The sequence below is a fragment of the Agrobacterium sp. lyk4-40-TYG-31 genome (assembly GCF_030209855.1).
GTDB classification, from domain to species: Bacteria; Pseudomonadota; Alphaproteobacteria; order Rhizobiales; family Rhizobiaceae; genus Agrobacterium; species Agrobacterium vaccinii.
Map to the genome: position 1 here is coordinate 1 of NZ_JARVRE010000020.1, position 56,457 is coordinate 56,457.

53 protein-coding genes, 1 tRNA gene and 1 pseudogene are annotated in these 56,457 nt (G+C 56.4%); 31 read left to right on the forward strand and 24 right to left on the reverse strand.

The window, feature by feature from the left end; genetic code table 11:
• The first annotated feature begins 342 nt into the window (after positions 1-342).
• The 4 genes from ccoN to ccoP are packed head-to-tail and all read left to right on the forward strand — an operon-like array spanning position 343 to position 3,739.
• Entirely contained in the window at positions 343-1,965 is a 1,623-nt protein-coding gene (gene ccoN / locus QRN55_RS23455) for a cytochrome-c oxidase, cbb3-type subunit I (protein ID WP_284778500.1), read from the forward strand.
• 12 nt (positions 1,966-1,977) lie between these two features.
• On the forward strand, positions 1,978-2,709 hold the full coding sequence (gene ccoO, locus QRN55_RS23460) for a cytochrome-c oxidase, cbb3-type subunit II (protein WP_111838373.1): 732 nt from the start codon (positions 1,978-1,980) through the stop codon (positions 2,707-2,709).
• A gap of 11 nt (positions 2,710-2,720) precedes the next feature.
• Positions 2,721-2,873: a cbb3-type cytochrome c oxidase subunit 3 gene (locus QRN55_RS23465; protein ID WP_111838372.1), complete on the forward strand. Its 153-nt coding sequence runs from the start codon at positions 2,721-2,723 to the stop codon at positions 2,871-2,873.
• A 2-nt stretch (positions 2,874-2,875) separates the two neighbouring features.
• Complete coding sequence (ccoP, locus tag QRN55_RS23470) at positions 2,876-3,739, forward strand: cytochrome-c oxidase, cbb3-type subunit III (RefSeq protein WP_284778501.1); 864 nt, start codon at positions 2,876-2,878, stop codon at positions 3,737-3,739.
• A gap of 153 nt (positions 3,740-3,892) precedes the next feature.
• Here the strand turns inward: ccoP and QRN55_RS23475 are convergent, their stop codons facing one another.
• The gene (locus tag QRN55_RS23475; protein ID WP_284778502.1) at positions 3,893-4,294 is read right to left on the reverse strand and encodes an SRPBCC family protein; all 402 of its coding nucleotides are present in this window, start codon (positions 4,292-4,294) and stop codon (positions 3,893-3,895) included.
• A gap of 120 nt (positions 4,295-4,414) precedes the next feature.
• Here QRN55_RS23475 and ccoG point away from each other — a divergent pair, with 120 nt between their 5' ends.
• The 5 genes from ccoG (at position 4,415) to gnd (ending at position 10,500) form a co-directional block, all read left to right on the forward strand.
• Complete coding sequence (gene ccoG, locus QRN55_RS23480; protein WP_284778538.1) at positions 4,415-6,001, forward strand: cytochrome c oxidase accessory protein CcoG; 1,587 nt, start codon at positions 4,415-4,417, stop codon at positions 5,999-6,001.
• A complete protein-coding gene (locus QRN55_RS23485; protein ID WP_233123215.1) occupies positions 5,998-6,498 on the forward strand; it encodes a FixH family protein in 501 nt (166 codons plus the stop codon). The genes ccoG and QRN55_RS23485 overlap by 4 nt, the downstream gene beginning before the upstream one ends.
• A complete protein-coding gene (locus QRN55_RS23490) occupies positions 6,495-8,777 on the forward strand; it encodes a cation-translocating P-type ATPase (RefSeq protein WP_284778503.1) in 2,283 nt (760 codons plus the stop codon). The genes QRN55_RS23485 and QRN55_RS23490 overlap by 4 nt, the downstream gene beginning before the upstream one ends.
• Positions 8,774-8,929, forward strand: a complete 156-nt coding sequence (gene ccoS, locus QRN55_RS23495; protein ID WP_284778504.1) for a cbb3-type cytochrome oxidase assembly protein CcoS — start codon at positions 8,774-8,776, stop codon at positions 8,927-8,929. Before QRN55_RS23490 ends, ccoS begins: the two co-directional genes overlap by 4 nt.
• Before the next feature lie 134 nt (positions 8,930-9,063).
• The gene (gnd, locus tag QRN55_RS23500; protein ID WP_284778505.1) at positions 9,064-10,500 is read left to right on the forward strand and encodes an NADP-dependent phosphogluconate dehydrogenase; all 1,437 of its coding nucleotides are present in this window, start codon (positions 9,064-9,066) and stop codon (positions 10,498-10,500) included.
• Between the two features lie 32 nt (positions 10,501-10,532).
• Here gnd and QRN55_RS23505 read toward each other — a convergent pair whose 3' ends face one another.
• Positions 10,533-11,594: a LacI family transcriptional regulator gene (locus QRN55_RS23505; protein WP_284778506.1), complete on the reverse strand. Its 1,062-nt coding sequence runs from the start codon at positions 11,592-11,594 to the stop codon at positions 10,533-10,535.
• Positions 11,595-12,037: 443 nt separating this feature from the next.
• On the opposite strand from QRN55_RS23505, the gene QRN55_RS23510 reads away from it, so the two are divergent.
• The 3 genes from QRN55_RS23510 (at position 12,038) to QRN55_RS23520 (ending at position 16,133) form a co-directional block, all read left to right on the forward strand.
• The gene (locus QRN55_RS23510) at positions 12,038-14,500 is read left to right on the forward strand and encodes a beta-mannosidase (RefSeq protein ID WP_502871369.1); all 2,463 of its coding nucleotides are present in this window, start codon (positions 12,038-12,040) and stop codon (positions 14,498-14,500) included.
• Between the two features lie 93 nt (positions 14,501-14,593).
• A complete protein-coding gene (gene mgrA / locus QRN55_RS23515; protein WP_284778508.1) occupies positions 14,594-15,628 on the forward strand; it encodes an L-glyceraldehyde 3-phosphate reductase in 1,035 nt (344 codons plus the stop codon).
• A gap of 175 nt (positions 15,629-15,803) precedes the next feature.
• The gene (locus QRN55_RS23520) at positions 15,804-16,133 is read left to right on the forward strand and encodes an RcnB family protein (protein ID WP_284778509.1); all 330 of its coding nucleotides are present in this window, start codon (positions 15,804-15,806) and stop codon (positions 16,131-16,133) included.
• Positions 16,134-16,249: 116 nt separating this feature from the next.
• Here QRN55_RS23520 and zigA read toward each other — a convergent pair whose 3' ends face one another.
• Together zigA and znuA are read right to left on the reverse strand one after the other, a co-directional pair.
• Positions 16,250-17,455: a zinc metallochaperone GTPase ZigA gene (gene zigA / locus QRN55_RS23525; protein ID WP_233136459.1), complete on the reverse strand. Its 1,206-nt coding sequence runs from the start codon at positions 17,453-17,455 to the stop codon at positions 16,250-16,252.
• Positions 17,456-17,533: 78 nt separating this feature from the next.
• Positions 17,534-18,526, reverse strand: coding sequence for a zinc ABC transporter substrate-binding protein ZnuA (gene znuA, locus QRN55_RS23530; RefSeq protein WP_284778510.1), 993 nt, complete (start codon positions 18,524-18,526; stop codon positions 17,534-17,536).
• 103 nt (positions 18,527-18,629) lie between these two features.
• Here znuA and znuC point away from each other — a divergent pair, with 103 nt between their 5' ends.
• Genes znuC through QRN55_RS23545 form a run of 3 tightly spaced genes read left to right on the forward strand, consistent with a single transcriptional unit; the run spans position 18,630 to position 20,750 of the window.
• A complete protein-coding gene (gene znuC / locus QRN55_RS23535; RefSeq protein WP_284778511.1) occupies positions 18,630-19,538 on the forward strand; it encodes a zinc ABC transporter ATP-binding protein ZnuC in 909 nt (302 codons plus the stop codon).
• A complete protein-coding gene (gene znuB / locus QRN55_RS23540) occupies positions 19,531-20,349 on the forward strand; it encodes a zinc ABC transporter permease subunit ZnuB (protein WP_284778512.1) in 819 nt (272 codons plus the stop codon). Before znuC ends, znuB begins: the two co-directional genes overlap by 8 nt.
• Positions 20,346-20,750, forward strand: a complete 405-nt coding sequence (locus QRN55_RS23545; protein WP_111838361.1) for a Fur family transcriptional regulator — start codon at positions 20,346-20,348, stop codon at positions 20,748-20,750. Before znuB ends, QRN55_RS23545 begins: the two co-directional genes overlap by 4 nt.
• Here QRN55_RS23545 and QRN55_RS23550 read toward each other — a convergent pair.
• Together QRN55_RS23550 and QRN55_RS23555 are read right to left on the reverse strand one after the other, a co-directional pair.
• Positions 20,747-21,273: pseudogene (locus tag QRN55_RS23550) on the reverse strand (gamma carbonic anhydrase family protein). The gene QRN55_RS23545 and the pseudogene QRN55_RS23550 sit on opposite strands and share 4 nt — an antisense overlap.
• Positions 21,274-21,288: 15 nt before the next feature.
• Positions 21,289-21,978 (reverse strand): fumarylacetoacetate hydrolase family protein, encoded by a 690-nt coding sequence (locus QRN55_RS23555; RefSeq protein WP_284778513.1) that lies wholly within the window; start codon positions 21,976-21,978, stop codon positions 21,289-21,291.
• A 136-nt stretch (positions 21,979-22,114) separates the two neighbouring features.
• On the opposite strand from QRN55_RS23555, the gene dusA reads away from it, so the two are divergent.
• Positions 22,115-23,125, forward strand: a complete 1,011-nt coding sequence (dusA, locus tag QRN55_RS23560) for a tRNA dihydrouridine(20/20a) synthase DusA (RefSeq protein ID WP_284778514.1) — start codon at positions 22,115-22,117, stop codon at positions 23,123-23,125.
• A gap of 25 nt (positions 23,126-23,150) precedes the next feature.
• On the opposite strand, the gene QRN55_RS23565 is transcribed toward dusA, so the two are convergent.
• Both QRN55_RS23565 and uvrA read right to left on the reverse strand, forming a co-directional pair.
• Positions 23,151-23,951, reverse strand: coding sequence for a DUF72 domain-containing protein (locus QRN55_RS23565; protein WP_284778515.1), 801 nt, complete (start codon positions 23,949-23,951; stop codon positions 23,151-23,153).
• 42 nt (positions 23,952-23,993) lie between these two features.
• Entirely contained in the window at positions 23,994-26,915 is a 2,922-nt protein-coding gene (gene uvrA / locus QRN55_RS23570) for an excinuclease ABC subunit UvrA (protein ID WP_284778516.1), read from the reverse strand.
• A gap of 288 nt (positions 26,916-27,203) precedes the next feature.
• Between uvrA and QRN55_RS23575 the strand changes: the two genes are divergently transcribed.
• Positions 27,204-27,728, forward strand: a complete 525-nt coding sequence (locus QRN55_RS23575; RefSeq protein WP_111838355.1) for a single-stranded DNA-binding protein — start codon at positions 27,204-27,206, stop codon at positions 27,726-27,728.
• 26 nt (positions 27,729-27,754) lie between these two features.
• Entirely contained in the window at positions 27,755-28,018 is a 264-nt protein-coding gene (locus QRN55_RS23580; RefSeq protein ID WP_111838354.1) for a hypothetical protein, read from the forward strand.
• A gap of 88 nt (positions 28,019-28,106) precedes the next feature.
• On the opposite strand, the gene QRN55_RS23585 is transcribed toward QRN55_RS23580, so the two are convergent.
• Both QRN55_RS23585 and QRN55_RS23590 read right to left on the reverse strand, forming a co-directional pair.
• Positions 28,107-29,255: an HPP family protein gene (locus tag QRN55_RS23585; protein WP_284778517.1), complete on the reverse strand. Its 1,149-nt coding sequence runs from the start codon at positions 29,253-29,255 to the stop codon at positions 28,107-28,109.
• Positions 29,256-29,275: 20 nt separating this feature from the next.
• Positions 29,276-29,905 carry a MarC family protein gene (locus QRN55_RS23590; protein WP_111838352.1) on the reverse strand — a complete coding sequence of 210 codons (630 nt, stop codon included), beginning with the start codon at positions 29,903-29,905 and terminating at the stop codon, positions 29,276-29,278.
• Positions 29,906-30,158: 253 nt separating this feature from the next.
• Between QRN55_RS23590 and gyrA the strand changes: the two genes are divergently transcribed.
• Positions 30,159-32,960: a DNA gyrase subunit A gene (gene gyrA, locus QRN55_RS23595; RefSeq protein WP_284778518.1), complete on the forward strand. Its 2,802-nt coding sequence runs from the start codon at positions 30,159-30,161 to the stop codon at positions 32,958-32,960.
• 137 nt (positions 32,961-33,097) lie between these two features.
• Here the strand turns inward: gyrA and QRN55_RS23600 are convergent, their stop codons facing one another.
• Together QRN55_RS23600 and QRN55_RS23605 are read right to left on the reverse strand one after the other, a co-directional pair.
• Positions 33,098-33,361, reverse strand: coding sequence for a hypothetical protein (locus QRN55_RS23600; RefSeq protein WP_284778539.1), 264 nt, complete (start codon positions 33,359-33,361; stop codon positions 33,098-33,100).
• Positions 33,362-33,452: 91 nt separating this feature from the next.
• On the reverse strand, positions 33,453-34,817 hold the full coding sequence (locus QRN55_RS23605) for an SPOR domain-containing protein (protein WP_502871370.1): 1,365 nt from the start codon (positions 34,815-34,817) through the stop codon (positions 33,453-33,455).
• Positions 34,818-35,405: 588 nt separating this feature from the next.
• On the opposite strand from QRN55_RS23605, the gene QRN55_RS23610 reads away from it, so the two are divergent.
• The 4 genes from QRN55_RS23610 to QRN55_RS23625 all read left to right on the forward strand — a co-directional run bounded on the left by QRN55_RS23610 (position 35,406) and on the right by QRN55_RS23625 (position 38,068).
• Complete coding sequence (locus tag QRN55_RS23610; protein ID WP_233123234.1) at positions 35,406-35,666, forward strand: hypothetical protein; 261 nt, start codon at positions 35,406-35,408, stop codon at positions 35,664-35,666.
• A gap of 469 nt (positions 35,667-36,135) precedes the next feature.
• Positions 36,136-36,498 (forward strand): hypothetical protein, encoded by a 363-nt coding sequence (locus tag QRN55_RS23615; protein ID WP_111838494.1) that lies wholly within the window; start codon positions 36,136-36,138, stop codon positions 36,496-36,498.
• A 135-nt stretch (positions 36,499-36,633) separates the two neighbouring features.
• Complete coding sequence (locus QRN55_RS23620; RefSeq protein ID WP_284778520.1) at positions 36,634-37,614, forward strand: zinc-binding dehydrogenase; 981 nt, start codon at positions 36,634-36,636, stop codon at positions 37,612-37,614.
• A gap of 103 nt (positions 37,615-37,717) precedes the next feature.
• Positions 37,718-38,068, forward strand: coding sequence for a DUF1304 domain-containing protein (locus tag QRN55_RS23625; RefSeq protein ID WP_284778521.1), 351 nt, complete (start codon positions 37,718-37,720; stop codon positions 38,066-38,068).
• Between the two features lies 1 nt (position 38,069).
• On the opposite strand, the gene QRN55_RS23630 is transcribed toward QRN55_RS23625, so the two are convergent.
• The 11 genes from QRN55_RS23630 to QRN55_RS23680 all read right to left on the reverse strand — a co-directional run bounded on the left by QRN55_RS23630 (position 38,070) and on the right by QRN55_RS23680 (position 45,982).
• Entirely contained in the window at positions 38,070-38,252 is a 183-nt protein-coding gene (locus tag QRN55_RS23630) for a hypothetical protein (RefSeq protein ID WP_112499971.1), read from the reverse strand.
• Positions 38,253-38,532: 280 nt separating this feature from the next.
• The gene (locus tag QRN55_RS23635; protein WP_284778522.1) at positions 38,533-38,760 is read right to left on the reverse strand and encodes a helix-turn-helix transcriptional regulator; all 228 of its coding nucleotides are present in this window, start codon (positions 38,758-38,760) and stop codon (positions 38,533-38,535) included.
• Positions 38,761-39,105: 345 nt separating this feature from the next.
• Complete coding sequence (locus QRN55_RS23640) at positions 39,106-42,180, reverse strand: metallophosphoesterase (RefSeq protein WP_284778523.1); 3,075 nt, start codon at positions 42,178-42,180, stop codon at positions 39,106-39,108.
• A 366-nt stretch (positions 42,181-42,546) separates the two neighbouring features.
• Positions 42,547-43,311, reverse strand: a complete 765-nt coding sequence (locus QRN55_RS23645; RefSeq protein WP_284778524.1) for a hypothetical protein — start codon at positions 43,309-43,311, stop codon at positions 42,547-42,549.
• Complete coding sequence (locus tag QRN55_RS23650) at positions 43,304-43,645, reverse strand: hypothetical protein (protein ID WP_284778525.1); 342 nt, start codon at positions 43,643-43,645, stop codon at positions 43,304-43,306. Before QRN55_RS23650 ends, QRN55_RS23645 begins: the two co-directional genes overlap by 8 nt.
• A 264-nt stretch (positions 43,646-43,909) precedes the next feature.
• Positions 43,910-44,152 (reverse strand): hypothetical protein, encoded by a 243-nt coding sequence (locus QRN55_RS23655; protein WP_284778526.1) that lies wholly within the window; start codon positions 44,150-44,152, stop codon positions 43,910-43,912.
• Positions 44,149-44,415 (reverse strand): DUF5131 family protein, encoded by a 267-nt coding sequence (locus tag QRN55_RS23660; protein WP_284778527.1) that lies wholly within the window; start codon positions 44,413-44,415, stop codon positions 44,149-44,151. The genes QRN55_RS23655 and QRN55_RS23660 overlap by 4 nt, the downstream gene beginning before the upstream one ends.
• Positions 44,416-44,475: 60 nt before the next feature.
• Entirely contained in the window at positions 44,476-44,949 is a 474-nt protein-coding gene (locus QRN55_RS23665) for a GNAT family N-acetyltransferase (RefSeq protein ID WP_284778528.1), read from the reverse strand.
• The gene (locus tag QRN55_RS23670) at positions 44,949-45,194 is read right to left on the reverse strand and encodes a hypothetical protein (RefSeq protein WP_284778529.1); all 246 of its coding nucleotides are present in this window, start codon (positions 45,192-45,194) and stop codon (positions 44,949-44,951) included. Before QRN55_RS23670 ends, QRN55_RS23665 begins: the two co-directional genes overlap by 1 nt.
• Positions 45,195-45,196: 2 nt before the next feature.
• Positions 45,197-45,724: a tyrosine-type recombinase/integrase gene (locus tag QRN55_RS23675; protein WP_284778530.1), complete on the reverse strand. Its 528-nt coding sequence runs from the start codon at positions 45,722-45,724 to the stop codon at positions 45,197-45,199.
• Positions 45,725-45,892: 168 nt separating this feature from the next.
• Positions 45,893-45,982: transfer RNA gene (locus QRN55_RS23680), tRNA-Ser, on the reverse strand.
• A gap of 259 nt (positions 45,983-46,241) precedes the next feature.
• On the opposite strand from QRN55_RS23680, the gene QRN55_RS23685 reads away from it, so the two are divergent.
• The 8 genes from QRN55_RS23685 (at position 46,242) to QRN55_RS23720 (ending at position 55,472) form a co-directional block, all read left to right on the forward strand.
• Positions 46,242-47,300, forward strand: coding sequence for a septal ring lytic transglycosylase RlpA family protein (locus QRN55_RS23685; protein ID WP_502871371.1), 1,059 nt, complete (start codon positions 46,242-46,244; stop codon positions 47,298-47,300).
• Positions 47,301-47,439: 139 nt separating this feature from the next.
• Positions 47,440-48,603: a D-alanyl-D-alanine carboxypeptidase family protein gene (locus QRN55_RS23690; protein WP_284778531.1), complete on the forward strand. Its 1,164-nt coding sequence runs from the start codon at positions 47,440-47,442 to the stop codon at positions 48,601-48,603.
• Positions 48,604-48,719: 116 nt separating this feature from the next.
• Entirely contained in the window at positions 48,720-49,382 is a 663-nt protein-coding gene (gene tmk, locus QRN55_RS23695; RefSeq protein WP_111838347.1) for a dTMP kinase, read from the forward strand.
• Positions 49,379-50,404, forward strand: coding sequence for a DNA polymerase III subunit delta' (locus tag QRN55_RS23700; RefSeq protein ID WP_284778532.1), 1,026 nt, complete (start codon positions 49,379-49,381; stop codon positions 50,402-50,404). The genes tmk and QRN55_RS23700 overlap by 4 nt, the downstream gene beginning before the upstream one ends.
• Positions 50,405-50,502: 98 nt before the next feature.
• A complete protein-coding gene (gene metG / locus QRN55_RS23705; protein WP_284778533.1) occupies positions 50,503-52,053 on the forward strand; it encodes a methionine--tRNA ligase in 1,551 nt (516 codons plus the stop codon).
• A gap of 5 nt (positions 52,054-52,058) precedes the next feature.
• Entirely contained in the window at positions 52,059-52,841 is a 783-nt protein-coding gene (locus QRN55_RS23710; protein WP_284778534.1) for a TatD family hydrolase, read from the forward strand.
• Between the two features lie 2 nt (positions 52,842-52,843).
• Positions 52,844-53,662: an MBL fold metallo-hydrolase gene (locus QRN55_RS23715; protein WP_284778535.1), complete on the forward strand. Its 819-nt coding sequence runs from the start codon at positions 52,844-52,846 to the stop codon at positions 53,660-53,662.
• Between the two features lie 28 nt (positions 53,663-53,690).
• A complete protein-coding gene (locus tag QRN55_RS23720; protein WP_284778536.1) occupies positions 53,691-55,472 on the forward strand; it encodes a chloride channel protein in 1,782 nt (593 codons plus the stop codon).
• A 103-nt stretch (positions 55,473-55,575) separates the two neighbouring features.
• Here QRN55_RS23720 and QRN55_RS23725 read toward each other — a convergent pair whose 3' ends face one another.
• The gene (locus tag QRN55_RS23725) at positions 55,576-56,262 is read right to left on the reverse strand and encodes an alpha/beta fold hydrolase (protein ID WP_284778537.1); all 687 of its coding nucleotides are present in this window, start codon (positions 56,260-56,262) and stop codon (positions 55,576-55,578) included.
• Positions 56,263-56,457 lie beyond the last annotated feature (195 nt).

A 56,457-nucleotide genomic window follows, 5' to 3' on the forward strand; every position in this document is an offset into this window, starting at 1 on the left:
AACAGAGCAACCCTCATCCTGAGGTGCGGAGGCGCAGCCGGAGCCTCGAAGGACGAGGGGTGCGGGCTTGAGGCAGGAGTATGCGGCGGATGCTTCGAGGGTCGCTTCGCTCCCACCTCAGCATGAGGGCGGCGGGTGTGGTACCCCCTAAACTACAAAGCTCGATTACGCCGCCCACCCTTTCATCACGTAAACTCCATCCCGAACTCCCCGACTTGATCCAAATCAAGGCCACTTGCCCATCTCAGTGGCAAAGCAGCAGACGACGCGAAAGCACGCTTGCCAATTTCTGCTGGCCCATGCCCCGCGTCGTAACTGCGATGACGTTGGGGGAAACCAACAATGAACTCTGTTTTAGGAACTGCGATGGTGGCCGTGGGGGCTTTCCTCGCGCTGCTCGGGGCGGCCTTCGCTCACGATGATCTTTTTGCTGCCCATATGTGGGTGCTGTTTTTCCTGCTCGTGACCGGCACCGCGCTGATGTTGCGCCGCGCGTCCTTTGCGCCGGTGAAGCCGATCTCGAGAGAACAACGCGAATCCGAATATTTCGACGAAGTCGTACGGTACGGTGTGATTGCCACGGTGTTCTGGGGCGTCGTCGGGTTTCTGGTGGGCGTCATCATCGCCCTGCAACTGGCCTTTCCCGATTTGAATATCGAGCCATGGTTCAACTTTGGTCGTGTTCGCCCGCTGCACACATCCGCCGTCATTTTCGCCTTTGGCGGCAATGCACTGATTGCGACGTCTTTCTATGTCGTTCAGCGAACATCGCGCGCTCGGCTGTTCGGTGGTGATCTCGGCTGGTTCGTGTTCTGGGGCTACAACCTGTTCATCGTCATGGCGGCGACCGGATATCTGCTGGGCATTACCCAGAGCAAGGAATATGCGGAGCCGGAATGGTATGTCGATATCTGGCTCACCATCGTCTGGGTCACCTATCTCGTCACCTTCCTTGGCACGATCCTGAAGCGCAAGGAGCCGCATATCTATGTGGCGAATTGGTTCTACCTCGGCTTCATCGTCACCATCGCCATGCTGCACGTCGTCAATAATCTGGCGGTTCCGGTGTCGTTTCTCGGCGTGAAAAGCTACTCGGCCTTCTCCGGCGTGCAGGATGCGTTGACGCAGTGGTGGTATGGCCACAACGCGGTCGGTTTCTTCCTGACGGCAGGCTTCCTGGGCATGATGTATTACTTTATTCCCAAGCAGGTGAATCGCCCTGTTTATTCCTACCGGCTGTCGATCATCCACTTCTGGGCGCTGATCTTCATGTATATTTGGGCCGGTCCTCACCACCTGCATTACACGGCGCTGCCCGACTGGGCGCAGACGCTGGGCATGGTGTTTTCCATCATGCTGTGGATGCCGTCGTGGGGTGGCATGATCAATGGCCTGATGACGTTGTCGGGCGCCTGGGACAAGATCCGCACCGATCCGATCGTGCGTATGATGGTCATGGCGGTCGCCTTCTATGGCATGGCGACCTTCGAGGGACCGATGATGTCCATCAAGGCCGTCAATTCGCTCAGCCATTATACCGACTGGACCATCGGTCACGTGCATTCCGGCGCTCTCGGCTGGAACGGCATGATCACCTTCGGTGCGATCTATTACCTGACGCCGAAGCTCTGGGGACGTGAACGGCTCTATAGCTTGCGCATGGTCAACTGGCACTTCTGGCTCGCCACGCTCGGCATCGTCGTCTACGCCGCCGTCATGTGGGTGGCCGGTATCCAGCAGGGTCTGATGTGGCGCGAATATGATGCGCAGGGCTTCCTGGTCTACTCGTTTGCCGAAACGGTCGCCGCACTCTTCCCATACTACGTGCTGCGTGCACTGGGCGGGGCGCTGTTCCTCGGGGGCGCGCTGATCATGGCCTACAACGTCACCATGACAATTCTCGGCTACCAGCGCGAAGAGGCGGGCTTCAAGAGCGCTACGCCCAAGCTGCAGCCAGCGGAATAAGGAGAACCAACCATGTCCATTCTTGACAAACATGGCGTCATCGAACGAAACGCCACCCTGCTTCTCGTTGGTTCTCTCGTCGTCGTCGCCATCGGCGGCATCGTCGAGATCGCGCCGCTGTTCTACCTCGAAAACACCATCGAGAAAGTGGAGGGCATGCGCCCCTATGCGCCGCTGGAGCTGGCCGGGCGGAACATCTACATCCGTGAAGGATGCTACACCTGTCACAGCCAGATGATCCGGCCTTTCCGCGATGAGGTCGAGCGTTACGGCCATTACAGCCTTGCAGCGGAAAGCATGTACGACCATCCATTCCAGTGGGGCTCCAAACGCACGGGGCCGGATCTGGCCCGCGTCGGTGGTCGCTACTCCAACGAGTGGCACGTTCAGCACCTGAGCGAACCACGGGCCGTGGTGCCGGAATCGGTGATGCCGAGCTATTCCTTTCTCAAGACGACACCGCTCAAGGTTCCCGATGCATCTATGGAGCTGAAGGCCAACCGCGCCGTCGGTGTGCCCTATAGCGACGAGATGATCGAAAACGCGGCAGCCGACCTGAAAGCGCAGGCCGACCCCAATGCCGATACGACGGCGCTGGAGGCACGCTACCCGAAAGCGAAGATCGGCGATTTCGATGGTGACCCGACCAAGGTCACCGAAATGGATGCGCTGGTCGCCTATCTGCAAATGCTCGGCACGCTGGTCGATTTCTCGACCTATGACGATGCCGCCGGTTATCGCTGAGGAGAAACGCCATGGAAACCTACACCGCCATGCGCCACTTCGCCGATAGCTGGGGCCTGCTTGTCATGACCCTTTTTTTCGCAGGTGTCGTTGTCTTCACGCTGAGACCCGGCTCCAAGACATCGGCCGACGATGCCGCCAGCATTCCGCTCAGGGAGGACTGATCATGTCCGATAAACACATTGACGATATCAGCGGCGTCGAGACCACCGGTCACGAGTGGGATGGCATCCGCGAACTGAACAACCCGATGCCGCGCTGGTGGGTGTGGACCTTCTACGCCACCATCGTCTGGGCCATCGGCTATACCATCGCTTATCCCGCATGGCCGCTGATCAGCGGTTCCACGAAAGGTCTTCTTGGCTGGCACAGCCGTGCTGATTTCGTGGCTGAAACCGCCGATGCGAAATCGGCGCAGACTGTTTACCTGGAGAAGATCGCGTCGTCTTCGCTGGAGGACATTCAAAAAAACGGCGAACTCATGCAGTTCGCCGTCGCCGGTGGTGCCGCAGCCTTCAAGATCAACTGCATCCAGTGCCACGGTTCAGGCGCGGAGGGCGGTAACGGCTATCCCAACCTCAACGACGACGATTGGCTGTGGGGCGGTAACGTCAACGACATCCATACCACGATCACCCACGGTATTCGTTTTGCCGAAGATGCCGACACACGCATCTCGGAAATGCCAGCCTTTGGTGAAATGCTGAAACCAGAGGAAATTCGTGAAGTCGCCGCCTATGTCGTCAGCCTGACGGGAACGCCGCGCGATCCATCCATGGTGGAGCCAGGCGCGAAACTCTTTGCTGACAATTGCGCATCCTGTCATGGTGACGATGCCAAGGGTAACCGCGATATGGGCGCCCCGAACCTTGCCGACGCCATCTGGCTGAAATCACACGGTGAGGATGGGATTATCGCCCAGATACGCGCACCCAAGCATGGTGTGATGCCCGCCTGGGGTGAGCGCCTTGGCGATACGACGGTCAAGCAACTGACGTTGTTTGTACACTCGCTGGGTGGTGGGGAGTAGGGGGGCCCGTTGCCAAGTTAAATGCGCTGCTTTGATGTTCCCCCGACGTCATGCTCGGGCCTGTCCCGAGCATCTGCTACGTAGCAATTTTGGAGACGTGATTGGATCCTCGGGACAAGCCCGAGGATGACGTCAGTGAGGTGTGAGCCTGACTCACTTACCCTCCAAAATCCCCTTCAACGCCTTTAAATCCGCAAGTACCGTTGCGGCATCGCGCTCAAACTCGGCATCTCCCATGCCGGGCAGCTTGAGAACCGTGAATGCCACCTCCGCGCCATCACCATTGGGCGTGACTCGCAGCGCGTTATAAACCTCCAGCCCATCGGGCATCGTGACGACGTGATCGATGACGCCGAAGTCGTTCGGTTCCGCGAACTTGACCCGAACATCACCAAGCGGGCCGGACGCAATCCACACATCGCCGCGCTGCTCAAGCCCACTGGCCAGCCCTGCTGCCCATTCAGGCATTCGCGACGCATCAGACGCGTAGGCATAAACCTCTCTCCATGGACGTTTGACCGAGATGTGGACGATGCGTGCGGTCATGACGGTCATTTCTGCCTCCTTACAGCGCGTGTTTCCGGCTGCGCCACTTTGTCCTCACTTGACCTAAGTCAAGGATGATTGCCCGGCGAAGTGCCAAAACGCAAAGGAAGAAACCGGACATGCATGACCATGAACATATACACGGCGGATAAAAATGGCGATGGCGCGGATGCGGTTCAAAGACTGAATGCCGAGCCTGTCAATTCCGCAAAGGTCCGACAGCCACTTTATGAAGCGCGCAGGAAGATCTTTCCCAAACGTGCAGAGGGCCGGTTTCGACAGTTCAAATGGATCGTCATGCTCATCACGCTCGGCATCTATTACTTGACGCCATGGATCAGGTGGGATCGCGGACCCTACGCGCCGGATCAGGCGGTTCTGATCGATATCGCCAGCCGCCGTTTCTACTTTTTCTTCATCGAGATATGGCCGCAGGAATTCTTCTACGTTGCCGGGCTGCTGGTCATGGCGGGCTTTGGGTTGTTTCTGCTGACCTCCGCAGTCGGGCGCGCATGGTGCGGATATACCTGCCCGCAGACCGTGTGGGTCGATCTTTTTCTCGTCGTAGAGCGCTTTATCGAAGGCGACAGAAATGCACGGATGAAGCTGGATGCCGGTCCGTGGACATTGACGAAGATTCGCAAGCGCGTGGTCAAGCACGCGATCTGGCTCATTATCGGTGTTCTAACCGGCGGCGCTTGGATTTTCTACTTTGCCGACGCGCCAACGCTTGTCATGCAGTTTCTGACCGGCGATGCCGCAATGATCGCCTATTACACCGTAGCGACCCTGACGGCGACGACGTACATTCTGGGTGGGCTGATGCGCGAACAGGTCTGCACCTATATGTGCCCATGGCCCCGTATTCAGGGCGCGATGCTGGATGAGCATTCGCTTGTCGTGACCTATAATGACTGGCGTGGAGAACCACGTTCGCGCCATGCCAAGAAGGCCATGGCCGCCGGTGAACCCGTTGGTGATTGCGTGGATTGCAATGCCTGCGTCGCTGTCTGTCCCATGGGGATTGATATTAGAGACGGGCAGCAGATGGAGTGCATTACCTGCGCGCTGTGCATCGATGCCTGCGATAGCGTGATGGACAAGCTGTCGAAGCCACGCGGCCTTATCGCCTATGCGACGCTTGCCGAATACGAATCGAACATGGCGCTGGCGACGGGTGACGGCGCGTACGCGATACGTCCATCGAATGTCCGCAAACCGGATGGACGTTTCGTGGAGGCCGTCAGGCACTTCGACTGGCGCATCATCTTTCGTCCGCGCACCGTGTTTTATTTGACGGTCTGGTGCCTGGTGGGTGTCGTCATGCTCGTGACGCTGGCGACGCGGGAGCGGCTGTCGGTCAATGTGCTGCATGATCGCAACCCGCAATATGTGATGGAATCAGACGGCTCAATCCGCAACGGCTACACCGTTCGGCTGCTGAACATGATTGCCCAGCCACGCAGCATCACCCTGTCGCTTGAAGGGCTTCCAGACGCGGTCATGAAGATCAATGGCATCGCTGACACGCCCGCCCGCACATTCACCATCGACGCGAAGCCGGATGAAGTCACCAGCCTGCGGGTGTTCGTCACCATGCCGAACGGCACCGCTTACCGCGCATCCGAAGATTTTCAATTCATAGCGGTCGATGACCAATATTCCGAAACTGCACACTACAGGGCCGTCTTCAACGGGCCGGGAGCGAAGAAATGAGCGCTGAACATCGCGAAAAGCCGGGCTTCACCTTCACCGGCTGGCACATGCTGACCATCATGCTCCTGTTCTTCGGCACAATCATTTCGGTGAATGTGACGATGGCCTGGAATGCGGTGACGAGCTGGAGCGGGCTGGTGGTGCAAAACACCTACGTCGCCAGCCAGCAGTTTAACGGCAAGGCGGAAGCGGCCAAGGCCCGCGCAGCCAGCGGCATTGTCGGCAAGCTTCATATCGATGGAAATGTGGTGACCTACGACGTGTCGCACCCTCAGAGGGGAGCCATCGATACCGACACCGTCACGCTTAATTTTCGCCGCCCGGTTGGTGAGCATCAGGACTTCACGCTGCCGCTGGCGAAGCAGACGATCAATCTGTTCAGCGCCCAGCACGAGCTGGCCGCTGGTGACTGGATTGTCGAAGCGACGGCCTTGAAGGACGGAAAAATCATCGTGCATGAGGGCACCCGGATCGATGTGGCGGGAGGCGTGAGATGAGCTGCTGCGCGCCCGGAACCGAGATTGCGCTTGAACAGGCGGGGCTGAAAAAGGCCCTGCCGTCTTCGGAAGAGCTGATGCTGTCCAGCCGTGATCTGGGGCAGGGGTTGCGGCAGACCGATCTTGCCGTGCCCGGCGTCTATTGCGGTGCCTGCATCGTCACCCTCGAAACGGCCTTGACCACCATGCCGCAGGTGGAGCGCGCCCGCGTCAACCTGTCCTCGAAACGCATTTCCATTGTCTGGAATGAGGAGGTCGATGGTATCAAAACCAATCCGGCCGATCTGGCGCAGGCGGTGGCATCGACAGGTTACGAGACGCATCTGTTCGGATCTGGTCAAGACACGGCGGACGAGATGCGCAATCAGCTGATCCGCGCTGTCGGGCTGACCGGCTTTGCCGCCGTCAACATCATGCTGCTGTCGATTTCCGTGTGGTCTGGCGCTGATGCTTCCACGCGTGACATGTTCCACTGGCTCTCGGCGCTGATTGCCGCACCGGCGCTGATCTATGGTGGCCGCTTCTTCTATCAATCGGCTTACAATGCGCTGAAGCATCGCCGGACGAACATGGATGTCCCAATCGCGCTGGCCATCACACTTTCCTACAGTGTCTCGATCTGGGAGACGATACACAGCGGCGAACATGCCTGGTTCGATGCAACCGTATCGCTGCTGTTCTTCCTGCTGATCGGCCGCACGCTGGACCATGTCATGCGCGACAAGGCGCGGTCTGCCATTGCCGGGCTGGCACGACTGTCACCCCGTGGTGCGACCGTTCTTCTGGATGACGGCATCAGGGAGTATCGGGCCGTGACCGAGATCGTGCCGGGCGACCGCATTGCGATTGCTGCTGGCGACCGGGTGCCCGTGGATGGCCGCGTTATCAGCGGGAACAGCGATCTGGACGTATCCATTGCCAATGGTGAAAGCGCACCGCGCGTGGTGCGGGTGGGAGATGATATTCAGGCCGGAACGCTCAATCTGACCGGGCCGCTCATCATGGAAGCGACGGCGCTGTCTCGCGATTCCTTCCTGTCCGAAATCATCGGCCTGATGGAAGCGGCTGAAGGGGGTAGGGCGCGTTATCGCCGTCTGGCAGACCGCGCCGCGCAATATTACTCCCCGGTCGTCCACCTTCTGGCACTGACCTCCTTCGTGGCCTGGGGTGTTTTCGGTGGAGACTGGAAGCAGGCGATGTTGATTGCCATTGCTGTGCTGATCATCACCTGCCCCTGCGCGCTGGGCATTGCCGTGCCCGTTGTGCAAGTGGTGGCCGCCGGACGGCTGTTCAAACACGGCATCATGGTCAAGGATGGTTCCGCCATGGAAAGGTTGGCAGAGGCCGACACTGCGCTATTCGACAAGACGGGGACCTTGACGCTGGGTCAACCACGGCTGGTGAACGCATCGAGCATCGCTTCCGAAACGATGGCTATCGCCGCCGGTATCGCCGCAAACTCACGTCATCCGTTGTCGCAGACGCTGCACCGTGCAGTGCGCGGGCCATTGCCTGTCTTTACCGATGTAACGGAAATTCCCGGCTCGGGCATCGAGGCAACGTCTTCCTCCGGCACCTACCGCCTCGGCAACAGACGTTTTGCTTGTGATGCGCGGAATGAGGCGGGCGATCTGCGCTCCACCTCCGAAGTCGTCTTATCGCTGGACAGTCGAGAGCTCGCGAGTTTTCAGTTCGAAGACATGATACGTCCGGGTGTCGCAGCGACGATTGCACAACTATCCGCAGCAGGCTTTTCCGCCGAGATCGTCTCTGGCGACCGACCAACCGCAGTCGCCGTGCTGGCGCAGCGTATTGGTATTGCCGTCTGGAATGGTGCGTTGACGCCTGCGGAAAAGGCAGGGCGCTGCGCGGCACTGGCGGCGGAAGGGCGCAAGGTTTTGATGGTGGGGGATGGCATCAACGATGCACCGGCGCTGGCCGCCGCGCATGTTTCGATGGCACCGGCCACGGCTGCCGACATTGGCAGGCAGGCGGCTGACTTCGTGTTCATGCGCACCGATCTGCGCTCGGTCGCTTTTGCGGTCGATACGTCGCGCAAGGCAGGCCGGTTGGTCCGCCAGAATTTCGCGCTGGCAATTGGTTACAACATCATCGCGGTGCCGATTGCACTCGCCGGTTATGCGACGCCGATGATTGCCGCCATCGCCATGTCGACATCATCGATCATTGTGGTCGTCAACGCCCTGCGGCTCAATGGTGCGGATAAGTCTGACGTGAATGACGTCGAAAACAAAACCCCGGAGATGAGCTTCGCATGAATATGCTGATCTTCCTGATACCGGTCGCGCTTCTGCTGGGGGCTCTGGGTCTTCTTGCCTTCATGTGGTCGCTCAAAAGCGGTCAGTATGACGATATGGATGGTGCCGCATGGCGGGCGCTGGATGATGGAGATGATAGGCCCGGCCTTTGATCCTTGCGTTGGGGCGCCGTCTGAAAAGCTGACTTGCGTCATCAAAATATAATCGTTTCAGTTCCCGCTAGCCTTGCCGTTTTCACATTAGAGTGCCACAACATCGCCGTTAAAAGCAATTTGGAGATACATCCGTGGAACAGGCAGAAATCGGTTTGATCGGTCTTGGCGTAATGGGGTCCAACCTCGCGCTCAACATCGCAGAAAAAGGCAACAAGATTGCTGTTTTCAACCGAACCCCGGAAGTCACGAAGAAATTTTACGCAGATGCTGGCGAGTTGCAGGGCCAGATCATTCCTTGCGAAACCATCGAAGAGTTCGTCGCAGCCATCCGCCCGCCACGCCCCATCATCATCATGATCAAGGCCGGTGAGCCGGTCGATCAGCAGATGGAAATTCTGAAGCCGTACCTCGAAAAGGGCGACATCATGATCGACGCCGGAAATGCGAATTTCCGCGATACGATCCGTCGCTTCGACACGCTCAAGGATACCGACCTGACCTTTATCGGCATGGGTGTATCCGGTGGTGAAGAAGGTGCGCGCCACGGTCCATCCATCATGGTTGGCGGCACGGAAGACAGCTGGAAGCGCGTCGAGAAGGTTCTGACCTCCATCTCCGCCAAGTACGACAATGATCCATGCGTAGCTTGGCTCGGCAATGACGGCGCAGGCCACTTCGTCAAGACCATCCATAACGGCATCGAATATGCCGACATGCAGATGATTGCCGAAATCTATGGCATTCTGCGTGATGGCCTGAACCTCAGCGCTGCCGAAATCGCCGATGTTTTCGGTGAGTGGAACAAGGGTCGCCTGAACTCCTACCTCATCGAAATCACCGAAAAGGTTCTGCGCGCCGCAGACCCGATCACCGGCAAGCCAATGGTTGATCTCATTCTCGACAAAGCTGGCCAGAAGGGCACCGGCAAGTGGTCGGTCATCGAAGCGCAGAACATGGGCGTTGCCGCCACGGCTATAGAAGCCGCTGTTGCAGCCCGCATCCTGTCTTCGCAGAAGACCGAGCGCGAATCGGCTGAAAACATTCTCGGCCTGCCGAAGGCGCTGCCTGCGCCTGCTGACAAAAAGGCATTCATCGCTGATCTGGAAAGTGCACTGCTGGCAGCGAAGATCGGCGCCTATGCGCAGGGCTTTGCTGTCATGGCGGCTGCCTCCAAGGAATTTGGCTGGGATCTGCCGATGCCGACCATCGCCCGCATCTGGCGCGCTGGCTGCATCATCCGTTCGCAGTTCCTGGATGAAATCACATCGGCCTTCACCAAGGACCCGCATGTTGCCAACCTGATCGTGACGCCAGCTTTTTCGCAGATGGTGAAAGACACGGATGCTCCGCTTCGTCGCGTGGTCTCGCATGCCGTTCTCTCCGGCTTGCCGGTTCCGGCGCTCGCGTCTGCCCTAGGTTATTTCGATGCCTACCGCCGTGCCCGTGGCAGCGCCAATCTCATTCAGGCGCAGCGCGACTTCTTCGGCGCGCATGGTTTCGAGCGCACCGACGGTGTGGACAAGCCGCACGGCCCGTGGGGCAGCGGTCTCGACATCTTCGGAAAGTAAAACAGGAAGGCCCGCGTCAAGCGGGCCTTTTGCTATGCACCGAATTTCGGAGCGCGGCTGGACCAGACCGGTTGGCTGAGCGTCTGCAATCCGTCTACCGACTTTCCATCGATGCGCGCCAGCAGCGCCTTGGCCAGTTCACGGCCTGCCAGCTTGATATCCTCGTTCACCGTATGGATTTCCGGGCGCAGCCAGTTCAGGAAGTCTGCCGACTGCTTGGACACGACGTCGATATCCGTGCCGACCTTCTTGCCGGTTTCTTCGACACCTGCCACGAAGGCGATGGTGGACGTGCCGCTGATTGAGACGAGCCCGTCTGGATAATCTGGTTGGCTCATCAGCGTGCGGCTGACCTCCTTGATCTGGTCGAGGGGCGTGTCGTTGCTGATGATGCCATGCAGCGGAAATTCACTGAGCCCGAAATCTTTGAGGCCCCGCTCGATCCCACGCCGCGCGAAATCGTGATATGAAAACTGTGTCGGTGGCAGAAGCACGGCGATGCGCTTTCGCCCGCACTGCGCCAGCCGCTTCACCGCCTCATAGGCGTAAGCTTCATTGTCAAAATCATGAAAGGGATGCTCTATGCCCATATCGGTTCGACCGTGGGTCGCGAAGGGCATGTTGCGCTCCGTCATGAAGCGAACACGCGGGTCATCCGGCTGTAACTTCGAAATGATCACGCCATCGGCTGACCCGGTATCGAGAATATAACGGATCGGAATCATCGGGTCTTTGGCGTGGGTGTGTGGCGTGACAACGAGGTGATACTGCGTGTTGGACAGCACTTCGGTAATACCGAACACCAGCTGCGTGGTGAAACCCATCAACTCTTCGTCTACACTCAGCACCAGAGCGATGACGTTGGTCTTGCCGGTCCGCAGACGCACGCCCGCGCGGTTCGGTTGATAGCCGATCTGCTGGGCAACCTGACGCACTCGCTCCTTGGTCTCTGCGCCGATATCGGGAGCATCTTTCAGAGCACGCGAGACGGTGGTGATACCAAGCCCGGTCATGTAGGCAATCGTCTTGAGTGTCGGGCGCTCGTAGCCGGGAAGCTTCTGTCCGTTCGTTTCAGATTTTATGCTGTCATTCATGTCGACACTCACCATACATCGCTGGCTCATATGGTAGTTCGCTTTTCTAGGATTGCAAAGCATGGAGACTGTGGGTGACGACGTGTAGATGAGAAAAACTGCAACGATGCAGTTTCAAAACAGATATTCTTGGCGCTGAGCGTGTTAGATGCGCATTTTCATCTGTGATAATTTGAAGAACGATCACACAAAAATCGGTGACAGAGAGAATTAAAAAACTTCAATAAATAACTGATATGTTTTAAGAATGATATGTTTTTCTTCAAGAGTTATCGTCGCCAAAACAATCTTTCCGCCAACCCGTGACGGTCGGAAAATTTTCCGGTAACGTTGCCATCAGGAGGATATCTGTCGTTTCTTGGAAGCCATCCGAGTTTCGGTTGACTGCCCGTTTGAAGCGCTATCTCACCGTTCTCCACCCGCTGAAAATCGAATGACAGGGCATGAGCATGACATCCTCCTACGCAAGCGACGTTGTAATCGACCTCTCGGGTGAATGGACACTGGCGATGGATGATGGAGAGCATTCCACCACGATCACCATTCCAGGCGATGTGCACACGGCGTTGCGAAAAGCGGAGATCATTCCCGACCCCTATTTCGGACGCAACGAGAACGACGTGCAGTGGGTGGCGCATCGCGACTGGGTGATAGAGCGCCGCTTTTACGTCGATCACGCCGATGCGGACTGGTATCTGGACATCGATTATCTCGATACGGTCGCGGTCGTGTTCGTCAACGATACGCCTGTGCTTTCCGCCGACAATTGCTTCCGCCGCTATCGCCCTGATGTCTCCAACGCGCTGGTGCAGGGCGAAAACGTCATTCGGATTCATTTCCATTCCAGCATCAAGGCGGGTGCCGAGCGTCAGGCTGCGCAGCCGTTCTACGTCCCGTATCATCCCGGCAACTCACCCATCCCGCATGGCAATATGCTGCGCAAGCCGCAATGCCACTTTGGCTGGGACTGGAACATCGCGCTGGCGCCGCTCGGGCTCTATGGCACTATCGCGCTGCGGCGTCTGGATACGGCGCGGATCGAACATCTCACGACCACGCAGCACCACGTCGATGGCGGGGTGGAACTGCATGTGGAGCTGACGCTCCATGCGAAAGCCGCCGCCAGTCTGCCCATCCACCTTTCTCTCGGTGATGAACGGCTGCGGCTGGACTGCGGCGTCGGTGCTGGAGAAACTGTGGTGCGGCATGTTTTCTTCGTTGAGAACCCGAAGCTGTGGTGGCCAGCGGGCAGCGGCGAGCAATCGCTTTACACACTGACTGTCGAGCTACCGGATGAAACCGTGACGCGGCAGATCGGTTTTCGAACAGTGGAACTGCTGACGGATAAGGATGAGGCGGGGAGCCGCTTTGCGTTCCGCATCAACGGGCGCGAGATTTTCTGCCGAGGCGCGAACTGGATTCCCGCCGACGCGCTGCATTCGCTCAGCAGCCGTGAAAAGACCGAGGACCTTTTGTGTTCGGCGGTCGAAGCCAATATGAACATGATCCGCGTCTGGGGCGGTGGCTTTTATGAGCAGGACTGGTTTTACGACCTCTGCGACCGGATGGGTCTTATGGTGTGGCAGGACTTCATGTTTGCCTGCAATCTCTACCCCTGCACCGACGACTTTCTGGACAATGTGGAGCAGGAAGTCACCTATCAGGTCAAGCGCCTGTTCTCGCATCCGTCCATCGCGCTCTGGTGCGGTGACAATGAGCTTGTCGGTGCGCTCACATGGTTCGATCAATCCCGCGACAATCGCGACCGTTATCTGGTCGCCTATGACCGGCTGAACCGGACAATCGAGAAAGCGCTGAAGAAGGCCGCACCATCATCGCTATGGTGGCCCTCCAGCCCGGCATCCGGTTATATGGACTACGGCGATGCCTGGCATTCGGACGGTTCAGGCGACATGCACTATTGGTCCGTCTGGCACGAGAACAAATCCTTCGACAATTACCGTGCGGTCAAGCCGCGCTTCTGCTCGGAATTCGGTTTCCAGTCCTACACCTCCATGCCGGTCATCGGCACCTATGCCGACGAAAAGGACATGAATATCTCGTCGCCGGTGATCGAGCTGCATCAGAAGAATGCGGGTGGCAACGAGCGTATCGCGGGCACCATGTTCCGCTATTTCCGGTTCCCGAAAGACTTCCCGAATTTCGTCTACATCAGTCAGGTTCAGCAGGCACTCGCCATCAAGACGGCGGTGGAATATTGGCGCTCGCTGAAACCGCATTGCATGGGCACACTCTATTGGCAGCTCAACGACACATGGCCGGTCGCATCCTGGTCCAGCCTTGATTACGGCGGCAGCTGGAAAGCGCTGCATTACGCGGCCCGCCGTTTCTTCCAGCCTGTGACGGTTTCGGCCATTCCGTCCGAAAACGGCAAGACCGTCCGCTTTTCCACCGTCAACGACACGGCGGAGACGGTGGACATCGATATGAACATTTTTGCGCTTTCGACCGATGGGATGCGCACCCCGCTCAAATCCGCCAGCGGAAGCTGCGGACCAGACGCAGCGGTTGTTATGGCGGAAGTCGATCTTGGACAACTGCCGGTGGGTGCGCTGCTGTCGTGGAATTTCATTGCGTCCAACGGCATGACGGGTGAGGGCCACCATGTGCTCGATACCTACAAGGCTTTGGACCTGCAACCATCCGGCCTCGACCACTCGGTTGGCGCGCTTGATGACGGGCAGTTCGAAATAGAGGTCACCACCAGCGGCCTTGCGCTGTTCGTGATGATCGAGGCTGATATGGAAGGCCGGTATTCCGACAATCTCTTTGACCTCGCGGCCGGAGAAACGCGGCGTATCGTGTTTTCACCGAAGGATACGGCAACGATGTCGCGTCCAAACTTCAGGATTTTCGACCTCTTTTCGTCTCAATCGCAAGGTTGAAACGGGGCCGACTTGTCTTTAGCTTGACCACCAACAGAACCAGAGCCTTCACATTTTCACGAAGGCTGAAATCCATCATAGGGAGGAATATCCATGGCTTGGCAACCGGCTGAGAACCGTTACGCGTCCATGAAATACAATCACTGCGGCAAGACGGGACTGAAGCTTCCGGCGATTTCGCTGGGCCTCTGGCACAATTTCGGCAATGACACGCCGCATGCGACGAAGCAGGCGATTTGCCGCAAGGCATTCGATCTTGGCATCACCCATTTCGATCTTGCCAACAATTACGGTCCGCCTCCCGGCAGCGCGGAAACGGCATTCGGCGAAATCCTGAGAACGGATTTTTCTGGCTATCGAGATGAGTTGGTCATCTCGTCCAAGGCTGGTTACAACATGTGGCCGGGTCCATACGGCGAATGGGGCAGCCGCAAGTATCTGATTTCTTCCTGCGACCAGAGCCTGAAGCGCATGGGTCTGGATTACGTCGATATTTTCTATTCCCACCGTTTCGACCCCGATACGCCGCTTGAGGAAACCTGCGGCGCGCTCGATCACATCGTTCGATCGGGTAGGGCGCTTTATGTCGGGATTTCCTCCTACAATTCGCAGCGGACGCGTGAGGCTGCGGCGATTCTGAAAGAGCTGGGCACGCCTTGCATCATTCATCAGCCCAGCTACTCGATGATCAATCGCTGGATCGAAGAAGACGGTCTCGTCGATACGCTGGAAGAACTCGGCATCGGCTCCATCGTCTTCTCGCCGTTGGCGCAGGGCATGCTGACGGCGAAATATCTTGGCGGCGTGCCGGATGCCAGCCGCGCCAGCCAGGGCAAGTCGCTGAACCCGGCCTTCCTCAATGAACGCAACATCGAGAACATTCGCGGGCTGAACGCCATTGCCGAACGCCGCGGACAGACCCTGGCGCAAATGGCCATTGCCTGGGTGTTGAGAGGTGGCCGCATTACCACTGCGCTCATCGGTGCCAGCCGCCCAGAGCAGGTGGAAGATTGTGTGAAGGCGCTAGATAAACTCGATTTCACCGCCGAAGAACTGGCCGAAATCGATGGTTTTGCGAAGGACGCCGATATCAACCTCTGGGCCAAATCCGCAGAGCGGGCAAAGTGAAATTGAAGTCGCCCCGGCACAATCCGGGGCGGCTTTTTCACCAAATACTGATTATGAACTTTAATTGATCGATCTAAATGGCTGCGATCATTACGGATTTGTAATTTCTAAATTCAGTTTCCGTTCATTGTTGTGACGATATGGTCTGTCCATCACTTCACGAAAGGAAACATCGATGAAAAAGATCTTCTCCATCCTTCTTGCCGCTACCGTGCTTGCTGCTCCCCTGGCCGCTCAAGCGCAGAGCCGCCATGACGACCGTCCTGGCCACCGAACGATGGAACGGACGGTCACCACCAAGAAGGTGATCATCAAGAAGCATCGTTGGGACCGTGGCCAGCGCCTAGCGGCGAAGGATCGCCGCCACTTTGTTGATCGCCGCGATTATCGTCGGCATAACCTGAGAGAGCCCGGTCGTGGCCAGCGTTGGGTGCGCGTCGACAATCAGTATCTGCTGATCAACGCCGTGAACGGCCTCATTATCGGCCTGTCCAACGCGCGCTAAATCACCCGAAACTTGCTCCTGCGGCCATGGATCATATCCATGGCCGCAGTCGTTTCCGGGGATCGTGTCATCCGTCACGGCAGCGCATTGAAAACGTGAGGCTGGTGTCCTCATCGTCATGCCGCCCGCCTGTTCCAATCGGGGAAGGGGTCGGTGAGCGAACGCCAGGCCTTCGGCGTAAAGGTCGCCGCGTCGATCAGGCACGCATCCAGCGCCAGTCGGAGTTCGGCTTCACTCATTGGGTCTGCGCCGATGAACACGATTTCCTGTCGCCGGTCTCCCCATGTGTCATCCATATAAGGCGCCAGCATGCGCGCAAAGCCCGGGTCTTCCGGCCAGTGCTTCTTAGGAACGGATGACCACCACAGTCCCATCTTACCCGTTTTTACCAAGGCACCCGCCTGACTGATCTCTCCGACATGATCAGGTCGTGTTGCGAGCCAGAAGAAACCTTTGGCTCGGATCACGCCCGGCCAATCCCGGTTGATGAAGGCGTGAAAACGGGCGGGGTCGAATGGACGCTTCGCGCGGTAGACGAAGGAGCGGATGCCGTATTCTTCCGTTTCCGGCATGTGACCCTTGAAGCCGTGCAACTCCTTGAACCACAGGGGATGGGTTTCCGCCTCAGCGAAATCGAATAGTCCTGTGCCCAGAACGGCCTTCAGGTCGACATTGCCATGATCCGTCTCGATGAGTTTTGCATCCGGGTTGAGGCCGATGACGATCTTTCTTGCAGCATCGCGCTCAGCAGCTGTGGCGGTGGATACCTTGTTCAGCACGACCACGTCTGCAAATTCGATCTGCTCAACCAGCAGGTCCACTAACGTGCGGCTGTCGCCATCTCCCGCCGTCTCGCCACGATCGGCCAGAAAATCTGCCGATCCATAATCTTTCAGCAAATTGGCGCAATCCACCACCGTCACCATCGTATCGAGCTTGGCAACATCGGAAAGGCTCTGGCCGTTCTCATCACGAAAATCGAAGGTAGCAGCCACGGGCAGGGGCTCAGCGATGCCCGTTGATTCAATCAGCAGATAATCGAACCTGTCCTGCTCGGCCAATTGCCTGACCTCGTTCAAAAGATCATCACGCAGCGTGCAACAGATGCATCCATTGGTCATCTCGACAAGCTGTTCCTGTGTGCGGGAGAGATTGGCGCCGCCATCGCGGATCAAGGCGGCGTCGATGTTGACTTCGCTCATATCGTTGACGATCACCGCAACGCGCAGTCCCTCACGGTTCCCGAGGATATGATTGAGAAGCGTGGTTTTTCCAGCGCCCAGAAATCCAGAGAGAACGGTAACGGGCAATTTCCCAGTCATAGTGGCACTCCATTGTAATAGTATTACATCTTTGGGCAAAATGAAGGGCGGCGTAAGCCACCCTTCACAAAGTCGATCTTAGGATAGGCAATCTTTTAGCGATGTCGCGATGCCACGCATCAGCTTGAAATACAGATCGGGACCGGCATCCAGTGTGCCTGCTTCCGGGTCGAGCGTGCCCGACTTCGCATTCGTACCTTCGATGACGACATTGACCAGCTTCGGCTCGAACTGCGGTTCTGCGAAGACGCAGGTCGCATTCAGTTCCTTTACCTTGGCATGAATCTGCTTGATGCGGTCAGCACCCGGAATGGTCTCCGGGCTGACGGTAATCGAACCGGCTGTCTTCACGCCGTAGCGATGTTCGAAATATTGGTAGGCATCATGGAATACGACGAAGGGTTTGTCCTTGATGGGGGCAACGTTCGCTGTAATCTCAGCATCCAGCGCGTCGAGCTTATCCACCAGTTTCAGGGTGTTGTCTTGATAGGTCTTCGCATTGCCGGGATCGGCGGTGATCAAGGTCTTCTCGATTTCGACGGCCATGGCTTTCGCATTGGTCGGATCGAGCCACAGGTGCATGTCATACTCACCCTCATCGTGATCATGGCCGTCGTCGTGGCTGTGATTATGAGCATGCTCTTCCTCATGCTTGTGGTCGTCACCCTCTGCATGGTCATGGCCTTCGTGCTCACCATGGTCGTGCGCCTCGAAAGGGCCACCCTCACGGAACGGCAGTTTCTCGACGCCCTTCGCATCGTCAAGCTCAATGACCGTAGCCTTGCCAGCCAGCGAATGAAGCGGCTTTTCCAGAAACTTCTCAAGACCGTCACCCACCCAGAAGATAACATCCGCGCCTTCGATAGCCCGCGCGTTGGATGGCTTCAGCGAATAGGTATGGGGAGACGCGCCGCCTTCCACGATCAATGTCGGTTCGCCGACACCCTGCATGATGGCCGCGACGAGAGAATGAATAGGTTTGATAGAAACCACCACATTCGGCGCGGCCATGGCGTTGGACGATGCGATCATGGCTGCGGAGGCGAGAAGAAGGGTGGCGATTGTTTTCATGCGGTATGCTCCACTTGTATGGATATGTTATGTTATTACATATGTTGCGTAACGCTATAACGTATGCGATAGCCATGTGCAACACCGACAAACGGAAAAATACATGCTTCACTCTCCGGTCAAAACCGACGGAAAACTGGTCTCTCTTTCCAACGCTGGCGTGCAGCGCGCGGGGCGCTGGCTGGTGCGTGGCGTGGAGTTTTCCGTGGGCAGAGGCGAGATCGTCACGCTGATCGGCCCCAACGGATCCGGCAAATCCACCAGCGCGAAAATGGCGACCGGTGTGCTGAAGCCAGATGAAGGACATGTCGAGCGCATCGCCGGGTTGAAGGTCGGCTATGTGCCGCAGAAGCTTTCCGTTGACTGGACCATGCCGCTGACCGTTCGGCGGTTGATGACGCTGACCGGACAATTGCCCGCCCGCGAAATCGACGCCGCACTCGACGCAACCGGCATTTTGCATCTGGCCAGGGCCGAAGTGCAGCATCTCTCGGGCGGCGAATTTCAGCGTGCGTTGCTGGCGCGGGCCGTGGCTCGCAAACCGGATTTGCTTGTGCTGGATGAGCCCGTGCAGGGGGTGGATTTTTCCGGCGAGATCGCCCTTTACGACCTTATCAAAACCATTCGCAACACCACCGGCTGCGGCATTTTGCTGATCTCGCATGATCTGCATGTCGTGATGGCGGAAACCGATACCGTGATCTGCCTGAACGGCCACGTCTGCTGCCGTGGCACACCACAGGTGGTCAGCCAGAGTCCGGAATATATGCGTCTGTTCGGTGGCGCTGCGGGACGTGGACTTGCCGTTTACAGCCACGATCACGACCATACGCATCTGCCCGATGGACGCGTACAACATGCCGATGGATCCGTGACGGACCATTGCCATCCGCACGACGGGCATCATCACGACCACGCGCACGAGGACAACTGCGGTTGCGGCCATGATCACGACGATGGGCACCATCATGCCGGGCACGCGGCTCATGTACCGGGAGCAAAGCATGTTTGACGATTTCTTCGTGCGGGCCATGGTTGCGGGCATCGGTGTCGCCCTGATGGCGGGGCCGCTGGGCTGTTTCGTCGTTTGGCGTCGCATGGCCTATTTCGGCGATACGATGGCACATTCGGCGTTGCTCGGTGTGGCGATCTCGCTGCTGTTCCAGATCAATCTGATCGTCAGCGTCTTTATCGTCGCGTCCCTGGTGTCGCTGATCCTGTTGTTTCTGCAACGGAGCCAGGCCCTGTCTGCGGATGCCCTGCTAGGCATTCTCTCGCATTCGGCGCTTGCCTTCGGGCTGGTCATCGTGGCCTTCATGACCTGGGTCCGTATCGATCTCGTGGCTTTCCTATTCGGGGATATTCTGGCGGTTACCGTGTCGGATATCCAGCTGATATGGGGCGGCGGCGTGGTCGTTCTGGTTGCGATTGCCTATTTGTGGAAACCGCTGCTCGCTTCCACGGTCAATGCAGAACTGGCCGAGGCGGAGGGCATGCGGCCGGAGCGCTCGAAACTGCTGTTCATGCTGCTGATGGCGCTCGTCATCGCCATCGCCATGAAAATTGTCGGCATCATGCTGATCACATCGCTGCTCATCATTCCGGCAGCCACAGCGCGTCGTTTCTCGTCCACGCCGGAAGTCATGGCCGTTTTGGCATCGCTCATCGGAGCAGTCGCGGTCTTTGGCGGGTTGATGGGCTCGCTGCATTACGATACGCCTTCAGGACCATCCATCGTTGTTGCAGCCGTTCTGCTGTTCATTTTCAGTCTCTTGCCTGCGCCCAAATTCGCGCGAAAGGCAGAGCAGGGAGGTCGCCCATGACCAGTCTAAACCTCACGCGCAACCAGTCTCTGGTCTACGATGCGCTCACGCGCTCGCAGGCACCGCTCAGCGCTTACGTTATTCTCGACAAATTGCGGGACAGTGGTTTTCGCGCGCCCTTGCAGGTCTACCGCGCGCTGGAAAAGCTGATCGAACTCGGCATCGTGCACCGGTTGGAGAGCCTCAACGCTTTCGTCGCGTGCTCACATACGCAAACGGATTGCTGCACGCACCACCACGGCACGGTCGCATTCGCCATTTGCAACGCCTGCGGTCAGGTCACGGAATTTCATGATCACCAAATCGATCATCGTCTGGGTGATTGGGTCAAGAACCAGAAGTTTAAGGCGGAAAAAACCACGATCGAAATACGTGGGCTTTGCGAAGCCTGCGCCGCCTAGAGCGGCTGCAAATCTCTGGAAAAGCGCCGCCAGTTGTCGACATACCTGGCGGCGGATGACTTGAGGGACTGAACCGCCGCATCATCAAGCGTGCGAATGGCCCGCGCAGGTGACCCGACGATCAGTGAATTGTCGGGGAATTCCTTTCCTTCGGTAACCAGCGCATTGGCACCGATCAGGCAGTTCTTGCCGATCTTCGCGCCGTTCAGCACTGTGGCACCCATACCGACCAGCGAGTTATCGCCAATGGTGCAGCCATGAATGATGGCGTGGTGGCCATGGTGCAACCTTCGCCAATCGTGGCCGGAAAGCCGGGATCGCTGTGCACCATCACGCCTTCCTGAATATTGGTGCCGCGCCCAACGGTGATCGGCTCATTATCGCCGCGCAACGTTGCGCCGAACCAGATGCCGACATCCTCGCCGATGGTGACGGACCCGATGACATTCGCATCGGGCGCGACCCAGTAGTGGTCAGGGGCAGGGGTTTGCGGCGCACGGTCGCCCAGACGATAAAGCGGCATGGCCTGTCCTCTACGTTATACGACTTTAACGGATAGCGCACCGACGCCATCCACGCCACACGTCATGACGTCACCCTCGACGATGGGGCCGACACCAGCGGGAGTTCCGGTCATGATCACATCTCCAGCAGCCAGCGTGAAAAGCTTGGACAGTTCGGCGATGATCTCAGCCGTCTTCCAGATCATCTGGTCGAGATCGCCGGACTGCTTTCGCTCGCCGTTGACGTCCAACCAGACAGCACCTTTGTCCGGGTGGCCGATTTTCGAGGCGGGAACGAGGGGCGAAACGGGGGCGGACGCCTCGAACGCCTTGGCACCTTCCCATGAACGGCCCATCTTCTTCAGGGTGTCCTGCATGTCACGGCGCGTCATATCGATGCCGACGGCATAGCCCCAGACATGATCGAGCGCGTTTTCCACCATAATGTCGGAGCCGCCGCTTTTCAACGCAACGACGCATTCGACCTCGAAATGGACGTTCGAAGACAGCGCCGGGTAGGGGAAATCCTGGCCCGCGGGCAAAAGGTTTTCAGCGTTTTTCTGGAAGAAGAACGGAGGTTCGCGCGATGGATCATGACCCATCTCGATGGCGTGGTCCGCATAGTTCCGCCCCACGCAATACACCCGGCGGACCGGAAAAGTCTCGCTGCTGCCTTCAACGGGCAACAGGACGGATGGTGGAACGGGAATGACGGTCGCGGACATGGTGAGCTCCTGATTTCTGTCTTTGGTTGTCCCTCGATTCTGCCTGGAATTCCAGTTCAAAAAACACTGGCGTGGGAAAACTGGCATTATCCCGCGCATTGCGATAGAAGCCGGACGTTAAGAGGTTTCACGAGATATGTACCAAAAAGCACGCGCCACTGGCGGCAAAATCTTCGCAGTCGCACCGATGATCGACTGGACCGACACGCGATGCCGTTTTCTGCACCGGCAGCTATCCAGCCATGCGCTGCTCTACACCGAAATGATCGTGGCGGACGCCATTATCCACGGGCAGCGGGAAAAGCTGCTGGGCTATCATGTGCAGGAACATCCGGTCGCCCTTCAACTTGGTGGGTCCGATCCGGCAAAGCTGTCGGAAGCCGTGCGGATTGCTGCAGACTTCGGTTACGACGAAATCAATCTCAACGTTGGCTGCCCCTCGGACAGGGTTCAATCAGGCACATTCGGTGCATGCCTCATGCGAGAGCCGGAAACTGTTGCGCGCTGCGTGTCCGCGATGAAATCCGTCGCCACCGTGCCGGTGACTGTAAAGTGCCGTATCGGTGTCGATGATCAGGACCCTGAGATCGTGCTGCCCGATTTCATCGCCCGCGTGGTGGCAGAGGGCGCCGACGCAGTCTGGGTACACGCCCGAAAAGCATGGCTTCAGGGGCTGTCGCCAAAGGAAAACAGAGACGTGCCGCCGCTGGACTACGACCTCGTCTACCGGATGAAGCAGCGAAATCCCGACGTTTTTATCGGCATCAACGGTGGAATCACCGATCTCGATCAGGCCGAAGAGCATCTGAAACATATGGACGGGGTGATGCTTGGCCGCGCTGCCTATCACAACACCTCCACCCTCGCGGATGTCGATCATCGCATTTACGGCGCGCCGGAAAGCGTGCCTGACTGGCTGGCGCTGCGAGATAAAATGATGGATTACGCAGCCGACTACATCGCCAATGGTGGGCGTCTCAACCACGTCACCCGTCACATGGTAGGGCTGTTTCAGGGATTGCCCGGTGCGCGCCGGTTCCGCCAGATTCTGTCGAGTGATGCGACCCGCCCAGGTGCGGGCCCGGAAGTGATCGCGGCGGCCTTTTCCGCCATCAATTTCGATGCGCAGGAGCCCCTGGCAGGATAGCGACACGTCGTGTGTCGCACCAATATCAAACCAATGTTTGCAGCATCTTAGCGCCATTGGGAGCATTGACCTTGCCGCCGGTTATGAAGAAGGCAAAGACGTCGCGTGACTTTTTCTCTGCTCTTCGATCCGGCGCGATCAGCGGAAGGTCATCCGGTACCGAACCTCCAGCATAGGTCTTCAAGCGTTCGCCCCAGGCTTTTACATCCTTCTCAGGATAGCATGTTTCGATGTCGTCCTCGCCTTTTTGCAGGCGGCAATAGACGAAGTCAGCCGTCACATCCGGCAACATCGGATAGTCGTGATGGTCGGCGCAGACGACGGCAACCTTGTGTTTTGCCAGAAGATCGATGAATTCGGGAACCTGAAAGCTCGGATTGCGAACCTCCACCACATGCTGCAAGGTCAGTCCGTCCTGCTTTTCCGGCAGGAGTGCCAGAAAGCCAGCGAAGTCTTCCGGCTCGAATTTCTTTGTCGGCGCAAATTGCCACAGGATTGGGCCTAGATGATCGCCCAGCTCCGTCAGGCCTTGGGTGAGAAATTTCGCCATCGATTCACCCGCCTCGGCCAACACCTTGCGGTTCGTCACGAAGCGGCTGGCTTTTAGCGAGAAAATGAAGCCATCGGGGACTTCCGACGCCCACTTCGCGAATGTCTCCGGTTTCTGGCTGCCGTAATAGGTGCCATTGACCTCGATGGCCGCCAACTGACTGCTGGCATGTTCGAGCTGACGTCGCTTCGGCATTTTTTCAGGATAGAATGTGCCTTCCCAAGGCTCGAAGGTCCAGCCGCCAATGCCGGTGCGGATCGTGCCAGTCTTGCTCATTCTTCTCTCCCGTGAATGCCTAGCCCCGGTGCAGAGGGCGCGTTACTCCGCTGCCTCAATCTTTCGGTCGGAACGACGCTCCAGCAGTTCTTTCAGGAAATGACCGGTATAGGAGCGCTTCTCCTTGACGATCTGTTCCGGCGTGCCGGTTGCCACGATCTCACCGCCGCCAGTACCGCCTTCGGGACCGATATCAATGACCCAATCCGCAGTCTTGATGACTTCGAGATTGTGCTCGATGACGACGACGGAGTTGCCCTGATTAACGAGTTCGTGCAGCATTTCCAAGAGCTTGTTGACGTCGTGGAAATGCAGGCCGGTCGTTGGCTCGTCGAGAATATAGAGCGTGCGGCCTGTTGAACGTTTGGACAGCTCCTTCGCCAGCTTGACGCGCTGCGCTTCACCACCCGACAGGGTGTTGGCCTGCTGCCCAACCTTGATGTAGCCAAGTCCGACGTCGAACAGCGACTGCAGCTTGTCACGCACGGCAGGTACCGCCGCAAAGAACTCCACACCTTCTTCGACCGTCATATCCAGAACGTCGGCGATGGATTTGGACTTGAACGTCACATCGAGTGTTTCACGATTGTAACGCTTGCCGTGGCAAACGTCACAGGTGACGTAAACGTCAGGCAAGAAGTGCATCTCGATCTTGATGACACCATCACCCTGACAGGCCTCGCATCGACCACCCTTTACGTTGAAGGAGAAACGACCAGGTGCATAACCACGTGCCTTGGATTCCGGCAAACCTGCAAACCAGTCGCGGATTGGTGTAAAAGCGCCCGTGTAGGTGGCCGGGTTGGAGCGCGGTGTGCGACCGATGGGTGACTGATCGATATCGATGACCTTGTCGATGAATTCGAAGCCATCGATGCGGTCATGTTCGGCTGGAATTTCGCGCGCACCCATGACGCGCCGCGCCGCGGATTTATACAGCGTCTCAATCAGGAATGTCGATTTTCCGCCACCCGAAACGCCAGTCACCGCAGTGAAGACGCCAAGCGGGACGGAGGCGGTGACATTCTTCAAATTGTTGCCGCGCGCGCCGACGACTTTGATTTCCTTACCCTTCTTGGCCTTGCGGCGCTCACTGGGAACCGCCACGCCAAGTTCGCCGGAAAGATACTTGCCGGTCAGCGATTTCGGGTTGGCCATCACCTGCTGCGGCGTACCTTCGGCAATCACCTCACCACCGTGAATACCAGCGGCGGGACCAATATCAACCACGTAATCCGCCGTCATGATCGCGTCTTCGTCATGCTCGACCACGATGACGGTGTTGCCGATATCGCGAAGATGTTTCAGCGTTTCCAGCAGACGTGCGTTGTCACGCTGGTGCAGGCCGATCGATGGCTCGTCGAGAACGTAGAGAACGCCTGTGAGGCCGGAGCCGATTTGCGAGGCGAGGCGAATACGCTGGCTCTCACCACCGGACAGGGTGCCGGAATTTCGCGACAGGCTCAAATAATCCAGCCCGACATCGTTGAGGAAGCGCAGGCGTTCGCGGATTTCCTTCAGGATACGAACGGCGATCTCATTCTGTTTGGCATTGAGCGATTCCGGCAAAACCTCGAACCAGTCGCGTGCTACGCGGATCGACATTTCCGTGATCTGGCCGATGTGCAGCTTGTTGATCTTCACCGCCAGGGCTTCCGGCTTCAGGCGATACCCGGCGCAGGCCGGGCAGGGTGCTGCCGACATGTAGCGTTCGATCTCTTCACGCGCCCAGGCGCTATCAGTCTCTTTCCAGCGGCGCTCGAGGTTTGGAACGATGCCTTCGAAGTTCTTGACCGTCTTATAGGAGCGCGCGCCGTCCTGATACTCGAACTCGACCTTATCGTCGGTCCCGTGAAGAATGGCCTTCTTCGCGGCATCCGTCAGGTCGTTCCAGCGGCTGGAAAGCTTGAATCCGAATGCTTTGCCAAGCGCTTCCAACGTCTGATTGTAATAGGGCGACGACGACTTTGCCCAAGGTGCGACGGCACCATCTTTCAAGGTGCGAGCAGGCTCCGGTACGATGAGCGCAATATCGACTTTCTGCTGCGAGCCAAGGCCATCGCAGGTTGGGCAGGCGCCAAAGGGATTGTTGAAGGAAAACAGGCGCGGTTCGATCTCGGAGATCGTGAAACCTGAAACCGGGCAGGCGAATTTTTCCGAGAAAAGCACCCGCTCATGGGTTTCGTTGAGCGACTTATTGGCCGAACCACCGGCTGACGTTTCCTCTGGGGGAAGGGGCTTGTCGGCAAATTCTGCAACAGCCAGACCGTCTGCGAGTTTCAGGCATGTTTCAAGACTGTCAGCCAAACGCGCAGCCATATCAGGCCGCACAACGGCGCGGTCCACAACCACGTCGATATCGTGCTTGTACTTCTTGTCCAGCGCCGGGACATCGGCAATTTCGTAGAACTGCCCGTCCACCTTGACGCGCTGGAAGCCCTTCTTCATCAGTTCGGCCAGCTCTTTTTTGTACTCGCCCTTACGACCTCTGATCATGGGTGCAAGAATATAGAGCCGTGTTCCCTCCTCGAAGGCGAGGATGCGGTCTACCATCTGGCTGACGGTTTGGCTCTCGATGGGCAGTCCGGTCGCTGGCGAATAGGGAACGCCGACACGCGCAAACAGTAGGCGCATGTAGTCATAGATTTCCGTGACAGTTCCGACCGTCGAGCGCGGATTGCGCGAAGTCGTCTTCTGCTCGATGGATATGGCGGGCGACAGACCTTCGATCTGGTCCACGTCGGGCTTCTGCATCATTTCCAGAAACTGGCGGGCATAGGCCGACAGGCTTTCGACGTAGCGACGCTGCCCCTCCGCATAGATCGTGTCGAATGCGAGAGAAGATTTGCCGGAGCCCGACAGCCCGGTCATGACGATCAGCTTGTTGCGCGGCAAATCCAGATCGATGCCCTTGAGGTTATGCTCGCGGGCGCCACGGATCGAAATCGTCTTTAATTCACTCATGAGGAGGCTCAAAATACTCGTTGGGAGGCGTAGGCTCTTATGTAATGACCGAAACCGGCGTGTCGAGGTATATTAAGATTTTCGTATGCTTTTCGATGCGCTTGACTCACTCGATTGCCTTTAATAGAACAAATGGAGAACACTTGACAAGTGTCTTCACAGGACAAAAACATTCCTTGTGGATTGTCGTTCCATCCGGTGCCCTTCCTGCGCAAGGATGGTCTATGGTGGATGAAATTTTGAACAGTATGAGGCTGGCCATGACGGCTGGTAGACAGGATTAAAGAGATGGCTGGCAGCGTAAACAAGGTTATTCTGGTTGGAAACGTCGGCGCTGATCCCGAAATTCGCCGCACGCAGGACGGTCGCCCCATCGCGAATTTGCGGATTGCCACGTCTGAAAGCTGGCGTGACCGTAATTCCGGCGAACGCCGCGAAAAGACCGAATGGCACACCGTCGTGGTTTTCAACGAAGGCCTCTGCAAGGTCGTCGAGCAATACGTGAAGAAGGGTGCCAAGCTCTATATCGAGGGCGCGCTTCAGACCCGCAAATGGCAGGACCAGACCGGCGCCGATCGTTACTCCACGGAAATCGTGTTACAGGGCTTCAACTCCACGCTGACCATGCTTGATGGTCGCGGTGAGGGCGGCGGTGGCGGAGCAGGCCGTGGCGGAGACGATTTCGGTGGTGGCGGTGGAAATTACGGCGGCGGCAACGATCAGCCATCGTCCTCTTCGCGCGGTGGCGCATCCCGCGGCGGCCAGCCAGCAGGCAATTTCAACAATGACATGGACGACGATATTCCATTCTGATTTTTGAACCATAGCAGGGGGCCAGCATGACTGAGACGACGACACCGACGCGCCAGCCATCGACCTGGCGCATCGTTCTTGCTGCGATTCTGGATTTCTTCACGGCCTTCTGGGTTTTTGGATACCTCGTCGCTGTTGTGTCTGGCGGACGCACGGAAAGCGGGTTCAGCCTGCAAGGCATGCCTGCGCTCATTCTCTTTGCGCTCATCGTTGCATACTTCCTGATCTTCAATCGCTACTTGGGCGGAACGATCTGGAAGCGCATTTTGAAGGCGAGACGGTCCGACTGAACGTTTGCTGAGGTTGAGGAGCACGCAGGCCATTAGGTTCGGCCTGGTGCTTCATTGGTCTGTTAGATGAAGTTTCGGTTGGCGGCGTTCATTTGCCAGCCTTGTCCGCCAACATTCCCACCATCACGTCCGATTGGGAAATGATGCCAGCAAGTTTGTTGTTGCCGTCAACTACCGGCAGATAGTGTAGGCCCTGTTCCGCCAGCATGATGATGGCGTACTCTATCGGCGTCTCCGGTGAGACGGTTTTGACCGGCGATGTCATGATGTCTTTGACGGTACCATTCGGCGCGCTGCGTCCTGAGAAAATCAGGCGTATGCGCTGAAGAAGCCCGATCACCGGGCGGCCACTCGTCCAGCTTGCCTTGTCCAGAAAATCCGTTTGCGTCACGATCCCCACGACTTCAGCTGTGTCGTTGGTGACCGGTAGAGCCTTGAAATGGTGTTCGCGCATCAGTTCGTGCGCGGTTTTCAGAGAGTCGTCCGGCGCCACACCTACGACGTCGTGTGACATGATGCTCGCGCAATCCAGATGGGTCGCGCGGCGTCTGTAGGAGCGCAGTTCGGTACGGCGCAAAATCGTTTCGAGATCGTCGCGATCAATGTCGATGACCTGATCATACTCCCTCAAGACATCATCGAGGTCATCTCTGGAAAAGCCGATACGTTGGACAGGTGAAGGGTCTTTCGTTCCATGGCTGGCGGGGACGGAGCGGACGACGTGAGGGTAACGACGGCCTGAGATGTTGTTGTAGATCACAGCGATGGCGAGAAGCGCTATGGAGTTTCCAGCCACTGGCCACAGCACGAAGCCGTAGCCCAATTCGTGAATGGCCGATCCACCCAATACCGCAGTCAGTGCAACAGCTCCGCTCGGCGGATGGAGGCAACGCAGCGTCATCATCGCTGCAATGGCGATGCTGATCGCCAGCGCTGCCGCTACAAAGGGATTTGCGACCAGCATTGCGACTGTTACGCCGACAAAGGCAGAAACGATATTGCCGCAGAGAATGGACCACGGCTGCGCAAGCGGGCTTGAGGGGACGGCGAACAACAGCACGGCGGATGCGCCCATGGGCGCGATGAGCGCTGGCAACGCGGAATTGTCGCCAACTGCCCAGTGCCCGATGAGGCCTGTCACAAGAATTCCGAGTAGTGCCCCGGTCGCGGAGCGAAGACGCTCCTTATAACTGACCGGCATTGTCTCCGGCACAAGACGGCGTAACGGATTTAGCATTCTGAAACTCTCGTGTGTCGTTACGACGCAATAACAGATTTCACGCCGTCCACCACGAACTGAACCGAAAGCGCTGCCAAAAGCACGCCCAACAGGCGGGTTAGGATGGCGCGGCCGGTGTTGCCGAGAAAGCGGTCCAGACGGTCGGCAGCCAGCAGCGCGAGAAACACCAGCAGCATGCTGAAGGCGAGGATGAGAATAAAGATGATCTTGTCGAACGTCGTCTGCATCGAGCCGGAGATCAGCACGGTTGCGGAAATCGCACCGGGGCCTGCGATCAACGGAAGCGCCAGCGGAAAGACAGCTATATTCTGGATGTGATCCAGCGTGATCGCCATTTCCGACGTCTTCTCCTTACGCTCCTGTCGCTTTTCGAAAATCATTTCAAAGGAAATCCAGAAGAGCAGAAGGCCGCCGGAGATGCGGAAGGCGCCGAGCGATATGCCGAGCAGTTCTAGAATGGACGAACCGAACAGAGCAAACAGGGCAAGGATGGCAAAGGCGATGATCGAGCCTCTCAGCGCCACTTGGCCACGCTGGGCCCGCGTCATGCCAACCGTCAGCGCTAGAAAGACAGGCGCAAGGCCGGGTGGGTCGAGTGTCACCAGCATCGTCGTCAACGCATTGATGAGAAGTTCGGTGGTTGCCATGGTGTCCCCGTTTCAGCGCTTGCAAACCCCATGCGATGGCAGGAGTTTCGACGTCTTGTTTTGCGTGATGGTAGGTAAGTCACGCCCGGTTTGAAACCCCGCCCGAGCCGTTTTCGCCCACTACCTTGATAAAACTGTGTATCGTCTTGCAAATGACGCAAAAGACTGTTCAAAACGCCCTTGGAAATTGGCGCTTTAGCACTGTTTCCGCTATAAAAATCCATCCGATTCTTAACATAGAATGTGATCCGATTTGACTGACCAGAGCCCCCCAGGCGGCGGAAAGCTTCCGCCAGGTATTGAGCCGATTTCCATCATGGAGGAAATGCAGCGGTCGTATCTCGATTACGCCATGAGCGTTATCGTCAGCCGTGCACTTCCAGACGTCCGTGACGGACTGAAACCCGTTCATCGCCGTATTCTTTACGGGATGAATGAACTCGGCCTCGACTGGAACAAGAAATACGTCAAGTCCGCCCGCGTAACCGGTGACGTGATGGGTAAATACCATCCACACGGGGACTCGGCGATTTACGACGCGTTGGCCCGTATGGCCCAGGACTGGTCGCTGCGCATGCCGCTGATCGATGGCCAGGGCAATTTCGGTTCCATCGACGGCGATCCGCCAGCTGCCCAGCGTTATACCGAATGCCGACTCGAGAAAGTGGCGCATGCGCTGCTGGATGATCTCGACAAGGAAACGGTCGATTTCCGCGACAACTATGATGGCACCATGACGGAGCCGGTCGTGGTTCCTGCCAAATTCCCCAACCTTCTCGTCAATGGCGCAGGCGGCATCGCCGTCGGCATGGCGACCAACATTCCTCCGCACAATCTGACCGAAGTCATCAACGGCTCCATAGCGCTGATCGACAACCCGGAGATCGAGTTGCCGGAACTGATGGAAATCATTCCCGGCCCGGATTTCCCGACAGGCGCCTTCATTCTCGGACGCTCGGGCATTCGTTCGGCTTACGAAACAGGCCGTGGTTCCGTCATCATGCGCGGTCGTGCGACGATCGAGCCGATGCGTGGCGACCGCGAGCAGATCATCATCACCGAAGTTCCCTTCCAGGTGAACAAGTCGTCGATGATCGAAAAGATGGCCGAACTGGTCAAGGACAAACGCGTCGAAGGCATTTCCGACCTTCGCGACGAGTCCGACCGCCAGGGTTACCGCGTGGTTGTCGAGCTCAAGCGTGATGCGAACGCTGAAGTTATTTTGAACCAGCTCTATCGTTACACGCCATTGCAGACGTCTTTCGGCTGCAACATGGTGGCGCTGAACGGCGGCAAGCCGGAGCAGATGACGCTGCTGGACATGCTGCGCGCCTTCGTGTCCTTCCGCGAAGAAGTCGTGAGCCGTCGTACCAAGTACCTGCTGCGCAAGGCGCGCGACCGCGCGCATGTGTTGGTGGGTCTGGCAATTGCCGTCGCCAATATCGACGAGGTCATTCGCGTCATCCGTCAGGCACCGGACCCGGCAACGGCGCGTGAGCAGTTGATGACACGCCGCTGGCCTGCCTCGGATGTCGAAAGCCTAATCATGCTGATCGACGATCCGCGCCACCGCATCAACGAGGACAAGACCTATAATCTGTCCGAAGAGCAGGCGCGCGCCATTCTCGAATTGCGCTTGGCACGTTTGACGGCTCTCGGTCGCGATGAAATCGGCGACGAGCTGAACAAGATCGGCGCCGAGATCAGCGAATATCTCGATATTTTGTCGTCCCGCATTCGCATTCAGCAGATCGTCAAGGATGAGCTGGCAGCCGTGCGTGATGAGTTCGGCACGCCGCGTCGAAGCCAGATCGTCGAAGGCGGTCCAGACATGGACGATGAAGACCTCATCGCCCGCGAAGACATGGTCGTGACCGTATCGCACCTCGGCTACATCAAGCGCGTGCCGTTGACGACCTACAAGGCGCAGCGTCGTGGCGGCAAAGGCCGCTCCGGCATGGCAACGCGCGATGCGGATTTCGTGAACCGGCTGTTCGTGGCAAACACGCATACGCCCGTTCTGTTCTTCTCCTCGCGCGGTATCGTCTACAAGGAAAAGGTCTGGCGCCTGCCCATCGGCACCCCGCAGTCCAAGGGCAAAGCGCTGATCAACATGCTTCCTCTCGCAGCTGGCGAGCGCATCACCACCATCATGCCATTGCCGGAAGACGAGACGACGTGGGAAACGCTGGACGTGATGTTCTCGACCACGCGCGGAACGGTGCGCCGTAACAAGCTCTCCGACTTCGTTCAGGTCAACCGAAACGGCAAGATCGCGATGAAGCTGGACGAAGAGGGCGACGAAATCCTCTCCGTCGAAACCTGTACCGAGCGTGACGACGTGCTGCTGACTACGGCGCTGGGCCAGTGCATTCGCTTCTCCGTGGATGACGTTCGTGTCTTTGCAGGCCGTAACTCGGTCGGCGTGCGCGGCATCAACATGGGCGAGGGCGATCGCATCATCTCCATGACCATCGTTGGCAGCAGCAATGCACAGCCATGGGAGCGTGCGGCCTATCTGAAGCGTTCTGCCGCCGAGCGTCGTGCCGCAGGTGTGGACGAAGAAGATATCGCATTGGTCGGCGAAGAGGTTCTCGAAGAGGGCGATCTTGGCGAAGAGCGCTATCAGGAACTGAAGGCACGCGAACAATTCGTGCTGACTGTCTCCCAGAAGGGCTTCGGCAAGCGTTCCTCGTCATACGACTTCCGTACATCCGGTCGTGGCGGCAAGGGCATCCGTGCCACCGATACGTCCAAGACGACTGAAATCGGTGAACTGGTTGCGGCCTTCCCGGTCGAAGACGGCGACCAGATCATGCTCGTCTCCGATGGCGGCCAGCTGATCCGCGTGCCTGTCAACGGCATCCGCATCGCCAGCCGCGCCACCAAGGGCGTGACGATCTTCTCCACTGCCAAGGATGAGAAGGTTGTGTCGGTCGAGCGCATCAATGAGCCTGAGGGTGACGACGAGGTCGAAGCCATCGAGGGTGAAGTGGTCGTTGAAGGTGGGACTGCCGACGACGCAGCCGCTCCAGAGGGTGACGCTCAGGATTGATAATATTAAAACGGCGGGCTCAACCCCGCCGTTTTCGTTTTCAGTCGATGTATTCCTGATAAAATAACCTAAAAGCAAACAGCAAAAAGCCCTGCGAAACACATGTCTCGCAGGGCTTTTTTATATGCCGTTAGATATCAGCGCAGGCGCAAATGAATCACGCTTTTGCCGGAGCGGGAAGCGATATGAAGATGTATCTTCGCTTCCGGCTGGTTGCTTCGCCAGGCGCGGGCGCCGTGGCAAAGCAGGAGATTAACGAGATCGCGTGTCTTGTGGCGCGATTTATTCAGGCCGAGATCGGCAATTCGCATTGCCGCTTCGTGGATCGGATGCAGCACGGAAAGACTTTGCTGTCTGCCTTTGCCCGCTGCCATGTCCGCATAATTTTCGTTGATCGCCATCTGGAAACCCTCGTTACACAATACAATTCGAGGAGTGGAACCGGTAATTCGTAGTTTGATGCTCATTACCGGCCCCGATACCGTCTGTCGCTTACTGGAGAGAAGCCCAGCAGCTGATGCCCTTCTTCTTCAAGAGGTTGCATGCATTGACCGCTTCATTCTGGCCGCCGAAGCCGCCGAAACGTGCACGGTACATCTGGGAGCCGTCCTTGCTAAAGGCGACCGTGAATGGTTTGGCAGTGCGAAGCAGACTGCCGCCCTTGTCCTGTGCTGCCTGAAGCAGGTTGCGTGCAGAGCCTTCATCCGGCGATGCGCCGATCTGAATGACCCAGCCAGCGCTGCCTGATGTTACAGGCGCAGGGACTGTAGATGCCGTCACGATGTTGTCGACCTTAGTGGAGTTCGTAACAAGCGAACGATCCGGCTTCATGTCGACTGGAGGAACGGGACGGGCAGGGGTCTTTGCGCGTGTCACGACATCCATGGCAGCGACAGCAGCATTGGCCTGAGCCGGTGCAAAAGCCGTAACCGGAGTCTCGTCTGCATAGCGTGCCTGCGGAACGGGTCCGGCATGCGGCAGCCCGGAAGGTTGTGTGGATGCGGCAACGGCCATTGGCTCTTCGAGCAGAGCAGATGGGGTAGCTGCAATCAGGTTGCTGTTACCACCGCGAGATGCCCGTGGAAGATATTCTGCAACAAGCTTACGCATCGTCGCATCACGAGCAGCGCTGGAACGACCGCCCAGAACAACGGCAACGATGGAACGACCGTCCAGCTGCGCAGATGTTGCAAGGTTGCTACCGGCAGCGCGCGTATAACCAGTCTTGATGCCATCGACGCCGCGAACGGTGCCAACGAGGCGGTTATGATTGCCGATGACCTGCTTGCCGAAGGTGAAGGTGCGGGTGTTGAAGTAGCCGTAATACTGCGGGAAGTGCTGACGCAGCGCAACGGAAAGACGAGCCTGGTCGCGCGCCGTCGTCATCTGCGCCGTATTGGGCAGGCCATGAGCATTGCGATAGGTCGTGCGGGTCATGCCCAGTGCACGTGCCTTTGCCGTCATGAGCCGTCCCCAACGCTCTTCCGAGCCGCCGAGATATTCGCCAAGTGCGGTCGCAACGTCGTTGGCAGAACGTGTGACCAGAGCAAGAATGGCCTGCTCGACCGTAACCGAGCCGCCTGCGCGGACACCCAGCTTCGATGGGGGCTCTTTCGCAGCGTTGGCAGAAATCGGAACTTTCGAGTCGAGAGTGATGCGGCCTGAGTTCAACGCTTCGAACGTCAGATACAGGGTCATCATTTTGGTCAGCGATGCAGGATAGCGCAAACCATCAGGGTCCTCACTATACAGAACCTTGCCGGTCCTGGCATCCAGAACGATGCCCGCATATTTGGGATCAGCTTTCGCGATCTGCGTGGTAGCGGTCGTTGCCGTCGCCATGGCGATCGCAAACATGAAAACCTTCACGCAAGACTTAGCGTTTACCGCTTGCCCGAGTACCTCAGATATTTTTTTGAACACGGTTGAACTCATTAATCGCATGCCACTGTTCCGTCCGACACGCCCCGCCAGACTTTTCACCCGCCAACTTTAGAGTGATGGCGTTACCAAGTGGTTTATGAATGGTATCTGAAGCCGATAAAATGCATGGCGTGATCAAAAGCGGTACAGGTCGTTCAAGTCTGTGCAGCGATGGCAATGCATATTGAAACACAGCGCGCCGATTGCTACCTGTCGCGAAACGAAGGATGCACCATGGCCTCACGCGATCGATATTCCCGCAAACTCGAATGTTCCAAATGCGGCCATAGCGGCTTTGCAGAAGCGTCCGAGCAGGATGAGAAGGCAAATCCCGATGTGGATTTTCGCATAGATGAAATGCCCAGGGGTTTTCGTGCGGAGCGTCCGTCGAGAAATCCAGCTGAGTACATGATACGCTGCGGGCAGTGCGGAAACATCTTCCGCTTCTTGCAAAGGGTGGCCTATGCGCCGGGTGGTGAACCACGAGCCAGCCAGCGTTGAGCATCCAGCCCGGAGTGCATTATGAGCACCGTTGACAATAACCAGAGACGAGACAGGCCACCGCCACGTAAAAAGCCGATCTGGCCGTGGCTGCTTCTGCTCGTCCTCACGCTCCTTGGTATTTACGCCTGGAACCGGGCGCACGAGCTTTTCGATGAATTCTCAAGAAACATGCCAACTGCCATCATAGAGTTGTTCGAAGACTTGCTGAAAGAAAATCACGAGAGCAGGCCTGCGCCGGGACTGGATGTATCGGCCCCGTCTCCCAGCCGCAGCTACTGACAGATTTCCGGCTGCAAACAAAAAAAGCCCCGCAATGGGCGGGGCAGGTTGGTCGCTCGGGGAAAGTCGGGCAAAGCCCTTGAGCGATGGCTCTTTCTATTTGAGATTTGCCAAATTGGGAAAGTGCACATCCAGCCGCATCGGTACGCTCGTTAAAAATAAGTCAGCAATCACGACATAATTTTTCTGACGGCATAAAAAAAGCCCCACCAAAAGGCGGGGCCAAGCTATGCCTGATTGGCTTTCAGGACTTGGGAGCTCCTCCCGTGGAGGAAGCAAATCAGGCATAGCGGTGGATGCCAGCGTGTGAAAGGTCATTGTGGTGGCGAACGGTACGCTTCTGGTTGAATTTCAAACCTTGGCGATACGCGTTTTCCGCGTTCAGCACTTGTTCATCACTGCCGTGCCATTTTGCGAGCATATTGAGCCGATACCCGAGACTGGTTCGGCTCACATGGAGAAGCCCGCAATGAAAAAGATTCTTCTCGCTACACTCGCTGCAATCATCGCCAGCGGCGCGGTGTTGACCAGCGTTCAGACTGCATCAGCTCAATATTACGATGGCCCATACCGCTATGACCGCCGCGGCCCGCCGCCACCTCCTTATCGTGACCCTCCGCGCAGACATCGCGACCATGACGGCAGAATTATTGCCGGTGGCATCGCAGCTGGCGTTCTGGGTGGCATCATTGGCGGTGCGCTTGCCAACAGCGGCCCTCGCTACGTGGAGCCACCACCACCGCCGCCACCAAGATGCTGGTTTGAGGATCGTCAGATCCGCAACGCCTATGATGGCGGCTGGCACACCGAAAGTTTCCGCGTTTGCCAGTAATGGCTGCACGACGAATGAGTTGATGAAAGCCGGCCTTTGGGTCGGCTTTTCTTTTGCGCCACCGCCACTTCATATCATCGCCTCATTGTTTTCGAAGGGTCTGATCAACATAGACTTGAAAACGAGGACAATATGATGCGCAGCGCAACACACGACGTTTTTGGCGAACCGCAGGACGTGCTTTCTTTAAAAGACGCGCCAGTCCCAAAACCTGGTGAAGGGCAGTTGCGCATACGCACGCTTCTTTCTCCCATCCATAATCACGACCTTTGGACGGTGCGCGGCAATTATGGATACAAGCCACCGTTACCCGGCGCGATCGGTGGCAGCGAGGCCGTCGGTATCGTTGAAGAACTGGGCGAGGGAGCAGATGCGTCTCTATTGGGTCGACGGGTCGCGGTAGCGGGTGTGCACGGGTCCTGGGCCGAGTATTTTCTCGCACCTGCGGCTGGCGTCGTTCCCGTGCCCGATACGATATCCGATGAAGCGGCCGCGCAGTTGATCGCCATGCCCTTCAGCGCCATCACATTACTGGAGTTTCTGGGCGTCAAGGAAGGTGACTGGATGATCCAGAACACCGCCAACGGCGCCGTTGGCAAGGCCGTCGCGATGCTTGCGCGGGCCCGCAATATTCACGTCATCAATCTCGTGCGTCGCGATGACGGGATCAAGGAACTGTCCGACCTCGGCATCATCAACGGTGTGTCGACGGCAAAGCCGGATTGGAAGAACGATGTGCGCTTACTGACCGGGGATCATCCGATCCGCGCCGGTGTCGATTCGATTGGTGGCACTGCCAGCAACGATATTGCCGAATTGCTTGGTGATGACGGTCTGCTGGTTTCCTTTGGATCGATGACCGGCGCGCCGATGCAGATATCCTCCGGTCCTGTCATTTTCAAACAACTGACCATCAAGGGTTTTTGGGGCAGCAAGGTCATTGGCTCCATGCCGACGGATGTCCTGCGCCGTCTCTTCGGTGAACTCATCAGTCTGGTGGAAGACGGCACGATCAAGCTACCCGTAGAGGGCATTTACGATTTGGCTGACATCGCCGATGCGGTGAAGGCGTCACTCGCTCCCGGAAAAGCCGGGAAAGTTCTGTTGAAGCCGTAGGACGTCAAGCGAGAGGCGCACGGCGGGGCGGTCAAAGCCGCTTCCGCACGCCGATGTTTGGTGCTAACTGGCAATAGGAGCATCACATCCGGGGGGATAGACTTTGATTGCCAATATTCTGATCGTGCTGATCGCCGCGCTGCATGTCTACATTCTGATCTTGCAGATGGCCTTTTGGACAAAACCGGCGGGTCGAAAAGCCTTCAGGCTTTCGCCGGAATTTGCAGAAAGCAGCAAAGTGCTTGCCGCCAATCAGGGTCTTTACAACGGTTTCCTCGCGGCGGGTCTGATCTTCAGCCTAACGCACGGCATCGCCGACAGAAGCGTCGCTATCTTCTTTCTGGTCTGCGTCTTGGTCGCTGGCATCTTCGGTGGCGTGACGGCGCATCGAAAAATCATGATCATTCAGTCAGCACCGGCGCTTGCTCTCGTTGCAGTGCTGGCCGGGGTCTGACTTACTTCGATGCTGCGGCGTGGAGGCGGGCGACGATGTAATCGTAGCTCTCCATCACCTGCACGCGCTCATTTCCAGCACGCAGAATGAGCGTGCCTTGCGCCATCGGTGAAATCTGGGTGACGTGGTCGAAATTGATGGCAAACTTCTGATTATTGCCCGCCGCTGTCACTTCAATCCACATCTTAAAGCCCTTTGAGAATCGTCAATTCCGGCTCTTATAAATGCTGCGATAAAAGCCGCCAATGATTCACGACAACAATTTGCAAGCATAAGCGCGCAAGCGTTGTATAGGCTGAAAAAACAGAAGAATAACTGGGGATGCAGGACGCGTATCGCCACAATCGGCAATGGAAAATCCTGGCAGATGGGGTGTCTGTCACACTGCTGATGCGGAGCGCTTTATTAATCGGTATTTCAGTCGCCGCGACGCTTCTAAGTACCCGCATTTATACCCGCAAATTTTACGCTGTTTTTTTTATCGGTTCGCCGCTTTGACGGCTCTCCTGCCACGCCTTCACGTCTGCAACACGCCATCGAACACAGTTTTCTCCGAGTCGAACCGGCCGTGGGAAATTACCAGCGTCTACCCAGCGGTAAAGCGTCGAAGATGCTACCTTGATGTTTGTCATTACCTCCTTGAGGGTGAGGTAACTGTCGAGCGCAACAAGATTTGTATGTTTGTCGGACATATTAAACTCCAGATATATGAAGGAAACCGGCTCGAAGCCGTTTTCTGTCCGCACGGGAGATAATGCTACGCCATAGGAAGAGATGTCAACCTCAAACACCCGGGTGGGAGCTAGTGATTGTCATCTAAAGCAGACCTCCATTTATTTTCCCCACGGCTCCGAGAATGATATCAACACATTCTTTAGCACATCGGTGTGTTCATTCAGGTGGTCAGACGTTCGTCAGCGGCTCCAATCCAAATGTGTTTTTTGGTGCTCCGATCGTCACTCAAGGGTATCTAGGCAGCCCGGGAATGAGGCCTTCCGCAAGCGCTTGAACGTTCGCTGCGGGTGGGCGGACGAAAATCATTTTGTCTCTGAGGGCTCTGTCGCAAAAAGATCTTGTTCCTCCATCCTGTCCAACATCCGTCTGATTAGCTTTGCACCAGGCACCTGCTTCTTTTCTGTACGCTTAGCTTGAATGGTCGCCACAAGCCGCTTGACTGCTTCTCGGTCCTTCGTCTGCAGTACCTCAGTTTCCAAATGAAACATCAGCGATGACAGCATCAGGCTTAGGTAGTAGGCGTTTTTGTCGATGCGTTTAATCATATCTGCGAGGGCCTCAGCCCACGCTCCACCTTTGGCCCTGAGTATGCATTGGAAGTTCATTAACTCAAGAATTCCAGAGCTCTCCTGATGACGCCTCGCGTTGAAGATCGCAGCCATCTTAGGAGATCCTAGAATTTCACCTACGGTTTCACCAACCGAGGCCGCCAATGCGACAGTGACATTGGTAATTGTCTGCGCTTCGTCTTCATCTTTCGTTACGGTATCAAAATCCAAAAAGGCGATCCCGCCCCACTTCAAATAGCTGTTGCGTGCTAGAACCGGAGCGAGCATACAGCCGACTTGGAAGCTGACGAGATGGCCCTTGAAGATACCGTCCAGCGCTGCGAGTTTTATATCGCCATCTACATCTTGGCTGTTGATTAGGGCGTCAGTCAACGTTCTTCCAGTGACAAAAACGTCTTTCTCAAGCTTCGTAAACTCTTGATATCTTACACGCTGGTCAGCAGTGCGGGCCTCGTCAATCAGAGATGTTTTGATCGCATCGATTTCAACAACTTGCCTTGGAGCCTTTTCAATTTCAGAAGCTACTGACGCCCACAACTTTTCGTCATCAGAACTATCAGGCCATATAGCAGCTTTAAGAGGGTCGAAGGTCTCATCAAAATATTTCTCGGCCCACTGCTCCAAGTAAGCGGTCATTTTCGCAGACAAATGTCTCACCAACAAGTCGTTGTCGGAGCTTAGGCCGGAAATGACATCGATAACAGCGGGACGGCTCAGATAGTCTTCTTTATCTAGGAAGGTCTGGAGAGCGGACGAACGGCTCGCAAGGTGTTTTCCTAGCAAAAAATCATGGAAGAAACTGTACTTCAGCGAAATCTTGTCTCCGAAGCGTTGGAACACGCGCGCCGACAGCATGTCATCAAGAAGGTCTTTTCCGTTGAACTCCGTAAGTGTTCTGGTTTTCAGGTTATGAATAAAATCGTGCCAGTCACGATCATCAAAAACAGAGACGCGGCGAGTGTATAAGTCAAACACAAATAGAGAAACGACATCGAGTTTGTTTTTTGGGTTGAAAGCCTCAGCGTAGGCATCGCTTGGCTTGCGTAGTACTTCGTCAAGATATCGAGCTAGGATATCAACACGGTTTAACGGGTGAAACTCGCCCTCTCGATGAAGAACCCGCAGATACATGATGACCGTCGGGGCTGTCAGCGGAATGCATAGGGCTAAAAGATCTGCGTAAACTTTGTCCACAATTTTGGAGATGAAAACCTGATCCCCGGTAGAGAAAACTTCGCACGCTAATGCTCGAATATCGTCTCGCGCCATGGGCCACAAATGTAGCCGTATTGCATCCTCACCTAATATCTGGGGCTGGATTGAGGACGTTATGCCCCTAGCAACGGTAATACCAATTATTCGAATGAACTTGTTGGTGGCTCTAATTTCTTTGATGAGGCGCTCGTCTGCCTCAAGGGACAGATTGTCAAGAATCAAAGTTGCAGAGCTGCCGCTGACCTGCTCAAATTCTTCTTCTAATTTTTTCTTGTAAGTCGGAAGTCGTCGAGCGTCCTTCCTGAGCGCGCGACCTCCTCGGTTGATAATCTCAAAAGCCAGCCGCTTAGACAATGATGTCGCGCCGTACTCGGGTTTCGCCTCAATCAGGAATGACTGATCTGACGCGACAACATCGATCACTGGCACCCTCTCAGACACTTTCTGTGAGGGTTCGTGGCTTTCTTGACTTATGCGCATTAAACGAGGTTCAGCATAAAGTCGTCTTCCCAACGGCGTATTAAAAAGGTCCTGTTCAAACTCGAGTTGAGCAGCACTCAGTGCTGGGCTCGCCACGGAGTTGCCAACTGGACCCGTCGCGGGGTTGGGGATGGCAGCAATCGATGTGCTTGCGTTACGGTTGTGCAGGACAAATCTCTTACTAAAGTCGTCCGTATCAGGAAAAATGCTTGGATCGGTCACCCAAACCTCCGTCGGAGTGCTAGAGTACTTGATGGGACTAACAATTAATTTTTCGCCATCGTAGCGACAGAACATTGCGGTGTTCGGCCATTTCTCTGTTTGATATGTCGCTCCAGCCGCTAAGTGTATCACGCTATCTGAATGAACGCCTACAATTTGTTCAGCGTTATTTTCGTGGAGATGCCCACTCAAAATCACGTCGGCAAAACTACGTATTGTGGTCTTGACCTTTGACTGCTCACCTGCCGCAAGCCAATCGAATGGATGATGGATCAACACTATCTTGAGCGCATTTATATCTCGAAAAGATTTTAGGCCATCGACGCTTCTACTTCCAACCCACAATTTTGCGTGGTCTTCGTCGTCTAGCGAGAATATGGCGGAGTTGATTGATGCGACTACAAGCTCTACTCCCCTTATTTCACGCGTTTGTGTCACGATGCATGTTGAATTGGACGGAAAGCAATGGACCGTATCGAAATAATCGTTGAACCAACGTAAAAATCCACCCTGACGTTGACGCAAGTGAGGAAGTTCTTCGTTCGGGTCAAAGTAACCGTCTGATTCCTCCTCCCGTAACGTTCTAGCTAACCCTTTTCCTTTTGATCTATCGACATCATGATTACCTGGAATGATAAACAAATCAGATTTACTTAAGGAAGTTATCGCTAGAAGCTTATCGAAAAAGCGTGTTGCTTGCGCGTATTCGGCATCTTTTCCAGAGAAAGCTATGTCACCGGTGACGAATATGACATCAGGAGTTCCATACCTTTTAATTAGGTTTGGCAACGATTCTATAAGCGCGTTTAGGACCCTATCCCGTTGATAATCATCGGAAGCCTTAATGTGCATATCCGAGATATGAAGCCAGTTTAATGATTTTCTATCCATCGCCGTAGAATCACTTATGTTAGATATTCTGCTGAACGATTTTATGACGATTTTGTACGACAACACTACTTAAAATTTATAATTTATAGCGCCTCTGCTTCTTCTAGGTGAGGAAGTACAATCACTAGTCTTTCTAGGGCACGGGAGATTTTATTGTCGCTTTCGCGGACTCCGTGTCACGTGTCATCGTTGGAATAGGTGTCTCTGATTGCGTCGCAATATTCGTCGGCCCTGCCTGGCGCGTGGCGGTCGGTTGGACCTTAATCCATTCGCGCAGGATCGACCGGAACATACCTTTACTCGCTCAACCGCAACGCCGAGTGCTGCTTTCCCGTTTCCTTCATCCGGTTAAATACGGGTTTTCCTTCAACCACACGCGGCGTGACCTGACGCGCTTGCCTGGATCTGGATCAAGCGCCCGCGATACTCGAACTGAATGGTGACCTTGCCAGTGTCGAATTCTTCCATCGGAGCGAATTTGGAGCAGCCGAACGCCAGCAGCGTTTTTCGGATATCATCACTGGCGGACGGCCCAGAGGTGGAATTGGAATAGGGCAGGGTCATTGCTGCATTCCCTTCTGCTCTCGCAAAACGCCAGGATGAAGGATGTCGCCATTTATCGCGCGGTAAGTGAGCGACCCATAATGTGCCGTCAACAAACAGTTCACTGCCGTCAGCTATGAACCGATCGGTTTGCTCGGGGTGAGCGGCGAGGACAGAAACGATCTGCCCCGCGAGCTCCATCGCAGGTTCGCCGGCTTGGAACCCGACCACAGTCGTCACCTCAGCAACGCGACGAATGAAATTTATCACCGCAGGCGTACCGCTCTCAATCGCCTTGTTGCGCTCAACGTAGGCTTCCGCGATCATGTCCTCTGCTTGATATGCCCGCTCTTGCCACGTCACCCGGCGCAGCGTGGTTTTGCAGTTTGGGCACGGCTCCGGCTGTGTGTCTCTCGCGGACACGGTGCCGTCAGCCGCATGGAGTGTCCGCTGGTAAAGTGAGAACTTGCAGTTATCGCAAGCCCACTGGCCGGGGACGTAAACTTCTGCTTTCAAACGTCCAAGTTCAGCCAGAGCGTGCCCTGGCTTCAGCAAGATTTTATCAAAGCTCCAATCCGTCTCAGACAAGGCCATTCTCCTTTAGAAATTCCTCGATGCCAGCGGGCTGCTCGGAGGATGTGAAAGATTGGATCATCGACGCAACGAGGCGTTCCCATGATCGGTCGTATATTCGGTCGATGCGGAACCACTGCCGCCCGCGCATCTGCGATTGCGTCATGGCCTTGCGAGAGATGCGGGTTAGCTTTCGGCTTCGTTTGTTGAGGGCCTTCCAGCGTATGCCGTACCGCTCAGGCATTGCCCGGTAGCATTTGCCGCAGATGATCCATGTCGAGCCGGGATGCTTCTCAGGCGCTGCAGTGCGGCGGCAGTTTGGGTTGATGCAGGCGATCCGGTCAGTCATGAAACCACCGGGTTAGAAAACGCCAAATCAACACGCGACGCTTGACCTGGTGCAAGTGGCCGTCGGGTCCGCAAGCGTCCGACTGGTCTGCTCTGGCGTCAGCACAGTTGACGTGCGGGAAGAACTGCGCGCCACGTACGGGACTGAAGACAAGCCTTGAAGGGTGCTCGCATCTTGGACCGTTCCACTCCCGCGGAATAACGTGACCAAATAAGGGTAGGTCAAAGCAGTGCTTGCATGTTTGGCAAATAGCAGGGCGTTCAATCATGACGGGCCATCTTCCGCATCGCGGCCAATCTTGTGGGGGCTATTCTGGCAGTAAACACGCCAGCCTTCGCCCGCGGATATCTCACCATCAAAGCCGCGCACCTTGACGATGCGAACAATGCAACGCCGCGCGGTTTTGTTTTGTGGCTGCTCCCCGTTTAGGTACTCAAGGTATGCCACGAAATTTGCGTAGGCCGAGCGGCGATTGGTGAGGCGGTAATCTAGGTTCGGATGGGTCATGACAGCGCTTTCGGAAACTGGAGATATTCGGTGCCGTACATTTCCCGGCCAGCAGCCTTCTTGCCCACACGGACCATAGTGACGGTGCCGAGATTGGTGACCGAGAACGGATTGCCGCCGCGCCGCAGATCCATGGACCGATAGGCTTCCATTGGCTTGATCGTCGGAAGGCGTACCGCAACGTCATGCGGCACCCATTCGCCCCACTGCTTGAACAGAAACCCGGATCGCCGCGTCGTGGTGTTGCACAACCATCCCAGCAATGGTCCGCTTAGCGTGACGAAGATGCGTATCGCCTTCGAAAACAGCCGCGTTGAGGCTCCCTACTTCCCGCTCGGTCGTTTCGGTCGGTACTTTGTGACCGTCAGAGATATCGATGGTGCGGTACTCAGCTTCGCCTCGCCCAGTCTCCCGCTGAAAATCCTGCGCGTACGTGCCGACGTGGCGGCCTTCGTCATCAGTCCCTCGCGTTGGAAGCCAAAATGCTCGTTGAAACGGATAGCATCGGTATTGTTGACTGAGACGAACGAATTTAGCCGCGGATAGTCGAGCTGTATAAAAACATAAGCAAATACTCGAATTATGAATTCGCGGTTGATCCACTTGCGACTGCCGTTAGACGCCACAGAAACCCAGCACCCGGTGTTGGTAAAACTGTCGAAGACGACAACGCCCTGAAAATCATCCTCCGCCTTCATTCCTATCGCTGACGCATCTTGGCGAAATTTGACGCCGGGGATGCGGTGCTGCGCCCACTCGAGCATTTCATCTACTTGATCATAGACGATTTCTCTCATCAACGGAGAACCTTCCGTTGAACCGCGGCTGCGACCGTCGCGAGGCGATTGGAAATTTCCTCGAGGTCTCTCAACATCGAGTTAAAATCATCCATGGTCGGAGCTGCTGTGATCGACTGGGTCTTGATCTTGGCGAGCTGCAGTAGGTCTTTCACATCCTCGATGCGCACCGCTGCCTTCTCTCTGTTTCCCGCGCGGGAGCCATCGAGCAACTCAAGCTTTTCAATCTGCTGTGGGGTTGTCATCTTTAGACGAACACAGCTGACATTCGCTGCCGGATTCGCTTCGCTGTTTCTACAGCGCCGCGCCTCTCGACCAGTTTCAAAAGTCCGAGGACGGTCGGGGGATCAATGCCTCTGATCGGTAGGTCACCAACCAGCGGGAACACATCTCGTTTCATGGTCGCCAACACTTCAGCAGCGTGCCGGTCCGTCCACGTGGGTTTGGTGTGTTCGTGCCACTCGAGCGCCATCGCCTGGAAGGTTTCGCCCGCCTGCTTCCGGCCAATGACCTTCTCGAGCTTCTTCAGCGCTGAGGGGTCTTTACCGTCTTTCACAAGCTTGCGCGCATCATCTCGCAACCGCCGCGCATCGACCAAAGAAACGTCAGGATAGGAGCCCAACACGAGCAGCTTTTCCTTGTCAGCGAAATAGTAGCGGTACCGCCAGCTCTTTGACCCTGATGTGGCAACAAAGAGGTGAAGACCATTCGTGTCTGCAAGCTTGTAGGGTTTGTCTTTGGCTTTGGCTTTTTTGATCGCTGTGTCTGTCAGCACGCTTGCTCTCGCTGTACCCGCTTTTCAATTCGAAAGTACCCGCTCTTGTACCCGCTTTTTCATGGGATTGTATGATAAAGGGTGGGAACGAATGGGAACACTGAAACCTAAAAAGGTGCGACGTGCAAGACAAAAACGGAACATATGGGAACGTATGCGAAACATACATGGCAGATGGGGTGGGATTCGAACCCACGGTACGCTCTCACGCACGCCGGTTTTCAAGACCGGTTCCTTAAACCACTCGGACACCCATCCGTGTTATGCGTGGCTTTATAACGGTTTGCGCTACTGCGTCAATCCGTCGTTGAGGGCTTTTCACCGTCGTATAACGGGCGGTCGGATTAACAAAACGGTAACCACGTTGGTTACAATTTTATCTAAATCGCACTGTCCGTTCGCAATTTCGCCATGTTGCGGGCAAGATTAAGCGGCTGTTAGGTGCTTCGATGTCAGGGGCATGATCATCGAGGCATGAGAGGGGTTGTCGTAAAGACGGCTCAAAGCAGCACGGGGCATGGATTTGAAATCTACGGTAACGAAAGTCGGTGTGGGCGCGAAGTGGCTCGGCATTGCGGTTCTATGCGCGGCGACAGCATCCTGTTCGACAACGTCGAAGACCGAAACCAAGCCTAAGCGGAGCAAGGAATATTTTTCTGAATCCGAGTATGGCGTGAAGGCCAGCCCGCGTGTTGCCGATGGTGCCAATATTCCCAAGGGCGGCGGGCGTTTCCTCGTCGGTAATGCCTATACCGTCAAAGGTCGCCGCTATTTCCCGAAGGAAGAACAGAATTACGACAAGTCGGGCCTTGCGTCCTGGTACGGCTCCGCATTCCACGGTCGTCTGACGGCGAATGGCGAGGCCTACGACAAAGAACATCTTTCTGCCGCGCACCCGACTTTCCCTTTGCCCAGCTATGCCCGCGTTACCAATCTGAACAACGGCTCCTCCGTCATCGTCCGCGTCAACGACCGCGGACCGTTCCACGAGGGTCGCTTGATCGATGTGTCCAGCAAGACCGCCGATCTCCTCGATATGAAGGCCACCGGCACGGCCAATGTTCGCGTCCAATATGTCGGTCGCGCACCGCTTGATGGCCATGACATGCCGTATCTGATGGCGTCCTATGCGCCGAAGGGTTCGCGTGGTCCGGGCATCAATCCCGAGGGACAGATTGCGACCGGTGTGATGGTCGCATCTGCTTCGGCAACCAATATTCCAATCCCGTCCAGCCCTGCCTATGGCGGCTCTGCGCAGATGGCGATGGTAGGCACGAAGAAAAATCAGGCGCTACAGGCTATGCCACTGGTCAATGGCCCGGCACCTGTGATGAGCCAGGGCTCCGAGCAATTCGTGATTCTGCCTGAGATCGGCCCGTTCCTCAGTGAGCGCCCGGAAGGCAATTTCCTTCGTGCGCCGACGCCAGCAGGCCGTTTCGCTTCAGCCTATTCCGAAGAAGCCGCACCTGTTTCAAAGGCCGCGAGCGCCTTCGACAAGGTTCTCGTCAATCGCGGGCAACTGACCGAAGCGTCCATTCTGAGCTTTGTGAAAAACAAGCAGGGCAAGGCACGCTGATTCCTTGCCTATACTGCCTGCCTCGAACCGACTATCTTCGACTGCGGAACGATTCAGAAAGTGTTTTCAGGCAAATTGCCTGAAAATGCTTCAAGTCGTTGTGCTTGCTGAAAGACACAGACTGGCGGGCTGAGACGTTATGCGCACACTTATTCTCCGACATTTTAGCGCACTCCTGATTGCTGCGGTCTGCATCCACACTGGCGCAGGCGCTGCATCGGCCCAAGCAACCATCACGGTCAAGGCGCAGCAGGCCTATATGGTCGATGCCGAGACCGGCACTGTCCTGCTTGCCATTGATGAAAACAAGCCGTTTGCGCCCGCATCGCTCGCGAAGCTGATGACCGTGGAAGTGGTGATGGATGCTCTCAAGCAAGGGCAGGTCAATCCTGAAACGGCGTATCCCGTGTCGGAATATGCCTGGCGCACAGGTGGTGCACCGTCGCGGACATCCACGATGTTTGCGGCACTGAAATCCTCCGTTCCGATCAATGATCTTCTGACCGGCATTATCGTGCAAAACGCAAATGACGGTTGCCTCATCGTCGCCGAGGGCATGGCGGGGTCCGATCCGGCTTTCGCAAAGCAGATGACCGAGCGGGCAAAGACGCTCGGCATGACAGCCAGCGCCTTTGCAAACTCGACTGGTTTGCCCGACCAAGTCAGCAGCACCACGGCGAAGGATATGGTTTTGCTGGCAAAGCACATTCACGACACGTCGGGGGATCGCTACGGCCTGTTCAGCAAGCCGGATTTCGAGTGGAACCGCATTTTCCAGCGCAACAAGAATTCGCTGATCGGTAACGGAATCGACGGGTTGGGATTGGGTTATGCCGAGGGCCACGGCTTTTCAGCTGTCGTTTCAGCTGAACGTGATGGACGCCGGATTTATCTTACTCTCGCAGGGATGGCGGATGACAAAACGCGGCAGGAAGAAGCGCGTCGTGTGGTGGAGTGGGGACTGACAGCTTTCGAAAAGCGCAGCCTGTTCCAGAAAGATGAGACCGTTGGCAATATCAGCGTCTACGGTGGCTCAGTTTCGGCTGTCGATCTGGCGGTGCACGAGCAGGTGAGCATTCTTGTGCCCATCAACAATCCCGACAGACTGTCCGGTCGCATCGTCTATAAATGGCCGCTCAATGCACCGCTGGAGGCCAATTTCAATGCGGCGACGCTGCGCATTTTCTCCGGCGAAAAGCTGCTGCGTGAGGTGCCGCTCTATACCAAAGCCGCGGTAGATACAGGAACGTTGACGCAGAATGCGACCGGCGCACTGAAAGAGCTGTTGTTCTTCTGGTTGTAGCAACATCGCACGGTTTGGCTGCGGTTTTCCGCAACGTGCTTTGGTGTCGATAGTTTCCCAATCCGCTGATATGGGTTACACACAGGCCGACGTATTGCGGAAGTCAGGAAGTTACATTGTCCGAAAACACTGGATTGTTCATCAGCTTCGAAGGCGGCGAGGGCGCTGGAAAATCCACGCAGATCACCCTTCTTGCAGAGACTCTGCGCAAGCGCGGACTTGATGTCGTCGTGACCCGCGAGCCGGGCGGTTCTCCGGGTGCGGAGGCCGTGCGCCATGTGCTCCTTTCGGGTGCCGCCGAACCTTTTGGCGTGCGCATGGAGGCCATGCTGTTTGCCGCCGCGCGCAACGACCATGTTGAAGAAGTCATCAGACCAGCGTTGAACAAGGGCTCCGTCGTTTTATGCGACCGCTTTCTGGATTCCTCCCGGGTCTATCAGGGTACGACGGGTAATCTGGAGCCTGAATTCATCGAGACCCTGCAGCGCATTGCCATCGACGGCACGATGCCGGATCTGACGCTTATTTTCGATATCCCTGCCGCCTCCGGTCTTGCACGGGCGCGTAAGCGGGCAGACGAGGGCGCGACGCCTGATAGGTTCGAGAAGGAAGAGCTGGAAACGCACGAGAAGCGGCGCGAGGCCTATCTCGATATCGCCCTGAACGAGCCGCGGCGGTGTCGCATCGTCAACGCAGATCAGCCACCTGAAAAGGTAACCGAAGACGTGTTGTTACTGGTAGAACCGCTGCTGGCGAACGTCACGGAAATTGCGGAATGAGCGAGGTTCACGGCGTTCTGGACGGAGCCATTCCGCCGCAGGAAAACCCGAAATTATTCGGTCATGACGAGGCAGCGCAGTTCCTGGCGCAATCCTATCGCTCGGGTAAGGGTCACCATGCCATCCTGATCGAGGGGCCGGAAGGCATTGGCAAGGCGACGCTTGCGTTCCGCTTTGCCCACCACGTGTTGTCTTACCCGGAGCCCGCGCTGGCGCCAGAAAATCTAGCTGACCCTGACCCGGAATCACAGGTCAGTCGCCAGATTGCGTCCGGCGCTTCCCATAATCTGCTGCACCTGACACGACCGGTTGATGAGAAAACCGGCAAGGTAAAGTCGGCCATTACGGTGGATGAGGTTCGAAGGGCAGGGCACTTCTTCTCCCAGACCTCCGGCACCGGCAACTGGCGTATCGTCATCATCGACCCGGCAGACGACCTGAATCGCAATGCCGCGAATGCAATCCTGAAAATTCTCGAAGAACCACCGAAACGGGCGCTGTTTCTGGTTCTTTCGCATGCACCTGGCAAACTTTTGCCCACCATCCGCTCGCGCTGCATGCCCTTACGTCTCCTACCGCTGGACAATCGAGATATGGAGCAAGCGCTGAAAAATCTCGGCCTGACGATGTCCGATGACAAGCGGTCATCGCTTCTTTCCGCCTCCAAGGGCAGCGTTTCGCAAGCGCTAAAGCTTCTGAACTACGGCGGCTCTGACATCGTGGATGTGTTCAGCGACGTCATGGCGGCGAGCGGTCCTTCGGCGCGAAAACAGATGCACAAACTTGCTGACGTGCTGGCCCAGAAGGACGGCGACATCGTTCTCGGCTTCTTCATGGACCATGCAACCGAAACACTGATGGACAGAGCAAGGGCTGCGGCCATGGCAGGCGATATCAGTGCCGCCGAGCGTCATGCTCGCCTGTCGTCGTCGCTTTCAGAACGCATCACCATCGCGCAGGCCTATAATCTGGACAAGAAGCAGATGGTGCTTTCCATTCTGGAAGACATGCGCGCTGTTTGACAGTCCGTCAATTTTGTACGGCTTTTGCTTTCGCTTGCGCGAACAATAGGCTAAGAGCGGTCTATCTCAAAAACAGACCGTAAAGCCGATCGAGCGTCATGACAGACAAGACACCTTTCTACATCACAACAGCGATTTCCTATCCCAACGGCAAGCCGCATATCGGCCATGCCTACGAGCTGATCGCAACGGATGCCATGGCGCGTTTTCAGCGTCTGGATGGTAAGGACGTCTTCTTTCTGACGGGTACCGACGAACACGGCCAGAAAATGCAGCAGACGGCCCGCGCCGAAGGCATTACGCCGGAAGAACTGGCGCAGCGCAACTCAGATCAGTTCCGCGCCATGGGCAAGCTGCTCAACGCCTCCAATGACGATTTCATCCGCACCACGGAAGAACGTCACCACGAGACCTCGCGCAGCATCTGGAACCTGATGGCCGATAATGGCGACATCTATAAGGACAGCTATGCCGGCTGGTATTCCGTGCGTGACGAGGCCTACTATGCCGAGGACGAAACGGAAGTACGCACTGACGGAGTTCGATATGGGCCACAGGGCACACCGGTCGAATGGGTCGAGGAGGAAAGCTACTTCTTCAAGCTGTCCGAATATCAGGACAAACTGCTGAAGCTCTACGAAGAGAACCCTGATTTCATCGGTCCGGCCGAGCGCCGCAACGAAGTCATCTCTTTCGTTAAGTCCGGTCTGAAAGACCTTTCGGTTTCGCGCACCACCTTCGATTGGGGTATCAAAGTTCCCAATGATCCGAAGCATGTGATGTATGTGTGGGTCGATGCGCTCACCAACTACATCACCGCGACCGGCTATATCGAAGACAAGAACGGTCCACGTGCCAAATACTGGCCTGCCGACGTGCATATCATCGGCAAGGACATCATTCGCTTCCACGCGGTGTACTGGCCTGCCTTCCTGATGAGCGCTGGCTTGCCACTGCCCAAGCGCGTTTACGCCCACGGCTTCCTGCTCAACAAGGGCGAGAAAATGTCGAAGTCTGTCGGCAACGTGGTCGATCCCGTCGATCTGGTGAACCATTTCGGGCTGGATCAGGTGCGTTACTTCTTCCTGCGCGAAGTCTCCTTCGGACAGGACGGAAGCTACAGCGAAGACGGAATCGCCACCCGCATCAATGCCGATCTGGCGAATGGAATTGGCAACCTTGCCAGCCGCTCATTGTCCATGATCGTCAAGAATTGCGATGGTCAGATTCCGACACCCGGCGCGTTTACCGATGAAGACAAGGCCATGCTGGCCGCCGCTGATGCGCTACACGCGACATGCAGCGACGAAATGGGCAAGCAGATGATCCACAAGGCGCTTGCCGCGATCATTGCTGTGGTGTCTGAAACTGACCGCTACTTTGCGGGTCAGGAGCCTTGGGCGTTGAAAAAGACTGACCCAGAGCGCATGGGCACGGTACTTTACGTGACTGCGGAGGTGGTTCGCCAGATCGGCATTCTGCTTCAGCCGTTTATGCCAGGCTCCTGCGAAAAGCTGCTCGATCTCGTTGCTGCACCTGCGGACAAGCGTGATTTCGCAGCCTTGGGTGAGGGCGGTCGTCTCGTTCCCGGCACACCGCTCGAAGCGCCGAGGCCGGTCTTCCCGCGTTACGTGGCGCCAGAGGCTTGAAGCCGATGCTGATTGATACCCATTGCCATCTGGATTTTGCTGATTTCGATGCGGAGCGCGACGATATCATCGCGCGCGCTCATGCATCCGGCGTCAGCCAGATGGTGACGATCTCCACCCGCGTCGCGCGTCTGCCGGAACTGCTGAAGATCGCGGAGAAATATCCCTCAGTCTTCTGCTCTGTTGGCACGCATCCCAACAATGCCGACGAAGAACTCGACATCACGGCCGACGATCTGGTGCGGCTGGCGAACAGCCATGAGAAGATTGTGGCCATAGGCGAGGCGGGTCTTGATTATTTCTACGATACGCAAAAGCCGGAAGATCAGAAAACCGGCCTGCGACGCCACATCGAAGCTGCGCGCATCACGAAGCTTCCGCTCGTCATCCACAGTCGCAGCGCTGATGACGACATGATTGCGATTTTGCGCGAAGAAAGCGCGAAGGGTGCTTTTCCTTTCATTCTCCACTGCTTCTCAGCCGGTCAGGAACTGGCGAATGCCGGTGTGGAGCTTGGCGGTTACGTCTCCTTCTCCGGCATTCTTACCTTCCCGAAATCGCAGGACATTAGAGATATCGCCGCGACCGTTCCGCTGGACCGGCTGCTGGTGGAAACAGATGCGCCGTATCTTGCGCCCAAGCGCTGGCGCGGTAAACGCAATGAGCCATCCTACGTCGTCAACACAGCCGAGGTTTTGGCAGAGGTGCATGGCGTGTCCTATGAGCGAATGGCTGACGTCACCACGGAAAACGCTTTCCGCTGCTTTTCCAAGATGACGAAGGTGTAGTTTTGGCAGGCTATCGGCGTCGCTTCACGATACTGGGTTGCGGCTCGTCGCCGGGCGTACCGCGTATCAATGGTGACTGGGGCGCCTGTGATCCTGCAAATCCCAGGAATATGCGCACCCGTGCGGCCTTCATGGTGCAGCAATTTGCTCCCGATGGTGGCATCACGACCGTTGTGATCGACACCGGGCCGGATCTTCGCGCGCAGCTGATCGTCGCCAGGGTAGAACATTTAGACGCCGTGATCTATACCCACTCCCATGCCGACCACCTCCATGGCATCGATGACCTGCGCGGATATTTCATTTCCAGCCGCAAACGGATTCCCATCCACGCCGACCCGACGACGATGCAGCGCATTCGCGATGGCTTTCCCTATTGTCTGGAAACACCGCCGGGCAGCAACTATCCACCCATCGTCGAGCCGCATATCATCCACGACATGGACACGGAATTCGAGGTTGCCGGGGCAGGCGGCACTATCAGTTTCAAGCCACACATGCAGCAGCACGGCGACACGCACTCGCTGGGTTTTCGCATCGGCGATGTTGCCTATTGCACCGATGTCAGCGACTTTCCGCCCGAGTCCGTGGAAAAGCTGATGGATATCGACGTGCTGGTGATCGATACGTTGCAGTACCGTTTTCATCCCAGCCATCTGTCGCTTGAACAGTCGCTGGATTGGATTGCGAAGCTTCGAGCCAAGCGCGCCATACTAACCCACATGCACACGCCGCTAGATTATGACACAGTCATGCGGGAAACGCCCGACCACGTAGAGCCGGGTTACGACCAGATGCGCTTCGAGATCGACCTGATTTGACCTGATCTCGGACTGCCAAGGAAAAACGATGTCGACCAAGCCTTTCCGTGCACCCACTATGGCAAGCTTCTTCGATAATCTCCGCTCAAGCCGCCTGCGCGCGGTTTTCCGGCGCGGCGAAGTCGCGTTGGTCATACTGGCTTTGTTTGTGGGCGCGGCGGCGGGTCTTTTCGTCGTCCTCATCGGCGCAATCACGACCTTTCTCCACACGCTCGTCTTTGGCGTAGAGCGATTGAGCAGCAGCGACCTGTCCGGCTGGATCGTGCTTCTCGGGCCGCTGGCCGGCGGTATCATTCTCGGCACCATCATTTTCATTATCTCGAAAACCCGCAAGAAACCGATGATCGACCCCATCGAGGCAAACGCCTTGCACGGCGGTCGACTGTCTTTAACCGATAGCGTCATCGTCTGCTTGCAGAACATCGTTTCCAACGGATTTGGCGCATCCGTGGGGCTTGAGGCCGGTTACACACAGGTCGCCAGTGGCGTCGCATCGAAGCTCGGCGTCAATCTCAAGCTGAGGCGAGGCGACATGCGTATCCTGGTCGGCTGCGGCGCAGCAGGTGCCATCGCTGCGGCCTTCAATGCGCCGCTGACAGGCGCGTTCTATGCCATAGAACTCATCATCGGCACCTACACCATCGTCACGCTCGCGCCCTTGATCGTTTCAGCGCTGGTCGCGACCATCGTAGCTGGCCTGTTGTCCCAGCATGGCCTCAGCATCGATATCGTAGGCCACAGCGCCGTGACGCCACCAGATTATATTCCCGCGATATTTCTGGGAGCGGTCTGCGCAGGCATCGGCATCATTCTCATGCAGACCGTATCTTTCATCGAGGAAACAGCCCGGAAAAGCCGCATCCCGATCTGGCTTAGGCCAGCGTTAGGCGGCATTGCTGTTGGCGCACTGGCATTGATTTCGCCGCAGGTTTTGTCCAGTGGCCACGGCGCGCTGCATCTAAACCTCGATGCGGCCATGACGGTCTGGGCATTGAGCGGATTGTTTGTTCTGAAAGCCGCTGCCAGTGCCATTTCGATTGGCTCGAACTTTCGCGGCGGCCTGTTTTTCGCATCGTTGTTCATGGGCTCGCTGCTGGGCAAAATTTTTGCGATTTTTGCGCCCTATATCGGTTACGGCGATACCCAGCCCATCGTCTACGCCGTCATCGGCATGAGTGCCTTCGCAGCCGCAATCATCGGCGGACCCTTGACCATGACGTTCCTGGCGCTGGAACTGACGGGCGACTTCCAGATCACCGTTCTGGTGCTGGCAGCAGTCATGACGACTTCGCTGGTGGTGCGCACGACCTTCGGATATTCCTTCGCCACATGGCGCTTCCACCTGCGTGGCGAAAGCATACGCAGCGCCCACGACATCGGCTGGATTCGTGACCTGACCGTTGGAAAGATGATGCGCGCCGATATCAGAAAAGAAACCGTCAGCATCGGCCTGCCAGCTTTCAAGGAAAAGTTTCCTCTCGGCTCGACCCAGCGCGTCATCATGACCCACGACGACGGACGCTACGCCGGCATCATCCTCGTGCCGGAAATCTACGCCGATCCCATGGAGCGGGATTCCAAAACGATCAGCCTCGAAACCTATCTGCGCTACAAGACAGACGTACTTCTTCCCACCATGAACGCCCGCCAGGCCGCGGCCTTGTTCGACACCACCGAAAGCGAAGTGCTGGCCGTCGTCAACGACAAGATAGAGAACAGACCCATCGGTCTGCTAACCGAAAGTCACACGCTACGGCGATACAGCGAAGAACTCGACATCAGACGCCGCGAGGCGTCCGGGGAGATATAAGTTTGAAGGAAGGTTTATCTCTAAGTAATTGATATAAAATACTGTATTGAATTTAAAATCTACAAAGCTAGATGGTTTGAGACACTCGGCTTATTCCTTGGCGCTATCGTGTTCCACGCAAAAGACCTGCAAATTTCAGGATAAACCGAGCTGCGTCTGGCGCTCTAGACTGAAGAAGAAAGTGCGGTCCATCAATTGTTGAAATCGTCTCGGAGACCAGTTCAAAATCTTGCGACATTCTTGCGGGCACCAACCGATCCTGCGTGGCTAGAAGATAGATAAATGGCAGAGACAATTCTTTCAGTTGGTTACGCATGTCGACCTTCAGAACTTCTCTCAACCGACCGGCAAAGGTTCTTGCGGGTACGAGATTCACAGCGTTCTGAAACCTTTCCGTGAACATCTTGCTCGACCATCGACCCATTAGGAGTGGCTGTATCAACCAAGCCAGGAATGGTGATTTGAACGGTATGATTCTTACCAAGTGGGGCAGAAACAAAGGCAAACGCAGAGGCGATCGCGCAAATGTCGCAACGAAGACGATGCCTCTCAAACCCACGGGCTTTTGCGACGCCAACATAATTGCAAGTGGACCAGCAAAGGATTCCGCCACCACAATGAAATCATCACTCGGAAGTTTGTCTTTCACCCAACTTAGAAGATCGTCATATAGATAGCGGTCTACAGGATACTGGATAACCGAAACCGCGTTCTCTTTGGCAAGAATACTCTCTAGCTCCGTAAGAAGAAGCCCAGTCCCATCCAGTCCTGGTAGAATGATGATTTTCATATCACTATCGCTCATGAGCCTGTGCCGCGAGAGCAATCTTGCAAAGAGTGGCAACGATGTCGAGCGTTGTGATGAACCTCAAGTTCCGGCAAACGCATCACATCAAAAAGTTCCATAATATATGTTATGCGATCTTTATGTGTAGCCGCAAAGTTAAAGTGTCCTGTTTCTGCAAAGTTGGAATGTCACACTCCC

What these genes read in the sequence shown, in the direction of transcription:
- ccoN (WP_284778500.1), top strand. Translation starts at nt 343, where the DNA reads ATGAACTCTGTTTTAGGAACTGCGATGGTGGCCGTGGGGGCTTTCCTC.
- ccoO (WP_111838373.1), top strand. Translation starts at nt 1,978, where the DNA reads ATGTCCATTCTTGACAAACATGGCGTCATCGAACGAAACGCCACCCTG.
- QRN55_RS23465 (WP_111838372.1), top strand. Translation starts at nt 2,721, where the DNA reads ATGGAAACCTACACCGCCATGCGCCACTTCGCCGATAGCTGGGGCCTG.
- ccoP (WP_284778501.1), top strand. Translation starts at nt 2,876, where the DNA reads ATGTCCGATAAACACATTGACGATATCAGCGGCGTCGAGACCACCGGT.
- QRN55_RS23475 (WP_284778502.1), bottom strand. Translation starts at nt 4,294, where the DNA reads ATGACCGTCATGACCGCACGCATCGTCCACATCTCGGTCAAACGTCCA.
- ccoG (WP_284778538.1), top strand. Translation starts at nt 4,415, where the DNA reads ATGAACATATACACGGCGGATAAAAATGGCGATGGCGCGGATGCGGTT.
- QRN55_RS23485 (WP_233123215.1), top strand. Translation starts at nt 5,998, where the DNA reads ATGAGCGCTGAACATCGCGAAAAGCCGGGCTTCACCTTCACCGGCTGG.
- QRN55_RS23490 (WP_284778503.1), top strand. Translation starts at nt 6,495, where the DNA reads ATGAGCTGCTGCGCGCCCGGAACCGAGATTGCGCTTGAACAGGCGGGG.
- ccoS (WP_284778504.1), top strand. Translation starts at nt 8,774, where the DNA reads ATGAATATGCTGATCTTCCTGATACCGGTCGCGCTTCTGCTGGGGGCT.
- QRN55_RS23505 (WP_284778506.1), bottom strand. Translation starts at nt 11,594, where the DNA reads ATGAATGACAGCATAAAATCTGAAACGAACGGACAGAAGCTTCCCGGC.
- QRN55_RS23510 (WP_502871369.1), top strand. Translation starts at nt 12,038, where the DNA reads ATGAGCATGACATCCTCCTACGCAAGCGACGTTGTAATCGACCTCTCG.
- mgrA (WP_284778508.1), top strand. Translation starts at nt 14,594, where the DNA reads ATGGCTTGGCAACCGGCTGAGAACCGTTACGCGTCCATGAAATACAAT.
- QRN55_RS23520 (WP_284778509.1), top strand. Translation starts at nt 15,804, where the DNA reads ATGAAAAAGATCTTCTCCATCCTTCTTGCCGCTACCGTGCTTGCTGCT.
- zigA (WP_233136459.1), bottom strand. Translation starts at nt 17,455, where the DNA reads ATGACTGGGAAATTGCCCGTTACCGTTCTCTCTGGATTTCTGGGCGCT.
- znuA (WP_284778510.1), bottom strand. Translation starts at nt 18,526, where the DNA reads ATGAAAACAATCGCCACCCTTCTTCTCGCCTCCGCAGCCATGATCGCA.
- znuC (WP_284778511.1), top strand. Translation starts at nt 18,630, where the DNA reads ATGCTTCACTCTCCGGTCAAAACCGACGGAAAACTGGTCTCTCTTTCC.
- znuB (WP_284778512.1), top strand. Translation starts at nt 19,531, where the DNA reads ATGTTTGACGATTTCTTCGTGCGGGCCATGGTTGCGGGCATCGGTGTC.
- QRN55_RS23545 (WP_111838361.1), top strand. Translation starts at nt 20,346, where the DNA reads ATGACCAGTCTAAACCTCACGCGCAACCAGTCTCTGGTCTACGATGCG.
- QRN55_RS23555 (WP_284778513.1), bottom strand. Translation starts at nt 21,978, where the DNA reads ATGTCCGCGACCGTCATTCCCGTTCCACCATCCGTCCTGTTGCCCGTT.
- dusA (WP_284778514.1), top strand. Translation starts at nt 22,115, where the DNA reads ATGTACCAAAAAGCACGCGCCACTGGCGGCAAAATCTTCGCAGTCGCA.
- QRN55_RS23565 (WP_284778515.1), bottom strand. Translation starts at nt 23,951, where the DNA reads ATGAGCAAGACTGGCACGATCCGCACCGGCATTGGCGGCTGGACCTTC.
- uvrA (WP_284778516.1), bottom strand. Translation starts at nt 26,915, where the DNA reads ATGAGTGAATTAAAGACGATTTCGATCCGTGGCGCCCGCGAGCATAAC.
- QRN55_RS23575 (WP_111838355.1), top strand. Translation starts at nt 27,204, where the DNA reads ATGGCTGGCAGCGTAAACAAGGTTATTCTGGTTGGAAACGTCGGCGCT.
- QRN55_RS23580 (WP_111838354.1), top strand. Translation starts at nt 27,755, where the DNA reads ATGACTGAGACGACGACACCGACGCGCCAGCCATCGACCTGGCGCATC.
- QRN55_RS23585 (WP_284778517.1), bottom strand. Translation starts at nt 29,255, where the DNA reads ATGCTAAATCCGTTACGCCGTCTTGTGCCGGAGACAATGCCGGTCAGT.
- QRN55_RS23590 (WP_111838352.1), bottom strand. Translation starts at nt 29,905, where the DNA reads ATGGCAACCACCGAACTTCTCATCAATGCGTTGACGACGATGCTGGTG.
- QRN55_RS23600 (WP_284778539.1), bottom strand. Translation starts at nt 33,361, where the DNA reads ATGGCGATCAACGAAAATTATGCGGACATGGCAGCGGGCAAAGGCAGA.
- QRN55_RS23605 (WP_502871370.1), bottom strand. Translation starts at nt 34,817, where the DNA reads ATGTTTGCGATCGCCATGGCGACGGCAACGACCGCTACCACGCAGATC.
- QRN55_RS23610 (WP_233123234.1), top strand. Translation starts at nt 35,406, where the DNA reads ATGAGCACCGTTGACAATAACCAGAGACGAGACAGGCCACCGCCACGT.
- QRN55_RS23615 (WP_111838494.1), top strand. Translation starts at nt 36,136, where the DNA reads ATGAAAAAGATTCTTCTCGCTACACTCGCTGCAATCATCGCCAGCGGC.
- QRN55_RS23620 (WP_284778520.1), top strand. Translation starts at nt 36,634, where the DNA reads ATGCGCAGCGCAACACACGACGTTTTTGGCGAACCGCAGGACGTGCTT.
- QRN55_RS23630 (WP_112499971.1), bottom strand. Translation starts at nt 38,252, where the DNA reads ATGTGGATTGAAGTGACAGCGGCGGGCAATAATCAGAAGTTTGCCATC.
- QRN55_RS23635 (WP_284778522.1), bottom strand. Translation starts at nt 38,760, where the DNA reads ATGTCCGACAAACATACAAATCTTGTTGCGCTCGACAGTTACCTCACC.
- QRN55_RS23640 (WP_284778523.1), bottom strand. Translation starts at nt 42,180, where the DNA reads ATGGATAGAAAATCATTAAACTGGCTTCATATCTCGGATATGCACATT.
- QRN55_RS23650 (WP_284778525.1), bottom strand. Translation starts at nt 43,645, where the DNA reads ATGACTGACCGGATCGCCTGCATCAACCCAAACTGCCGCCGCACTGCA.
- QRN55_RS23655 (WP_284778526.1), bottom strand. Translation starts at nt 44,152, where the DNA reads ATGACCCATCCGAACCTAGATTACCGCCTCACCAATCGCCGCTCGGCC.
- QRN55_RS23665 (WP_284778528.1), bottom strand. Translation starts at nt 44,949, where the DNA reads ATGAGAGAAATCGTCTATGATCAAGTAGATGAAATGCTCGAGTGGGCG.
- QRN55_RS23670 (WP_284778529.1), bottom strand. Translation starts at nt 45,194, where the DNA reads ATGACAACCCCACAGCAGATTGAAAAGCTTGAGTTGCTCGATGGCTCC.
- QRN55_RS23685 (WP_502871371.1), top strand. Translation starts at nt 46,242, where the DNA reads ATGGATTTGAAATCTACGGTAACGAAAGTCGGTGTGGGCGCGAAGTGG.
- QRN55_RS23690 (WP_284778531.1), top strand. Translation starts at nt 47,440, where the DNA reads ATGCGCACACTTATTCTCCGACATTTTAGCGCACTCCTGATTGCTGCG.
- QRN55_RS23700 (WP_284778532.1), top strand. Translation starts at nt 49,379, where the DNA reads ATGAGCGAGGTTCACGGCGTTCTGGACGGAGCCATTCCGCCGCAGGAA.
- metG (WP_284778533.1), top strand. Translation starts at nt 50,503, where the DNA reads ATGACAGACAAGACACCTTTCTACATCACAACAGCGATTTCCTATCCC.
- QRN55_RS23710 (WP_284778534.1), top strand. Translation starts at nt 52,059, where the DNA reads ATGCTGATTGATACCCATTGCCATCTGGATTTTGCTGATTTCGATGCG.
- QRN55_RS23720 (WP_284778536.1), top strand. Translation starts at nt 53,691, where the DNA reads ATGTCGACCAAGCCTTTCCGTGCACCCACTATGGCAAGCTTCTTCGAT.
- QRN55_RS23725 (WP_284778537.1), bottom strand. Translation starts at nt 56,262, where the DNA reads ATGAAAATCATCATTCTACCAGGACTGGATGGGACTGGGCTTCTTCTT.